This is a genomic window from Vibrio sp. D401a, from assembly GCF_030248515.1.
Lineage (GTDB): Bacteria > Pseudomonadota > Gammaproteobacteria > Enterobacterales > Vibrionaceae > Vibrio > Vibrio rotiferianus.
Map to the genome: position 1 here is coordinate 173,015 of NZ_JAHGAI010000012.1, position 57,671 is coordinate 230,685.

Below are 57,671 nucleotides of genomic sequence, written 5' to 3' on the forward strand. Positions count from 1 at the left end.
GACTTGAATAGGAAGAGACATGATTCTAGTTGTAGGTCATAAGAACCCAGACAGTGACAGTATTTGTAGTGCACTAGTTGCAACTGAACTTCTAAAGGCGCGTGGCGTAGAAGCAATGCCAATTCGCCAGGGCGAAATTAACCGTGAAACTCAGCACATCCTAGAAGTAGCTGGCGCAGAAGTTCCTGAGCTACGTACTTCAGTAGCTGGCGAAACAGTTTGGCTAGTAGACTACTCAGATCTAGCGCAAGCACCAGACGACATCGCAGAAGCTGAAATCGCAGGTATCGTTGACCACCACCGTCTAGGTGACGTGATGACAGTGAACCCAATGGAAGCATGGATCTGGCCTGTTGGCTGTACTAACACAGTACTATTCAACATGTTCAAGATTGAAGGTCACGAGATCAAGCCTCAAATCGCTAAGCTAATGATGTCAGCTATCCTATCTGACACAGTAGGTTTTGCTTCTCCAACTTGTACTCAAAAAGACAAAGATGCTGTTGCTGAGCTAGCGGCTATCGCAGACGTACAAGACGTAGACGCATTCACTAAAGATCTTCTAATTGCTAAAACAAACATCGAAGGTCTATCTGCGGCTGAACTTGTTGAAAAAGACCTTAAAGGTTACCCATTCAACGGCCGTGATGTAGTAGTAGGTCAGGTTGAACTTGCGACTCTAGAGCAAGTTGACGGCATGATCGAAGCTCTAGAAGCGGATCTAGAGGCGCGTTGTGCAAACGACAGCCTAGCATTCGCTGCTGTTATGCTAACAGACATCACTACTGCTCAAACTCGTCTTCTTTACAAAGGTGAGTGGGCTGAGAAACTTGTTAAGCACGAGAAAGACGGCATGCTAATGATGGAAAACACACTAAGCCGTAAGAAGCAAGGCTGGCCTTGGCTTCAAACTGAGCTTGTGTAATTTCATTATTACCAACGTATACTGTAAATGCCCGCCATTAGGTGGGCATTTTTCTATGGGAATAGGAGACGAACATGTCTGAAGCATTAACCCAAGAGCAAATGGACACCATCAATCGCTACAACGAAGAGCAGCGATTGAAATACTGTGTGAAGGAAATCGTAGCAAACCGCAAAGTGTGGATTCTGAAGGATGAACACGGCTGCGTGATGCTAAACACAGAAGACGACGATTGTGTACCAGTGTGGCCAAACGAAGAGTTTGCACAGCAATGGGCGACAGGCGACTGGGAAGAGTGTGAGCCAGAAGCTATCTCTTTGAATAAATGGCACAGCCGTTGGACTTCAGGTCTAGAAGATGATGAGTTGTCTGTTGTGGTGTTCCCAAACCAGAATGAAGAAGGTGTGGTGCTGTTTCCAGACGAGTTTGATTTCGAACTACGTAAACAAGCGAGCCGTCGTTAAGCACTACCAATTGCGTTCTGAAATTCAGAGACTAAAAAGCCTGCGTTGATGCAGGCTTTGTTGTTTTTAGAGGAAGTGAATACTAGAAACTTACTACTCACTCAATTTTTAGTGGCTTGGCGCTTTGTAAAAATGACTCTCAACCAGTCGTTGGGTAATCGCATGCTCTGGATTGGTTAGGATTTGGTTTGTATCACCAAATTCCACTACTTCGCCTTCATGCATCACCATCACTTTGTCGGTAATGTGTTTCACGATGCCGATATGTTGAGATACATACACGAACGACAAGCCCATTTCTTCTTGAAGCTCCAAGAAGAGGTTGATGATCTGAGAGCGCATTGCCATATCGAGACCGTTTAACGCTTCATCGGCAACGATGATCGACGGCTGAAGTATCAAAGCACGAGCAAGGCATACACGTTGTTTCTGACCCGCTGCGAGCATTTGAGGGTAGAAGTAAGCATGCTCTGGTAACAAGCCTACACGCAACAAGGTGTCTTTCACACGTTTCATACGTGCATCTGGCGGCATGTTAGTATTACGCTTTAGTGGCCCCTCCAAAATACGGCCTATTTGAATACGTGGATTCAAAGACGTATTTGGATCCTGGAAAATCATGCGAATCAGCTTACAACGCGTTGAGTAATCCTTATGTTCAAGGCGTTCTCCGTTTACACGAATCTCACCAGAGGTCGGTTCAATCACGCCTGCAAGCATGCGCGCTAGGGTAGATTTTCCTGAGCCGTTTTGTCCGATAAAACCGATGGTTTGCCCCGGTTCTAAACTGAAGCTTACCGGTTTCACTGCCTCTTTGACTGTACGTTTAAACAGACCTGAGCGCGTGACGAACTGTTTCGATAGGTTATCGACTTCAAGCAACGCACTCATGAATTTTTCTCCGTATTCAGTGGGAAATGACAGCTAAATTTATGGTTCTTTATACGTTTAGTATGTGGTATTTCCACACACTGTCTCTGGGCGTAGGGACAACGAGGACCTAAGCGACAGCCAATCGGCAAATGTTGCAAAGGAGGGATAGAACCTGGCAGAGATTGCAGTTTCTGTTTATGCGGTATCCAGTCATTAAAGTCTGGCATCGCTTTCAGCAATGCTGCCGTATAGGGATGCTTAGGTGCTTCGATGAGTTTATCTGTATCCGCTGATTCCACCGACTGACCACAGTACATTACGGTAATGCGGTTTGCCCATTGTGTAATGGTCGTCAAATCGTGTCCGATCAATACAATCGTGGTGTTATTGAGCTGATTCATACGGCTCAACAAACGCAAGATTTGTGATTGCGTAATTGGGTCAAGGTCGTTAGTTGGCTCATCAGCAATTAAGATCTTCGGCTTAGTCGCGATTGCCATTGCGATCATGACTTTTTGACATTCACCATCGGTTAGTTCGTATGGATAGCTGCCCATTAAACGTTTGTGGTCTTTAATACCTACTTTGTGCAGTAGGGCAATGGCTTGCTTTTTACGCCATTTAAAGCGTTCCCACCATTTACCTTCAAAAGAGCGAGATGGGATCGATTCGATCAGCTGACGTCCCACTTCTTCTGAAGGGTCTAAACAAGTTGAAGGCTCTTGGAATATCATCGCGATATCACGCGCAATCACACGTCGACGCTCTTTCGGTGTCAATTGAAGCAAGTCAATATTACCAAGGCGCATTCGGTCCGCAGTGACTTTCCAGTTGTCCTTACAAACGCCTACAATCGCTTTTGCAACCAGACTCTTACCCGAGCCTGATTCACCTACCAAACCACGAATTTCGCCTTCATTCAAGGTGATACTCATGCGGTCGACGGCTTTCACCAAACCCGATGGTGTTTCAATTTCAATGGTTAAATGTCGAATATCTAATAACGGCATTATTCGATCCCTGCATTGAGCGCTTGGCGTACACCTTCACCCACTAAGTTTAGAACAACCACGGTAAACATAATGGTGAGACCTGGTAGCGTCACGGTCCATGGTGCGATGTAAATCAGCTCAACGGAGTCGCCCAGAATCGCACCCCATTCAGTACTTGGTGCTTGAGCACCTAAGCCTAGGAAACCTAGTGCTGTGATGTCTAGAATCGCTACAGACAGCGCCAGTGTGATTTCTGCAGCAATCACCGTTAGAACGTTTGGCAAAATTGAGTTCCACAGAAGGTAGAAATCATTAGCGCCATCTAGACGTGCGGCCATGATGTAATCTTTTTCAACTTCGGTATGCACTGCAATGTACACCGAGCGAATAAAACGCGGAATCAAAGCTAAGCAGATTGCGAGAAGAATATTGAACTCACCAAAGCCCAAGAAAGCTACAAAGATAATCGCAAGCAGTAGCGATGGAATTGACATCACCGTGTCGAGTAGGTGATTCAACGTGCTTGAAAGAAGGCCTTTGGTCATGCCTGCCAAAACACCGATAAAGCAGCCGATAAGAGCTGCGATAGCAGTGACAGCGACAGCAGCACCAAACGTTAACTGCGAGCCGATAATCAGGCGCGAAAGAATGTCGCGGCCCAAGTCATCCGTACCTAAGAAGTAATCTACCGTTCCCGCTGGTGCCCAAGATGGTGGAACGAGTAATTCACCCGATTGTGCTTGTGGATCATATGGAGCTAGTAAGGGCGCAAAAATGGTTACCAATACGATGAATACTAAGCACCATAGGCCGAACATTGCGAGACTATTTGCACGATAACTGCGCCAGAAGCGCTCAAACTGAGTCGGAATACGCTCTTCCTGATAAACGTTATTTGTTAGCATACCATTCCTTTCTCACTAGAGGGTTGATCATCGCTCCGATCAAGTCTGATAGTATATTCGCGGTCAAAACCAGAGTTGCGAGAACCATAACGCCCGCTTGAATTGATGCATAATCTTGATTTGCAAGTGCATCCAATAACCAGCGACCTATCCCCGGCCAGTTGAAGATAGACTCTGTAATGATCGCCAAAGTGATCATACTGGATAGCTGAACGCCAACTTTTGGGATGATTGGTGGAATTGCGTTGCGAAGTACATGCTGAGTGACAATTTCACGGTTGGATAAACCTTTGATTCGCGCAGCACGGATATAGTTTTGGCTCATTACTTCCGCGACTGAAGAACGCATTAAGCCGATGACTTGAGTGGTAGGTGCAAGTGCTAATACCAAACATGGCAAGATCATGTGTTCGATTACACTTTGCAGTGCGTGCGCTCGGTACTCACCTTTTGCCATAAAGGCATCAATAATGGCGAAGCCCGTAACATGATCAATTTCGTAGAGTAAATCGTAACGCCCTGCTACAGGAAAGACGTGATACTGCAACGAAAACATCATGATCAACATCAGTGCGACCCAGAAAATCGGTGCTGAGTAACCTGACATCGCAACAAACGAGATGCTGGTATCGAGCCATTTGCCTTGTTTCATACCTGCAATGGTACCGAGTGGGATACCAATCAGTAGCGACACCACGAAAGCGAAAAAGCACAGCTCTAGCGTTGCAGGGAATACCACCGCCAGTTCATCGTAGATGGGGTTACCATTTTTGCTAATACCGAAATTGAGCTGAGACAGCTCGACTAAGTAGCTTTGCCAGCCTGACCAAAACTCAACGTTTGCCCAGTGTGAGATGGGATCTAGGCGTAGCAGAGAAAAGCCCACTAAAGTGAGAATCATCAAAGTGATGACAAAGAGATTAAGGCGTCTTACGGCATACCAAAACATTAATGAATTCTCTCAACTTTATTAAAAGGTTGTGAATTGAAAGGGCTCGATCTAAAGCCTTTCAGCGATTTATCGTGGACACGGAATTGAACGCCATGAGCCAGCGGAATAACCGGAAACTCCTCGTTCAAAATGTTCTGCGCTTGACGGTACAAGTTCAGGCGGTAACGTGGTTGTTGTGTTTCTAGTGCTAAGTCCAGCAAGAAGTCAAAATCATCGTTACACCACATTGATACGTTCAAACCGACACGTTCTGAATCACAAGAAAGTAGAGGCCTGAAGAAGTTATCCGGATCACCAGTGTCACCAATCCAGCCAGTGAGCAACAAGTCGACATTATCGATGGTTTCAAGTTGCGTTCGTTCAAAACGATCATCGGTCAATAACTTCAATTCAACACCAATATCGGCAAAGTTTGCTTGAATTAATTCTGCAGTCTTTCTTGGGCTTGGATTAAATGCACGAGGCTCTAATGGAACCCACATAGTCAGCTTAAGCCCTTTCTTAAACCCAGCATCGCGTAGCAATGCCAAAGCATAATTTCGGTCATAACGTATTTTTACGCTGTCTTTTTGATAAGCCCACGAGTTCGGAGGAAGTAGGGTATAAGCTTGAGTACCCGTACCGTAGTAAACAGAATCCAGAATATTTTGTCGATTGATCGCTAGGTTTAATGCTTGGCGAACTCGAGGGTCACTAAGTGCAGAATGACTGGTGTTGATAGCGATAAAAGAAACGTTGTTCGCTGGCGTTGCGGTTAACTCAAGGTGCTCTGTTTCTTGAATGATCGGAATCTGGCTAGAAATTGGCGATGCCAAAACATCACATTCATTTCTTAATAGCTTGGCGAGAGTACCTGTCCCACGATGCGAGATATCGAATACGACTTGTTCCATCTTCGCTGGTGACTTCCAGTATCTAGGGTGACGCTCTAGCCGAATAAGATCGTTAACTTGGTACTCTTTAAGTTGGTAAGGACCACTGCCGATAGGCAAAAAGTCTATTTGTGCTTTTTCATCTTTTACAGCAAGCTGCTGACCATACTCGGCAGATAAAAGTACTGCATGGCTAGTAGCGATATTCGCTAGGAATGCAAAGTTAGGTTGAGTAAGAACAAATTTAACTGTGTAGTCATCGAGAGCTATCACATCTTTGACAAGGTTTTGGAAATCTAAGCCCGCAAACCATGGATAAAAACCACCACCAACGTCGTGAAACGGATGGTTTACATCAATGATTCGCTTAAAGCTAAATACGACATCTTGCGCATTTAATGCCCGAGTCGGTGTGAACCAAGCAGTACTCTGGAATTGAACACCGCGCTTAAGATTAAACGTGTATTCAGTTCCCGCTTCGTTTACAGACCAACTTTCTGCAATGTTTGCAACGGGTTGATGAGATTTTGGATCGAGCGTAAGCAGTGTATCGTAAAGCTGAGGACTTAAAGCTTCAGCAGTGATACCACTGTCAATGAGCTGAGGGTTAAATGTTGTTGGCTTACCTTGCCCACAAAACACAAATCCATTCTCACGAATCTCATTGTGATCGATTTCGTCACCACATGCGGTGAGTAAGCTAATACCAAGAAGGCTCAGCGATAGTCTTATAAAAGCTTTCATAATATGAAATGGTCATTGGACTTTGCTTGTTCCTTCTGCTTTTTGCATTAGGTATAACAAGCGAAAATGATCCCGCTAATTTATCATCTTTACCAACTCGCTCCAAACATAAAATCTTTGAGTCACGGGGTGTTAGATCAAATTACCGTATCATTGTCTGGTTGTTGACCTTCTTTGCCTCTCAAATTGCCCACTATTGATGTAAAACAGCTTGTTTTCCTTCAGTATAGTGAGCCATTTCTAGAGTGAGAGGGCTGGTGAAATTTATCCTTGGCCGACTAAACTGTATTTTCTGACCATACCTCTAAGTTGGTGGTAGCTTAATCCCAATAACTCTGCTGCTTGGCGTTGGTTAAATTTCGCTTCTTCCAGTGCACGGTTGAGCAGTTCAATATCTTGCTCTTCTTGCCATTGTTTATAGTCCAGAGGGAACCGAATCACAGAGGTTTGATTGGTTTCAGTTGTTTCAGTTTCTTCTTGAACAGCGGTATGACCAAGCGAGTTATCCCAACCAGTTTCAAATGGGTTAAAGGTAAGATGCTCGATAGGGTCAGCATTCAAACCGTGGCGATAGATCGCTCTTTCAATAACGTTCTTTAGCTCACGGACGTTACCCGGCCATTCGTAATCGAGCAGCGACTGTTGCGCTTCTTCAGTGAAGCCCACAAAGTATTCCAACTGTAATTCACGACACATCTTAATGGCGTAATGCTCTGCAAGAGAAAGAATGTCTTCTTTTCGTTCTCTCAGCGGCGGAAGCATAATGACATCAAACGCCAACCTGTCGAGCAGATCCGCTCGAAAATCGCCTTGTTCGGCTAGTTTCGGTAAATCGGCATTGGTCGCACATACTAGGCGCACATCGGCAGTGAGTGCAGTATGCCCACCTACACGCTCATATTCGCCGTATTCGATCACACGTAACAGTTTCTCTTGCACCAACAAAGGGGCAGTTGCTAATTCGTCTAGAAACAGAGTGCCGCCTTCAGCACGTTCAAAACGTCCTTTGTGTTTGCCTTTAGAGCCAGTAAATGAACCGGATTCATGGCCAAATAGCTCGGAATCAATTAAACCTTCGCTTAGGGTCGCACAGTTTAAAGAAAGCAGTGGCTTGTCCCAACGCTTTGATAAATAGTGTAAACGTTGCGCGATGAGTTCTTTACCCGTGCCTCGCTCGCCAATAATGAGTACAGGGCGTTCGATTGGCGCAAGTTGTGATACTTTATCTAGTACGGCGAGAAAAGCGGGCGATTCACCAATGAGGTTTTGCTTCATAAAGTCCTTCTTATTTTCTATCTGGCCATAAGTTACCGTATTGAAGTTGGTGAAATTTACCAACTATTGGTAAAAAACATCATAGCATATCGGTGCGCCACAACAACAATGTGCTTAACTTATTGTTTATTAAGCTTAATTAAAGTTGGCACGCAACTTGTTATATGTAAAGGGAGACGCAAGGTAAATTAACGCCTTGTCGAGTTTAAATAGGAAAAAAAGAGGAGTTCCGTTATGGGTATTTTTTCTCGTTTTGCAGATATCGTTAACTCAAACATCAGTGCATTGCTAGACAAGGCGGAAGATCCTGAAAAAATGATCCGTCTTATCATTCAAGAAATGGAAGACACACTCGTAGAAGTACGTACTAACTCGGCTAAAGCAATTGCAGACAAAAAAGAGTTGGCTCGTAAAGTGGAAGCACTAGAAGACCAAATTAATGAATGGAGCCAAAAGGCAAGCCTTGCTTTAGTGAAAGAGCGTGAAGATTTAGCACGTGCTGCACTAATTGAGAAGCAAAAACTTGAGCAAGTGATTAAAGGTCTTCACACTGAACAGACGTTGGTAGAAGAGACCATCGAAAAATTGACGGGTGAAATTGGTAAGTTAGAAGCCAAGATCACTGAGACACGAGCAAAGCAACAAGCGCTAGCGATTCGTAATCAAACCGCATCTAACCGTCGCGATGTGCAAAAACAGCTTCACGCAGGTCGTACAAACGAGGCGATGGCAAAGTTCGAGCAGTACTCTCGTAAGATTGACGAAATGGAAGCAGAAGCGGATCTGTACGCGAAAACTGGCAACGCAAAATCTTTAGACCAAGAGTTTGCAGAGCTACAAGCACAAGATGAAATTGAAAAAGAGTTGGCAAAACTGAAAGAACAGATGTCATCGAACGATAAATAAGAAAGGAGCCATTTATGTCGACATTTTTTATTACTGGACCATTGATTGTCTTTTTAATCTTTGTCGCTCCACTATGGCTCTTCTTACACTATCGCAGCAAACGCAAAGCAGATAGTGCACTGTCGAGCCAAGATCTAGAGCGTCTTCAGGTACTGTCTGAAAAAGCGGAGGCGATGCAGTCTCGAGTTGAAACATTGGAGCGTATCTTGGACGCAGAATCCCCAACGTGGAGACGTAAATATGAATAAACGAGAACTGTATCGTGACCCTGTAAATGGAAAAATCTCCGGCGTGTGTGCCGGAGTGGCAAACTACTTTGGTGCGGAAGTTTGGTTAATTCGTATCGTTGTGATTTCAGCGGCATTACTAGGTGGTACCTTTCTAGTATTGCTAGCATATGTCGCGATGACCTTTATGTTGGAAAAGCAGCCAGTGACTTACACAGAAAACATTAAGTCACGCCAAGAACACACGCTGAAGAGTAAACCGTGGCAGAAAGGTCAAAGCCCAGACCAGTTGTTGAGTGTGCTAGAGAGCGACTTCAGTCGCCTTGATAGCAAAATTCGCGGTATGGAGGCGTATGTCACATCTGATACTTACCGCGTAAACAGAGAGTTTAATAAGCTCTAGTAATCAGTTCCCAATCTATTGATAAAGCAGACTCAGGTCTGCTTTATTTTTATCTCAAATTACTATTTTTTAAGAAATTTTTTCCTTCCTTCTCTAGAAGAACACCATAAATTCATCTACCTTAAATAGAATGGATGTTAAATGGATGTTAAATGGATGAATTCACATGAGAAAAGCGCTCATTCCCTTAGCGGTCATGACGGTTCTATCTGGATGTGGGAAAGAACTGCCTCCTGTCCCTGAACCCGAATCACGGCCCGCAAAGCTCTTCACGGTCTCTGTAGGCAATGCCCAGTTTGAAAGACATTTTCCTGCCACCACAGAAGCCGGCGACCGAGCAGTACTCGCATTCCGAGTGCCTGGCTTACTTCAATCGATAGAAGTGAAAGCAGGGCAAATGGTTAAAAAAGGCGACGTGCTCGCGGTACTCAACCCTGACGAGTATTCACTCCTCGAAAAACAAGCCCGTGCTAATTACACCTTAGCCGACGTTCAATACGAACGTTCGAAAAAGCTTCGCAAAGAGCAGGTGGTATCTGAACAAGACTTCGATGCGGCAAAAGCCAATCATAATTCCGCAAAAGCACAGTGGGACCAAGCCAAAGCAAACCTAAGATACACAAAACTTGTTGCGCCTTACGATGGCACTATTTCCTATCTGCCAGCCGAAAACCATGAGTTCGTGGCCGCTAAAGAAGGTGTCATGAACATTCAAACTAACCAAGTGATGAAAGTGCTGTTCCAGCTGCCTGATCACCTGTTGAGTAAGTTCACTCAAGGTGCCAATGCCTTCGCGACGATGACTTTTGACGCGTTTCCTGAGCGTTCTTTTGAACTCACTTTCCAAGAAATTGATACCGAAGCCGATCCTAAAACCGGCAGCTATAAGGTGACGATGGTCATGGATCGCCCAGAAGGTGTGGGTATCTTACCGGGTATGTCCGGTAACGTTCACTTAGTCTCTGAAAATGCTGGTGTGACCAAGATTCCTGATTCAGCTTTGTTTACTGAAGATGGCAAAACTTGCGTTTGGCGCGTGAATGAACAAGGTATTGTTGAGAAAGTCTCAGTCACGTTGAACGAAAAGCAGCAAATTGAAGAAGGCTTGGATGATGGAGATCAAATCATCATCTCTGGTGTGAACGTGATTGAGTCAGGGATCAAGGTTCGCGAGTGGGTTAAGGAGCGAGGATTGTAATATGAAAGTAATCTTAGCTTTAACGGCTCTCTGTTCTGCCGTGTTGTTAGCGGGATGTGGTGACAAGGGCACAGAGAGAGAGGTTGAAACACCGCGCGTCCGTGTTGCTTCATTAGAAGGAATGAAAGTGGATGATAACCTGTACTTCCCTGCTATCGCTAACGCTGCCGATCGTTCTCACTTGAGTTTTCGTGTAGCAGGAGAGGTGAGCCGTGTCTTAGTCAAAGAAGGTGACAGGGTCGTAAAAGGAGATGTAATCGCGAAGTTGGATCCAACTGACTACCAATTGGATGTTGATAACGCCTCGGCTCGCTTTTCCGTGGTTGATAGCCAATATCGTCGTTCCGCGCCTTTGGTAAAGAAGGGATTATTGGCGAAATCTCAATTTGATGAAATTGCAGCGCAACGACAAATTGCACTTGCAGAGTTAGAACTGGCAAAACTGCGTTTGTCTTTTACCACACTAAAAGCCCCAGTTGATGGCATCATCTCGCGAGTTAATGTCGATCAATTTGAAAACATCAAGGTAGGTCAGTACATCGTAAACATTCACTCAGTGGAACGAGTTGAAGTTTTAATTCAGCTTCCGGATCGATTGTATGTGAGTCAGCCACCAACAGAAGAGCGGTTGACTACGATTAATGCGGTTGTTCGTGTACCGAGTGGTAATGAATATGAAGCAAGAATCAAAGAATTTACCACTGAACCTGATCCTAATACGGGTACGTTCACCGTTACGCTTTCTTTGCCGATGCCTGAAGATGAGTACATTCTTGATGGTATGGCTGTGGATGTGACATCTAAAGACAAAAATGTTGGTTTGGAACTCAATGTTGGTATCAACGTGCCGATTGAAGCAATTTTCAATGCTGATGGTGATGAGTTAAGCCGAGAAAACAAATTTGTATGGGTATTGAACGACGATAATACCGTCAGTCGCCAAAAGGTACGAGCGGGTAAAGCCTCACAAACGTCGGTCCAAATCCTCGACGGCTTAGAGCTTGATGACAAAGTGGTTGTGGCCGGTTTATCTCGATTGAGAGATGGCATTAAAGTGGAAGTAATCAAGCAGGAGGCAACGCAATGAGTGAGCAAAATAATAGTGCGCCTCAAGACGATGATAATGTAACGGGTATTGCAGCGTATTTTATCCGTAACCGTGTAATCAGTTGGATGGTTTCATTGATCTTTTTGATTGGTGGTACTGCAGCATTCTTTGGTTTAGGCCGTCTTGAAGACCCTGCTTTTACCATCAAAGATGCAATGGTTGTTACGTCGTACCCAGGAGCGACGCCTCAACAAGTGGAAGAGGAAGTAACGTACCCGCTCGAAAAGGCCATTCAGCAGTTAACTTATGTGGATGAGGTTAACTCGATTTCCAGCCGTGGTCTGTCGCAGATCACTGTGACAATGAAGAATAACTACGGTCCAGATGACTTACCGCAGATTTGGGATGAATTACGTCGTAAAGTGAATGATTTGAAGGGATCTTTGCCTCCGGGCGTAAACGATCCTTCGGTCATTGATGACTTTGGTGATGTATACGGGATCTTGCTTGCGGTGACTGGTGATGGTTACAGCTACAAAGAGCTACTCGATTACGTTGACTATTTAAGGCGTGAACTCGAATTAGTTGATGGTGTTAGTAAAGTCTCAGTGTCAGGGCAGCAGCAAGAGCAAGTCTTCATTGAGATTTCGATGAAGAAATTAAGCAGTCTCGGCTTGTCACCAAATACAGTCTTCAATCTATTGTCTACGCAGAACGTGGTTTCGGATGCGGGTGCAATCCGAATTGGTAACGAATATATTCGTATCCAACCAACAGGTGAGTTTCAAAGTGTTGATGAGTTAGGGGATTTGTTGCTAACCGAGTCCGGTGCGCAAGGCTTGATCTTTTTGAAAGACGTAGCAGATATCAAGCGTGGGTATGTTGATGTACCAACGAATATCATCAACTTTAACGGTAACTTAGCTCTGAACGTTGGTGTGTCGTTCGCGCAAGGCGTTAACGTGGTTGAAGTCGGAAAATCATTTGACCGTCGCCTTGCTGAGTTGAAATATCAACAACCTGTTGGTGTTGAAATCTCTGAGATATACAGTCAGCCGAAAGAAGTAGACAAATCAGTGAGCGGGTTCGTTGTCAGCTTAGCGCAAGCGGTTGGTATCGTAATCATCGTATTACTGTTCTTTATGGGGCTTAGATCTGGTCTGCTAATTGGTTTGATCTTGTTATTGACGGTTCTGGGTACCTTTATTTTCATGAAGTACCTAGCCATCGACTTGCAGCGTATTTCTCTCGGTGCTTTGGTTATCGCACTGGGTATGCTGGTGGATAACGCCATCGTGGTGGTGGAAGGGATACTGATTGGTACCCAGAAAGGGCGAACGAGGCTACAGGCTGCCACTGATATCGTAACCCAGACCAAATGGCCTTTGTTGGGTGCTACGGTTATCGCAGTAACCGCCTTTGCTCCGATTGGTTTGTCTGAAGACTCAACGGGTGAGTACTGTGGGACCTTGTTTACGGTGCTGCTCGTTTCTTTAATGTTGAGTTGGTTTACGGCGATATCATTAACCCCATTTTTTGCTGATATCTTTTTTAAAGGTCAGAAAATAAAGAGTGGGGAGGGCGAAGATAATGACCCTTACAACGGCATTATCTTTGTTATGTACAAGAACTTCCTTGAGTTTTGTATGCGCCGAGCTTGGCTAACAGTCATTGTTTTGGTTGCGGGTCTTGCTGCAAGTATTTATGGCTTTACCTTTGTGAAACAAGCATTCTTCCCATCATCAACCACACCTATCTTCCAGGTAGATGTTTGGTTACCAGAAGGGACGGATATTCGTGCTACTAATGCAAAACTAAAAGAGTTAGAGGGCTGGTTAGCAAAGCAGGACCATGTCGATCATATTACGACGACAGCCGGTAAGGGCCTGCAACGTTTTATGCTGACGTATGCTCCAGAAAAGAGCTATGCCGCGTACGGTGAAATTACCACACGAATGGATAACTACGAAGCGTTAGCACCATTGATGGAGCGATTCAGAGCGCATATAAAAGCGAACTATCCAGAGATCAACTATAAGCTGAAGCAAATTGAATTGGGTCCTGGTGGCGGCGCGAAAATTGAAGCTCGTATCATCGGTTCAGATCCTACCGTACTTCGCACTCTTGCCGCTCAAGTTATGGACATAATGTACGCGGATCCGGGTGCAACGAACATTCGTCATGACTGGCGTGAACGTACGCAAGTACTAGAGCCTAAATTCAATGAGAGCCAAGCTCGTCGTTACGGCATCACCAAATCAGATGTAGACGATTTCTTGTCGATGTCATTCTCTGGTATGAACGTTGGTCTATATCGTGATGGTACAACGCTGATGCCAATCGTCGCTCGTCTTCCTGAAGATGAACGCATTGACATCCGTAACATCGAGGGGATGAAAATTTGGAGCCCAGCTCAGAGTGAGTTTATTCCACTACAACAAGTAACCATGGGCTACGACATGCGTTGGGAGGATCCAATCATTGTGCGTAAGAACCGCAAACGTATGCTGACGGTTATGGCAGATCCAGATATTTTGGGTCAAGAGACTGCGGCGACCTTGCAAAAACGTTTACAGACTCAGATTGAAGCAATCGAAATGCCACCAGGTTACTCATTAGAGTGGGGTGGTGAGTACGAGTCATCAGGCGATGCGAAGGCGTCATTGTTCACAACGATGCCAATGGGCTACTTGTTCATGTTCTTGATCACTATCTTCTTGTTTAACTCAATCAAAGAGCCGCTGATTGTTTGGCTGACGGTGCCTCTGGCATTAATCGGTGTTACAACTGGTCTACTTGCCTTGAATACACCGTTTGGTTTTATGGCGCTCCTTGGATTTTTGAGCTTGTCAGGGATGGTACTGAAAAACGGTATCGTACTGCTTGATCAAATTGAGATTGAGATGAAATCGGGTAAAGAAGCGTACGACGCGGTTGTTGATGCGGCAGTAAGCCGTGTCCGTCCAGTATGTATGGCAGCGATTACTACTATTTTGGGGTTGATTCCGCTGCTACCGGATATCTTCTTCAAACCTATGGCGGTAACGATCATGTTTGGTTTAGGTTTTGCGACCATACTGACATTAGTTGTTGTGCCAGTGTTGTATCGTCTATTCCACAAGGTGGCAGTGCCTAAGTAACGGCTTAGTTTAAGTAACGTTCTAAAACGCCTCTGGCTAACGTCAGAGGCGTTTTTATAAGGATTAAATATGGAACAGAATACGTGTGCATGGGCGATGAACCATCCACTTGAACGCGAATATCACGATGCTGAATGGGGTGTGCCTGTACACGACGATACGGTATTGTTTGAATTCATCACGTTAGAAGGTGCTCAAGCCGGCTTAAGTTGGATTACGATTTTGAAAAAACGCGAAGGTTATCGAGAGGCGTTTGAAAACTATGACTTGGACAAGCTGATCCAACGCGATGAAGTACGTACAGAGTTCATTGTTGAAAACTTCGACGTGGTTAAACATCGAGGCAAAATCAACTCAGTATTTAGCAACGCTAAAGCGGCAAAGCAATTGATAGAAGAATACGGAAGCCTTTCTGCAGCCTTATGGCAATTTGTTGATGGCAAGCCAATTGTGAATCACTGGACAGACATGAGCCAAGTGCCAGCCTCTACAGAGCAGTCCAAAGCGATGAGCAAATTCCTCAAAAAGAAAGGTTTTAAGTTTGTGGGCGAGACGATCTGCTACGCCTTTATGCAAGCAGTCGGCATGGTCGATGACCATATTGTCGGTTGCCCATGTAAAGTAGGCAAGTAGTAAAACGCCCTAAAATTAGGGCGTTTATATCTAATCTGAAGGAACTTAGTAAGACGCTTCTCTTTCTAGTACGAGAGCGTTGTATCGCTCGAAGCCAGCTTCAAGATCGGCAATGAGATCTTCAACATCTTCAAGACCGATGTGTAGACGGACAAGTGTGCCTTCGAAGTTTGGATTCGCTACTGTGCGCAAGCTGTTAAAGCTTTTTGGCTCGTTGGCTAAAATCAAGCTCTCAAAGCCACCCCATGAATAACCCATGCTGAAGTGCTTCATACCATCTAACAGCGCAGTGGTTGCTTTCGGGTATGAGCTTTTCAATACGAATGAGAACAGGCCGTTACCACCGCTAAAGTCGCGTTTAAAGAATTCATGACCTGGGCAGCTTGCTAGGGCAGGGTGACGAACGTGATCGACTTCAGGGCGGCTTGCCAACCATTGTGCAACTTTTAGGCTGTTTTCTGCATGCTGGCGCAAACGGACATCTAAAGTTCGAATACCACGCAGACCAAGGTATGCATCATCAGGAGAAACGCACTGACCCATTAGGTAGCTTTGCTCACGTAATTGATCCCAGTACTTCTCTGACGCGACCGCAGTACCCAACATCACATCTGAGTGACCAACAATGTATTTGGTCGCGGCTTGGATCGAGATATCAACGCCGTGCTTAAATGGAGAGAAGTTCACGCCCGCGCCCCAGGTGTTATCCAACATTACGATGATGTCTTGTTCGTGTGCGATGTTTGCCAGAGTAGGAACGTCCATCACTTCCATGGTGATCGAGCCAGGAGATTCAAGGAAAAGGATTTTGGTATTCGGTTGAATAAGTTCACGAATACCATCACCAATCATAGGATCAAAGTAAGTCGTCTCGACGCCCATCTTCTTCATGATGGTGTCACAGAAGTCGCGGGTTGGTTCATAACAGGTATCAACCATTAAAATGTGGTCGCCCGTTTCGACAAAAGACAGGATGGCATTAGAAATCGCTGCTGTACCGCATGGGTAAAGAGCACAACCTGCGCCGCCTTCCACTTCAACCATGGCATCTTGAAAGGCAAAGTGCGTGTTTGTACCACGGCGTCCATAGAACAGGGTCTTGTTTGCACGGTTGATCATCGCTTGATTCTTTTCCGCAACGGTATCAAATACGATGGTAGAAGCTCGCTGTACCGGAGGGTTTACCACGCCATTTGTCCACTTCTTATCGCGGCCAGCGGTGACGAGTTTGGTCTTTTTGCCTTCTGACATAAAAATTCCCTGTCTAAATTACAATTTTCAATATTTAAAACATGGACCAAGGGTGGTTTGCAAGGGAAAAATAGAAATGAAACGACTTGTCCGAGCATCACTCGAAAAACAGTGGTATAGGGCGTAAAAAAGAAAACCGACAGCATGAATCTGTCGGTTTTGTTGAGATTTAGCGGCTTTATCTTATTTATTAAAGTAGCGGGTTAAATAAATAGAAAACACGCTCTAAGAAACGAGAAAAGATACTGCGCTTTTTCCACTCGTCTTTGCAGACAGTGTGTGACTGTTTGATGTAAGTATCTTGCAGCCATGACATCTGTTTTGTGAACTCTTCATCGTCTACCGCAAGCGTAACTTCGAAGTTCAGCCATAAGCTGCGCATGTCCATATTGACTGTGCCAACCAAACAGAACTGGTCGTCAATTACCACCGATTTGGTGTGCAGCAGGCCGCCATAGAATTCGTAGATCTTTACTCCTGCCGCCATTAACTCACTGTAGAAAGCTCTTGATGCCCATTGAACCATCATGGAATCATTTTTATGTGGGATGATGAGTTCAACTTCTACACCACGTTGTGCGGTCATTTTAAGCGTTTCAAGAAGATCGGCACTTGGGACAAAATAAGGTGTTGTGATTCTCAGTGAACGGTTCGCTTGGTTGATTGCTAAGGTCAATACCTGGTAAATCAGATACTCCGGCATCCCTGGCCCTGATGGAACCACTTGAATCGGATGTTGAAATTCATCGCTATTGTCAATGCGACATTCAGGGTGTTTAGGTAGCTGACGCTCACCTGTTTCTACTTCCCAATCCCAACAATGAATAGCACTTAACACGTTAACAGTAGGGCCGGTAATACGGACCATGATATCGATCCACTGACCAACGCCGCTACTTTGCTTGAAGAAAGCTGGGTCTACTAGGTTCATCGAACCAGTGTAGGCGATCTCATCATCAATCACGATGATCTTACGATGCTGACGCAAATCCAAACGGCGTAAGAAAATACGCCACATTTTTACTTCTAATGCTTGCACCACATCAATGCCCGCATCTTTCATCATCTTGTACCAATGACTCCGAAAGAAGCGCGGGCTGCCGGCAGAGTCGAGCAACAGCTTTACGTCTACGCCACGTTTTGCGGCCTGGATTAGGGCTGAAGCCACCGAGTCGGCCAATCCGCCAGGGTGCCAAATGTAGAAAACCATTCGAATGCTATGCTGTGCGTTTTTAATATCTTCGATGATGGAGTGAAGAATCTCATCTGGAGACTGTTGAAGTGAGAGAGTGTTGCCACTCAGTGCAGGAAGGCCTAAACGGTTGTTACACAGTTCGTCAATGCGGTAGATATGACGCCCCATTGCTTCAGGAACATGTGCGTTACAATCATTTAACTGAGTAAACCATTGTTGGAACGGTGTGAACATCACTTTGGCACGTTCAGCACGTTTTCGACCAAGATTGAGCTCACCGAATAGGAAATAACAGGCAACGCCAAGCACAGGCACGATGTAGATGACCATCAGCCATGCAAGAGAAACGCTAACAGCGCGACGTTTTAATACGACACGGATAGTAACACCAGCGACTAGGAACCAATAAAGCCCGATGCTGGCAAGGGTGAGAAAATGATAGAACTTGTCCATAAATGCCAAAAGTAATAAGCCCAATATGGATACTAAGCGCAAAACCAAATTCGGGGAACAATTTTTAATTGGGAAAGTGCAGAGGATTTTGTATCAAGGAGTGAAATTTATAACAGGGCTATCTGTTATTTTTGTGTAAAAAATAAGGTTTTTTCTTAACTTTTGACTAAAAAAGCAGCATTTAACGTGCGTGAAGTTACAATTGTTCGATAAATGTAACTTTTGGGGTTCCAATTCTAATTTGAAACTGCTTTACTTGCCATACATAGAGCGTCACACAAACATCTTATAAAGTGTATACTTTTTTTTACACAACATTTTCGACGCCTATCTCTATGCATACACAACATAACTATTTTGGAGAAGAAGCGTGGCTACAACTAATACAGCAGCACCACGTGATACGTGGGGGTCTAAACTAGGCTTCGTAATGGCAGCAGCGGGTTCCGCTGTCGGTTTAGGCAATATATGGAAATTCCCTTACACAGCAGGTGAGAGTGGCGGCGGTGCGTTCGTTGCAATCTACCTTCTATTTGTTATTTTTATCGGCTTTAGCGTAATGCTTACTGAGTTCGCTATCGGTCGTAAGACAGGTCTTTCAGCAGTAGGTGCTTTCAAATCTACTGACCGTCGTTGGACATTTACTGGTGTTATCGGCGTACTAAGTGGTCTACTGATCATGGGTTTCTACCCTGTAGTAGGTGGCTGGGCGTTAGCGTACATCTTTAAAGTAGGTGGTGGTCTACTAAGCACCCCTGAAGCAATTGGTGATAGCTTCGGCGGTTTTATTTCTGATCCAGTTCAACCGCTAATGTGGATGGGTATTTACCTATTCCTTAACATTGCTATCGTAATGAAAGGTATATCTGGCGGTATTGAAAAAGCAGGCAAAATTCTAATGCCTCTTCTATTCCTTATCCTGATCGTTGTATCAGTGAAAGGTTTGATGCTACCAGGTGCAATGGCAGGTCTTGAGTTCCTGTTCATGCCAGACTTCTCTAAAGTAGACAGCAATGTGGTTCTAGCGGCGCTAGGTCAGGCATTCTTCTCACTATCTCTCGGTATGGGTTGTATGATGACGTACGGTTCTTACCTGAAGAAGAAAGAGAACCTAGTTCAAACTACCGGTATGGTTACGGCAATGGACACAGGTGTGGCAATCCTTGCTGGTGTTGCAATGTTCCCAGCAATGTTCGCATTCGGTATGGAGCCAGCAGCAGGTCCAGGTCTAGTATTCGTTGTTGTACCTCAGCTGTTTGCTGAAATGGGCGGCGTAATCGGTCTTCTATTCGCTCTGATGTTCTTCATCGGACTAACAGTTGCAGCACTGACGTCTTCAGTATCTCTACTAGAGGTTGTGGTTTCTTACCTAATCGATGAGAAAGGCCTGAAGCGTTCAACAGCAGTACTTTCAGCAAGTGTGGTAATGGCGTCACTATGTGTGTTTGCATCACTATCACTTGGCGGTGTTGGTCCTACACTATTTGGTACTGGCGCATTCGATATTTTCGACCTGCTAACGGATAAGATCTTCTTAGCGGTTGGCGGTATGTTGGTATGTATCTTTGCTGGCTGGCGCCTGAACCGTGCTGAGCTAGAGAAAGAAATTACGAACGACGGTCAAGTATCTTTCCCACTATTTGGTCTATGGTACAACCTAGTTAAATACGTAATCCCAGTTGCTATCGCTATCGTAGCCTTCATGGGTATCAAGTCTGGTTTCGACAGCGGTAAAGGCGAAATCATGCTACTAGGTATCGGTATTATTGCACTAGCGGGTATCTTCTCTAAGAAGTTATAACTTACCCAGATCTTTTAAAATTAACAGCGGAAGTCCCTTAGGGGCTTCCGCTTTTTTATTTTCTAAATTTATATATTTGATGTTTTTAATACTAAATTCATAGGTTTATTGTGAACTTGCTCGCATAGTGATTTGAATCACAAAAAACGCGATTAAAGTTATCGAGTGGCATTCCGATAAGCCTTACAGAATTTGCGTGATTTCTTATGTTTATTGAATAAGCGTAAGAATGTTTATAGGAAAGTAATTAGATGAAAATGTCTGTTCGTAAAAAGCTGTATGCGAGCTTTGGTTCAATATTAGCCATTATGCTGGTCATGATTGGAATTATCACATTAGAAGTATTGAGCTCGCACGAAGTGGCTGACGAGGTAAGGACGGACGATGTTCCTGAAACTGTTCAGTACTTAATTTTAATTGATGAAGCCGGAGATGTGTATCGAGATGCATTAGGCGCAATTGTTGACGTGCCGGGAGCCAAAGCGGATTACCAACAAAACAAAGGAGAATTCGCCGCAGCCATAGAAGACGTTAAGCTTTTAGAAACAGTAGGCGGAGAGGACTACCGCAATGTTGAAAAGGCTGAGCGCTATATGAAAACCTTCACACAAGATTTTGAAACTCAGATTCTCACTAATTTGGGCCGTGAAAATGTTGAGCAAAATGTCGCGAAACTCCGTTCACTCTATGATGCAAACTTAGCACCGATTGAGGCAATCTTGGATGCGGCATCAATGGACGGGAGAGAAAGTACCAGTGAAGCGTTGTTAAATCTTTCTGATTCGTTTACCAGTATTGAAAACACAATCTATGTTCTAGGTTCTATCGCGTTAGTTGCCACTGCGGTAATCGCTTACTTGTTGTCGAATTCAATTACCAACCGTCTGAGCAAACTCGATGAATTGGCGCAGCGTGTTGCAGAAGGTGATCTAACGGTAGAACCGATTGAAGATAAGTCGGGTGATGAACTAGCTAACCTAGCGACGTCACTAAATAAGATGCAAGCGTCTTTGACCAGTCTTATTGGTTCGATTTCGCTCGTGTCAGAAGAAGTGAAATCTGTTACCGGTGAACTGTCAATTGTGAGCCAAGATATTGTGTCTGGTGCGAGTAGCCAATCTGATAAAGCAAACTTGATTGCGACTGCGGCCGAAGAGTTGAGCTTGACGATTTCTCAAGTTGCAGAGCAGGGTGCAGCAACGTTTGAAGAAGCACGTAAGTCCGAATCAACCGCAGAGCAAGGTCGCACCGTGATCGTGGATATGGTTGAAAGCATTCAGCAAGTATCACAACAAATGTCCGATATGTCGGTTCAGATGAACAGCCTTGGCTCTCATGGTGAAAAGATCGGCGCGGTTATCAAAGTCATTGAAGATATTGCGGAGCAGACGAACCTGCTGGCATTGAACGCAGCGATTGAAGCGGCACGTGCAGGTGAGTTTGGTCGTGGCTTTGCTGTGGTTGCAGATGAAGTTCGTGCTCTGGCTGAACGCACAACAAAGGCAACACAAGAAGTTGGTGAGATCATTCAAGCGATTCAAGTCGGGACTCAAGAGGCAGTGACTTACACCGAAGATGGCTGTCGTCTGGTTGAAATTGGTGTGAGTCAAAGCTCGGGGGCAGTGAACTCACTGGAAGAAATCGTTTCTGGTGCGGCGCACGTTCAAAGCATGGTCAATTCAATCGCGACGGCGGCGGAAGAGCAAACCGCAGTGACGAAAGAAATTGCGGCTGACATTACCTCGATCAGCGATATCTCGAATCGCTCATTACAATTGGCGAATGATAGCTCGCAAAGCGTAGAAGGTCTGAACCGCAAAGTTCAAGAGTTGGAAGCGCTGGTGGGTAAGTTTAAGCTCGCCTAATTGCTTAGAATCGGTATACTTCTGGCTCCAAACGTGGAGCCAGTTTTTTATGTTCGACATTCTACACACCCATCCAGATTTTCTGATCATCAATAAACATCCCAACGTCTCAGTACACAAGGACGATGGTGATACTATGTTGCTGCAAGAAGTAGCAAAACAAAGTGGTGATGAGCAGTTGTATCTTATCCACCGCCTCGACAAAATGACGTCTGGAATTTTGCTTTTGGGTCGCAACGCAAAAGCAGCAAGTGCGTTGTCGCAAGCATTTGCAGATCGTGAAGTCGAGAAGTTCTATCTTGCTATAGGCTCGAAAAAGCCTAAGAAGAAGCAAGGGCTGGTAGTGGGTGACATGGAACGCTCTCGTCGTTCTTCATGGAAACTGGTCAACAGCAAAACGAATCCAGCGATTACCCAATTCTTCTCACTCGCAGCAGAGCCAGGAGAGCGCCTGTTTTTATGTAAGCCACACACTGGCAAAACACACCAAATTCGCGTGGCATTAAAATCAGTTGGCTCGGGTATTGTTGGCGATCCTATTTATAACGCAGGCAATGAAGCCGACCGCGGCTACTTGCATGCATTTTCGCTGTGTTTCCCATATCAAGATGAAACGCATTGCTTTGTTTGCGACCCACGTGAACACAAAGCACTTGGCAGTAAATGGCACAATGAAACGGTATCTCAAGGTATCGACACTTGGCTCTCTCCTTGGGAGCTAAACTGGCCTACGATCAAATAACCATCACAAAGAAAACGAATAAGAGAATTCGATGCAAGCATCACAACTTCCGCTGTTTTTTCAGCATTTAGAAGCCGAGCTAACACAAGCTCCCAATGAAATCCGCCGACTGTTTCACGGTCGTGGTCGCCGCTTCGAAGGTTTAGAGCAAATCACGTGTGATTGGTTACAAGGTCAGTTGATCATCAACCTATTTAAAGCAGTCGATGAGACGTTTCTTATCGAACTAAAAGCAGGATTGAACGCGTTAGCTGAATCTGCTCTGTGGGCAGAGAAACAGGGACGTACTATCGTCATTCAACATCGCTACGCTGAAGGTGCACCTTCAGAAGTTCTGTTGGGTGAGCTAGATGCTCGACCTGTGGTTGAAGAAAGTGGCTTAAAGTACCAGTTAGACATCGGTCGCAACCAAAACTTCGGTCTCTTCCTTGATATGCGTTACGGTCGTGATTGGGTTCGTGAAAATGCGAAGCAAAAATACGTACTTAACTTGTTTGCTTACACGTGTGGCTTCTCGGTTGCTGCAATTGCTGGTGGCGCAGATAAAGTGGTTAACGTGGATATGGCGAGAGCATCGCTATCTAAAGGTCGTGAGAACCATAAGCTGAATGGTCATAACATCAACCAAGTGAGCTTTATGGGGCACGACATCTTTAAGTCGTGGGGCAAGATCAAGAAGTCAGGTCAGTACGATATGATCATCATTGATCCGCCGTCATTCCAAAAAGGCAGTTTCGCGTTAACCAAAGACTACAAAAAGATTCTACGCCGTTTGCCAGATTTATTGGCAGAAGGTGGTCAGGTGTTAGCGTGTGTTAACTCACCATCAGTGACCAGTGATTTCTTGATTGAAAGCATGAAGGAAGAAGCGCCAGAGCTAACATTCCGCGAGCGTCTGGATAACCCGCCAGAGTTTATGGATGTGGATCGCGAAGCTGCACTGAAGGTTTTGCTGTTCAGCTGAGTTTAGGTAAAGAAACTTCCGAGTTTAATAACACTTTTCCATAAACAAAAAGCGCCTAGTACGGCGCTTTTTTAATGTTCATATCAACGGTTTTAACCAATCTGAACTTCAAGATCGGATTCAATCGTCGAAGAGCAGGCGAGTACGTAACCTTGTTCAATTTCTTCTGGGGTCAATGTCTCGAGGCTGGTTGAAGAAACGCTGCCTTTGCGAACCTTACACTTACAAGAGCCACAAATGCCGCTTCGACAAGCGACGATCAAAGGTAATCCAGCACCTTCCAATACGTCTGCGAGGACTTGGCCTTTTTGCGCATCGATCGTTTGAGCAAAGTCAGGTACTGACACACTGGCCTTTTCATCTGACACTTCAGCTTCTTCACTGGCAGCAGGAGTAAAGCTTTCTTGGAAGAAGTTCGCCATATCAAAGCCAAGTTCACTCAGGTAGCTTTGGACATCAAGCATAAACTGATTTGGACCGCATAGATAAACCGTGCGCTGTTTAAAGTCGGGCACCAGTTCTTTTAACCACTCGGTATTCAAACGACCTTCTGGATAAAGCGTTTCACCGCGGTTTTTCAATAGTAATTTCAAATTGAAATCTGGATAAACCGAATGGTAGGTCTCCAGCAAATCAAAGTAGATGGTTTCCGGCTTAGAACGAGCAATGTGCAGGAACTCAATATCAACACTAGTGTCGTTGCCTAGCCATTCTTTTGCCATCGCGAATACAGGCGTGATGCCACAGCCCGCACTGATCAGCAGGGCTTTCTTTTTACCTTCTAGCGTGATTGGTGGATGGTCAATGCAGTTGAAATCACCCGTAGGAGGAAGCGCTTGAACTGTATCGCCAATGAGAAGCTTATCGATGACGTAGTTGGATACCTTACCGCCTTCGACACGCTTTATCGTTAGTTGCAGACAGTCGTCACCGGAAAGAGAGCTGAGAGAGTAAGCACGAAACTCCATCTTGCCATCGATTTCAACGCCAAGGTTGATGAACTGACCGGCTTTAAATTCAAACAAGAGCGACTCTGACAGGTCTGCCAACTTGAGGCTCACTGCATCAGCAGTTTCATGGTATTTGTCTACACAGCGTAACGTGACAGGTTGACTGCCTTGCCATTCAAAAAACATAACAATCTCTTTGGTTGTCGAGTACTCAATAGATAAAAGCGCCCCCAATTAAGGAGGCGCGTGATAAGCAAGGTGATTACGCTGCTAGGATGGTTTTAAGATCATCCTGAACATTACCAATGCTACGCATATCGAATTTCTCTTGGATAATCGCAATCAAGTTTGGTGTTAGGAATGCAGGCGCTGTTGGACCCGTGTAAATGCCTTTAACACCAAGAGCGAATAGCGTAAGCAGAATTACAATTGCTTTTTGCTCGAACCAAGACAGAACAAGCGTTAGCGGCAGCTCATTGATGTCGCAGTCGAACTCTTTCGCAAGGGCAAGTGCAAGCTGGATTGCTGAGTACGCATCGTTACATTGACCCACATCCAATAGGCGAGGGATGCCGTTGATATCACCAAACGTGTTTTTGTTAAAGCGGTATTTACCACAAGCCAGCGTTAGGATTAGCGTGTCTTCTGGCGCTTCTGCAGTGAAGTCGGTGTAGTAGCTACGTTCAGCTTTGTCGCCGTCACAGCCACCTACAAGGAAGAAGTGTTTGATGTTGCCTTGCTTCACTTGGTCGATAACCGCTGGTGCAGCGTTCATTAATGCGTTGCGACCGAAGCCAACCGTGATGTTGTGTTCGATTTCGTCATGTTGGAAGCCTTCGTGCGCTAATGCACATTCAACGACTTGGCTAAAATCATCACCTTCAAGGTGAGCCACACCAGGCCAACCTACAATGCTGCGTGTGAACAAACGGTCTGCGTATTGGCCAACGTCCGGGTTCAATAGACAGTTTGATGTCATCACAATCGCGCCAGGGAAGTTAGCGAACTCTTTCTGTTGGTTCTGCCACGCACTGCCGTAGTTACCCACTAGGTGAGGGTATTTTTTCAGTTCTGGGTAGCCGTGTGCAGGCAGCATTTCGCCATTGGTGTAAACGTTGATGCCTTTGCCTTCGGTCTGTTGCAGGATTTTCTCTAGGTCGTGAAGGTCATGACCAGAAACAAGAATACATTTGCCTTTCACTGGCTTAACGTTAACAGTGGTTGGCTCTGGGTGACCGAATGTAGCTGTTTCACCATGATCCAGCATTTCCATCACTTTGTAGTTCATAAGACCGATGCGCATTGAGCAGTCTAGTAGTTCGCCTAGATCTTCTGGGTCAGTACCCAACCAAGCCATGATTTCGTGGTATTCTGCGAAGATGTCATTGTTGGTTTGTTCTAGTACTCGCGCGTGCTCCATGTATGCAGCGGCACCTTTTAGGCCATATAGACAAAGTAGGCGTAGGCCGATAACGTCTTCGTGTACTTGGTCTTTACCACGGTTTACCGCCACTTGTGGAGCAAATGCTAGGATTTCTTCTGCGCTATTTGGCAGTTCAAAGTCCGCGACATTAGGAATGTTCTCTACCACTTTGTCTGCCAGTGTGGCTGCAGACATCACTTGGTCTTTTAGCAGTGCTTTGTAAGTAGCTGCTTGAGAGGTTAGCTCAAGGATACGTTCTGGATCGAAGTTTACGTTAGTCAACGTAGAGAAGAATGCTCTTGGAGCCCATTGGTTGATTTCATCATTAATGATGTTGAATTCAAGCGCGCGTGCTGCCCAAAAAGAAACCCCTTGCAAAGTGTAAACCAACACGTCTTGTAGATCGGATACCTCTGAAGTTTTGCCACACATACCTTGTGCGAAAGAACAGCCTTTTACAGCTGGGGTTTGGATTGTCTGTTCACATTGAATACAGAACATATTGGGTTCTCCAGTGATTGTAGTAATAGTCGTTTTGTTTTCTCCAATAGAGCAGAATGCGTGCCAATTGTTATGTTGTTGATTTTAAATGATTTTATTTGTTTTTAGGTACGTGTTTGATGTAATTGTGACAACGCGAATGATGTGCAAATGACAACGGAGTGTTAGATGTGATGAGAAAAGCAACGCGCGAGAAACGTTTTAACGGGCGATAGTGGAAGTGCTTGTTAAACAGGAGAAAAGTTAATGCGGTTTTGTGGAGGCAAGAGATTCCCGATTGCGCTCTTTCGTCGGCTCGCTCTGCTTCGGGCTAGGAGTCATCCGGACGAGCCTAAGCGAGCCATCCGGAATCTATCTTTTTAAGACGTAAGTTTCTTCTCTCTCAAGAGAAGGGAGCGAAGTAGAGGCTTCTATTTGCTAATGCCGAGCTTTTTACCCATACGATACAAGTTGCCTCGATCCATCTGTAAAAACTCTGCCGCTTTTGCCCAAACACCGCCAGTTTGGCTTAAAGCGTGTTCAATCAAGTCACGCTGATAACTCTCTACTAACTCGCGCATTGGCTGACTCTCTTTCGGCAAGTAATGTGATGTGTTTTTTACATCACCCAATGCCAACGAAGTATCAAAGTGATTGAGCATGATGGTGCTCGCGCCTTGTTGAATCGCATGTAACGCAGCTCGCGTTAAGGTGTGTTCAAGTTCTCGAACGTTACCGTACCAAGGCAGGGATTCTAATTGAGTCAGCACCTTAGGGTGAACGTGAAGGTTTGGTGCGTTAAATTGCTGACGTACTTTTTCCAATAAATATCCTGCAAGAACTGGAATGTCGCCATCACGTGCACGCAATGGTGGCACTTTGATTGGGAATACGTTTAAGCGATGGAACAAATCCGCACGGAATGTGCCATCTTCCACTTCTTTTTCTAACTGTCGGTTAGTGGCTGCGATGATGCGCACGTTGACCATCAAATGCTGATCGCTGCCCACACGTTGCAACTCACCTTGTTGGATAACTCGCAGCAGTTTTGCCTGCAAAATCAATGGCAATTCACCCACTTCATCTAGGAAGATTGTACCGCCATCAGCCAGTTCAAACTTACCTGCACGATGACTATTGGCTCCGGTAAACGCGCCTTTAACGTGACCAAACAGTTCGCTCTCCGCTAGACCTTCGGGTAGGGCAGCGCAGTTTACGTAAATCATCGGTTTATCGCTGCGATGAGATTGAGCATGGACGGAGTGGGCAACAAGCTCTTTACCCGTACCTGTTTCTCCCGTTACCAATACTGCATAATCTGACTGAGCAACGGTCGCAATATTGTTTCGTAATTGATTGATTTGGGGGCTTAAGCCAACCATGTCACCGTGTTGTGAGCGCGCCTGTTGGATCAGGGTTTGCGTGACGCTCTTTTGCTTTTGGTTCTGCGCTTTAAGGGCTTTTAATTGTGCAATGTTACGCAGTGTTGCCGCTGTTAGTGCTGCGAACGTTTCGATTGCGACTGGGTCGATATGGTCAAATGCGCCAACCGCTAGCGCATCCATGGTTAACGCGCCGACAAGTTGCCCCTCAACGTACAAGCTAAAGCCCATGCAGTCATGGACATCAATGCATTGATCTTCGGTTAACAGTGTTCCATCAAATGGATCGGGCAGGGCGCAGTCGGCATCAAAGCGAACAGGCTCGCGACTATGAATGATGGCATCCAAACGCGGGTGAGCTTTAGGAAAGTAACGGCGACCGAGTACTGAGTTCGACAAACCTTTCACTGCGACTGGCGTGAGAAAACCGTCTTCATCAAAGATAAACAAACAACTTGCGTCACAAGGGAATACTTGTGCGACCCCATCAATAAGGCTTTGGTATTGCTGTTCATGAGAGCGATTTGAACTTAGATTGAGTGCGATATTGAGGAGTACATGGTCGACGGTAGGAGTCATAGCAAGTCCAGAGTTATCTTGAATGAGCTCATGCTAGCAATTTGATGTCATTTGAACATCGAAAGGTGCGAGAAATTGATGTTCCATTGACTACGATCAAACTTGATTCAAAATATGAGTAAGCCTATGAGCAAGTAATGAGTGCTCGCGTGGATTAGCAATCTTGAATTAATAAATGCAAACCAATGGAACGGACGAATAGTGTTCAAATCAGCGAGGAACAACCCTTGCGTCATTACCAGACATGTTGATTTGGACGGCTTGTCCTGGCTGGAAAATCATGTTTGGATTTGCTTCTTGAACGACAGATATGATCTTTCCATCCTCTAGGCGAATGGTCAGGTTCACCCCATTTCTTTTCGCGGTTGCTTCGGCGGCTTTACTACCGGCATAACCACCTAACAAACCACCACCAATGGCTGCGATATCTGATCCAGAGCCTCCCCCAACTTTCGACCCCAGAATACCACCCACGGCAGCACCTGCAATTGTGCCGATGGCGTTGGCTTGGGTAGAGGCATCAATGGTTACTGGCTCAACTTTTTCTACTGTTCCGTAGTAAACCTGCTGAACTTTACGAGTATCGGACGAGCCGTATGCATCTCCGTACGGGTTAGGTGAGGTACAGCCGCCAAGCAAGACCGCACAAGAAATAGTGAGTAACATGCCTAGCTTGAAGTATTTTTTCATATAGCCTCCGAATAGTTTCTCCACCCAAAGAGTATATACCTCTATTTTGCATGTGCTTTGATGCTTTAGGAAACAATGGCTTAGTGATGTTCTTCCTCAAAAAAATGAATATTTTGTGCGGTGTTAGCTATCTTTGAGTGTATGAAACCCAGAGTAAATGCGCGTAAAGGTAGTAAACCAACACGCCGCACCAAAGATGTACGCAATCACGGCAAAGTGCTGAGGGAACAAACAGAACAGTACGAAGCAACCTATGGTCTCTGTGCCTTCTGTCAGACCGCTCATGTAGTACAGAGATTTGTGCTTGTAGACAGGGTTATCGATACCACGTTTACCTGCCATAATCGCGAAAGCTAAGAAGCTGCTTCCTGTTCCAATAAACGAGAAGATCAAGAATGCGCCCGCAACGGCGTTCTGTTCTGGGTTTGCTAGTACAAAGCCAAATGGAATCAGAGAATAGAACAAGAAGTCTAAGCTAATATCAAGGAAGCCACCCGCATCGGTGATGCCTTGAATTCTTGCCAACGCACCATCTAATCCATCACAAATTCGGTTTAGCAGAATAAACGCTAATGCAAGCGTGTATTGCTCTGCTACCAAGGCAGGAAGCGCAAAGCAGCCAAGGGCGAAGCCAAACAAGGTGGTTTGGTTAGCTGTCACGCCACATTTATCAATCAATTTCGCGCTCTGTGCCAATGGCCACTTAATGATTTTGATACTCAGGCTATCAAGCATGACTTGTCTCCCAAGGCCAGCTCAGGCAGCGACTGCCTTCTGGAATATCGTCTTCATCGTGAGTCACCATTAAAGCAGGAATATTGGCTTGTTGAAGCTGCTCCACAACCCAGTTACGAAACTGTACGCGAAGATCTTTATCCAGCTTGCTGTATGGCTCATCGAGCAATGCAACTTTCGGTTTCGCTAACAACATGCGAGTGAGAGCGATACGCGCGCGCTGGCCGCCTGAGATTTGGTCAGGGAAAGACTCTGCAAGTTTAGTTAGCGAGATGTGCTTCAAAGCCTGCATCGCGCGCTCTTTACGCTCAGCCCCTTTGATTGAATTGGGTAGTGCGAACGCAAGGTTTTCCCACACGGTAAGGTGCGGGAAGAGCAAGTCATCTTGGAATAGGATACCCACCTGACGTTTGTGCGCAGGTAAAGCATCCAGCTTTTCATTATCGAGCGTGATTGAGCCTGAATAGTCGAACTCGGAAGACAGGTGACCAGCAATGGCATCCAACAAGGTGGATTTGCCACAGCCACTTGGGCCCATCAGGGTAACAATTTCACCTTTCTCTACCGTCATGTTGAAGGCAGAGAAAAGTGTGTCGCCATTGGTTTTACGGATGGCGAGGTTTTCGAGACAAAGACTCATTCGGTAGTAAACCTTTAATAGACAACCGACGATACTTAACGTGTAAACGACTAAGTAGAATCGCAAAAGAGAAGAACATTAACGGCAAGAGCGCTTGCCAAATTGCGTAAATCGCGGTGACACGACGGTCGAAGCCACTTGATAGGGCTACTGCTTCTGTTGTTATGGTGCTGATGCGACCGGCCCCCAGCACGAGTGTTGGTAGGTATTGCGCCAAGCTAACACTGATGCCCACCGCCCAAGCAAAAGCGATTGCTGGCAGAAGAATCGGCAGTTTGACTTTTAGCCAAGCCTGCATCGGTGATTTACCAAGGCTTAGGGCAACACGAGTTAAACCGTTGTCGAAGCTGCGCCAAGGACCATCCAAGGACAGATAAACAAACGGGAACGCAAAGAACACGTGAGCCCAGCATACCCAGAAGAAGTACGCGTTGCTGTCGAGATACAGAGTAGCGACCTGCATACCAAACAACACAGAAAGCTGTGGGATCAACATAGGCACAGCGATGATGTAACCCGGCACCTGCCAACGGTAGCGTAGGCGGTACTCATGAGCGATCAGCGCCAATACGAGGGCAACAGATGCACTGATAACTGCAATCAACATGCTTTGCTCTAGCGTGCCAAGAATGCTTTGCCACTCGTATTCCCAAAAACGTAAGCTATAGCGGCTTGGTAATAAGTCAGGAAAACGCCAACGCTGTGCAAAGCTCCACACCACCATCAAAGGCACCATTAACAGTGCGAGTAGAGCAATCATGGAGAACAAGGTCTTACCCGGTAAGCGGAAACCGCTGCGGCCAGAGTATTGCCAGCGTTTGAAGCCTTTGGTGATGCTCCATTCAACAAGTCGTGCAAAACCAATCAAGAGGCTCGCAATGGCAAACAGTACCACCGCACCCGCCGCTGCTCTTGGTAGGAGTGACAAATCAGGATCGTTAAACCATTGCCATACCAAGACTGCAAACGTAGGAGGGTTGGTTGGGCCAATAATTAGCGCCACATCAACAACGGATAAGCTGTAAGCCAGAACAGCCAACATTGGGAAACGCAGCTTCGCTAACCATTGTGGGAAGACACATTTCCACCACGCTTGGGCGGAACTGTAACCCATCGAATGACTGACTTTTTCAATCTTCCCAACTTTTAATTGCTGAAGAATAGGAATGCTCATCAACAATAAAAACGGCACTTCTTTAATAGCGAGCATCACGATCAAACCCAGTGCGTGTGGGTCTTTAATCAACAACGCTAAGTCATTCACCGTTTGTGCATTTGGATCGTAACCAAACATTTGATTGAGCACGCGAACGCCCATGCCTGTTGGTGCGAATAGAAAAGCGAAACCAATAGCAAACGCGACATGCGGCATAGCAAGAAGAGGGGAAAGACTCATTTCAATCTTGCGCCAGAACTTGCTACCCCATGAGGCTTGAAGAATCGCGAAAGTGATCAAACAAGCAAGGTAGCTGCTGAAAATGGCGGAATAGAAAGTCAGTCCAATCGACGTCCACACACCTTCCCAGTCAAACACAGCATGAAAGCCATCCAGTGAAAAGTGGTGCAAACCAATGGGGGGTACATAGCCGAGCGCAGACACCACCACCCCGAGTAGCCCCGGGATGGTTGGTAATATACAAACTGCGATAATAACTAGATACAGCGCTCTTAACATGGGTGTGTATTAATTTCCGTAGCGTTTCAGCCATTCTTTTTCTAACGCTGCTTGCCAGCTTGGGTGTGGCTCAGCGATAGATTTGAACTGTTGAGTATTCTTAGCCGTGCCGGTTAGGTACTGGCTGCTTAGCACTGAAGGATCACCCCAGATGTTGATGTCACCTTTGCGAGATTGTGCCTCAGGGCTTAATAAAAAGTTTATAGCAACTTGCGCGCCTGCACTGGCGTTTGCGTTCCAAGGAATCGCTAAGAAATGGATGTTCGAAAGCGCACCTGCGTCCATCGCGTATGCTTTGGTGCTTTCTGCTAGGTTGCCGCTTGACTGTGCTGAGAAAACCGCGTTCGGGTTGAACGTGACAGCTAGGTCAATCTGACCATCATCTAACAGTTGTACGGTTTCTGCTGTTCCGCCAGGGAACTGTTTACCGCCGCGCCATGCAACAGTGTGGAATTCATCTAAGTAAGCCCATAGAGGCTGCGTAACGGTTTTGAATGCTTCGTCGGTCACTGGTTTTTGCAGTGCAGGATCGTTGTTACTTAACTCAATGAGTAGAGATTTAATGAAGCTAGTGCCATGGAACTCTGGTGGGCGAGGGTAAGTAAGGCGGTTAGGAAACGCTTTTGCGTAACTTAGCATTTCTGCGTAAGAACTTGGCGGGTTGTTTAGCGTCTCTTCATCGTAGATAAAAACAAGTTGGCCGACACCCCATGGCGCTTCTAGGCCATCAGTCGGTTCTGAAAAATCGACATCTACCGGTAGTGTTTTATCGACATATTGCCAACTTGGTAGACCGTCAACAAAAGGACCAAACAGCAGTTGGTTGTCTTTCATTGATTTAAAGTTTTCACCATTAATCCAAACCATATCTACGCTGCCACCGCTGTTCTTCCCTGCGGCTTTTTCTGCGATAAGACGAGTGGTGGTTTCAGAAATGTCGGTGACTTTTACGTGGTTAAGCGTCACGTTGTAGCGAGATTTAAGCTCTTTGCCTGCCCATTGGATATAGCGGTTGATCTCTTGGCTACCACCCCAAGCATGGAAATAAACAGTCTGACCGTCGGCTTGTTGCTCGATTTTTTGCCATTCTTCGGAGTGAGAAGTGGCATAAGAGGAGGTGGCAAAAGTGGTGGCTAAAATGCCAATGGTGCTAAGTAGCTTTTTCATACGTAATCCGTGTTTCTTTATCTTTGTTTTCATTTTGGAGCTTTGTTCGCCTATGTGATGAAAAACGTCTATTTTCAATACTCAACATAGGGGTATAAACAGGCTGAACGCTCCGTTCCCTCTACATGGATAGTAATCTATCTCGCTTTATTATCAACGCGAATTTGATAATAGTTTCATAGAATTATTCGCCTTGTGAGGTCATACCAATTCACGTCAGTTTTTGGTTTTAAAAGTCGCCAAAAGAGGCACAAACTGTGAGCAAATTAGTAAGAATGAAAAGAGTGCAACTCCCGATAAGTCGCACTCTTTTGGCGTCAATAATGGATAGACCGGATTACTTCGCTAATTCTTCCATGTTGATGCCTTTTTTCTTCGCGATGTATTTTGGAATCAGAGACATGCCAAACAGGATAAGACCCGCAACCGCAAACTTCACTAGCAGCATCGCAGACACGCCGTTTGTTGCTATATCACCCGCCATGTAAGCGAAGATAAACGCGCCTGGTGCCATTGTTAGTAGAGAAACCAGAGCGTAAGTGCCAAGGTTTAGGCTGGTTAGACCGTAAGCGTAGTTCTGTAGGCTGAATGGGAATACAGGCACGAGACGCGTCAGGATCAAGAAGCTTGTACCGTTTGCTGCTACGCCATCGTCGATTTTCTTGAAGATTGGGTTATCGCCAAACTTCTTCATGATGGTGTTACGAAGCAGGAAGCGCGCCACGATGAATGCCGCCACCGCGCCAAGCGTTGCAGAAAACAGCGCTAAGATACCGCCTTTGATTGGGCCAAATACGATACCCGCTACGATGGTGAACGCACTGCCTGGTAGTAGGAAAACACATGCAAACACGAATGCTGCTACGAATACTGCGTAACCCCAAACGCCAAAGCTTGCGATCCAATCTTGTAGGCTCTTGATGTCTGTGATGATTTCAAGGATGCCAGTTTGTTTTGCTGCAAATAGAGCGAGAGCGATAACAGCAACAATAAGAGCGATTTTTACGAATTTCATAAGTTCAACTTCACTTAAACCTAATAATTAAAAAGATGTAGCTACAAAAACGTAGCTACAGAGACACATCTACACAGACATACACTTGATTAGGCCCGCTTTAGATTTGTAGCGGTTGAACCAAGCTTTCACAGGGCTAGCGAGCACGTTTACTGGCGGCTCATCACCTTGCATGATTACAGGGCCGAACATCAGATCCAGAATGTGCCAAGATTTCGTACCAACACCCATCATGGATGCGCGACAAGCCGAGCAGTAAACCACAACGTAGTCTGTCTCAAACTCTTCCACGCGGCGTTTGATTACGCGTGTTGCGACGTCTGGGTTTGCTGGCACTACCATGCCACCGAAACCACAACAGCGTGTGTTTTCACGTGTGTGTTCTGGTTCTGAGGTTTTGTAGCCAAGCTCGTTCAAGATCCAGCGGATACCGTCTTGCAGTTCTTTTTCGTAGCGAGTAGAGCAAGAGTCGTGAATGGTGAATACCACGTCACTGTTTTTCGCTTTACCGCGTAGCGCTTCTGGCAGACCGATTTCTGGAAGCAGTTTCCACAATGAAACCGGCTTTTGTGTGCCGCCAGATTTCTTGATCATGCCGTAGCAGCTTTGACACGCTACAATGACTTCTTGTGCGTCTAGCTTATCGAAGTCTGCTTGAAGCTGGCCGTAACGCTCTTTGAACTTCTCAGTTTGGCCAATAGCAGCGGTTGGTTTACCACAACACTTCTGTACTGCGCCCATGTCTGGGTACACTTCTTTTAAGTAGCTCGCAATTGCTGCTACGCCTTCTGGTGAGTAGGATGGCAAGCTGCATCCTGGCATAAATACTTTATTACTCATTTTGTCGATACCGCTCGTTTTGCCATAGTGAAGATTTTTGAGAAGCCCAGCTTCTGGTGCATGTTGATTGCTTTGTGACCCGGCATTGGTGATTCACCATTATTTGCCTTAACAAAGTCAGCACGTGCGCCTAGGAACATTTCCTTCATTGGGAAGTCTTTCGGACATACGATGGTGCACTGGTCACAGGCGTTACATGAGTAAGCCATCAATGGGTCCATTGACTTGTTGTTCACAAAGTCAGAGAAGATGGTCTTCGGACAGTCACTGAAGTCATTCATCATGATGCACTCGGTCATACATAGCTTGCAGCTACATTGCAGACAGCGAGAGGCTTCTTGTTTGATTTGAGCTTCAGTAAAGCCTAAATCCACTTGTGCAAAATCTTGTTTACGCTCTTCAGCGTTACGCAATTCACCGTGTAGGCGAGGGGTATCTACCGTACCTTTTGGTAGTGGCACGTCTAGACGAGATGAGTAGCTGTATTCTTGCTCGAAGTCGCGACCTTCAGTCAGTGGGCGAGTTGTTAGGAAACGTTCAACACTCATTGCGGCTTTGCGACCTAATGCCATCGCTTCAATCACGATGTTACCGCCACACGCGTCACCGGCTACGAAGACGTCTTCTAGGCTAGAAGCTAGCGTTTGTTTATCGACAACGTAACGGCCGCCGCGAGTTTGTTCCAGTGCGCCGCCAGTGATGTCAGCCACAACTTGACCCGTAGCGAAAACAACCGTATCCACAGAGATAGTTTTGCTTTCTTCGCTGTACTGAGGTGCAAAGTTGCCTTGCTCATCAAAGATAGACACTACTTTCTTGATAGTGATGCCGGTTACTTTGCCGTTTTCATGTTCGATAGCAACTGGGCCCCAACCTGCGTTGAACTCGACGCCTTCTTCTAGCGACTCGTCGATTTCGATTTGGCTTGCAGGTAGATTCTCTAGGCTCTCAAGCGAACATTGGTAAACGTCGCTTGCACCGATACGCCATGAAGAGCGCGCGCAGTCCATTGCCACGTCACCGCCGCCGATAACCATCACGCGTTTGCCTGCACGTGGGAATTGGCGAGTTTCAGAAATCTCTTTCAAGTATTCAACTGCAGAGAACACGCCGTCGTTGTCGTGACCTGGTAGCGGAATGATAGAGCCTACGTGTGCACCGTGAGCCAGAATCACAGCATCGTGTTCGCTACGTAGAGTGTCGAAGCTGATGTCTTTGCCGATTTCAACGCCGAAACGAGTCGTCACACCTAGCATTGCTAAGTAGCTGTATTCGAAGTCGATAACGTCACGTGGTAGACGGTATTCAGGGATACCCACACGCATCATGCCGCCGTATACGTCTAGCCTTTCGTAAATCGTTACTTCGTGGCCTTGACGACGAAGCTCAATAGCTGCTTGCGCACCAGCAGGGCCAGCACCCACGATCGCGATGTGCTTGTTGGTTAGGGGCGCGATGTTAAGATCCCAGTGATCTTGGTTATCCAGTTTTTCTGCAACGAAGCGTTTGATGCCTGCAACGCTGATTGGCTGACCGAATTCAGTGTTGCGACGACAAGAAGCCTCACAAGGGTGTGCACAGATGCGGCCAAGCGTTTGAGGTAGGAATAGTTTGCTGCGGATCAGATCCAAAGCACCTTGGAAATCACCTTCGCCTGCCATGCGAACGTATTGTTTTACGTCTGTGTGCATTGGACATGCGGTTTGACATGCTGGATCGGCATCACCCATACAGCCATCGACAATCATTTGCGCGGTGTCGTATAGCTTTTGGCTAAAAATTACATTGTTCATTAACTGCGGTTTCCGTGTTGATTAGCTCTTGCCGTTGATAACGTTCACTTCAGGATTCTTCTGCTCGTAGTGAGCATGGCTGTACTCGATCCATGAGCCGTCGTAGTTGTAGACGCCTTTTGCACCTAATACTTCAGTAAGAATCATGGTGGTGTGGGCAGAGCGAACACCAGACTGGCAGTAAGCGATAACTTTCTTGCCTTTGATGATGTCGCCGTAAAGGGCTTGCAATTCTTCTGCTGATTTCAGCGTTGTGTCTTCGTTTAACGCTTTGGTCCAGTTAATGTGAACACTGCTTGGGATAGTGCCCGGACCGTACGCGCCAGACACCGCTACTTCACCGCTAAACTCGTCGTTGCCGCGCGTATCTAGGATCACCCAGTCTGGGTTGTTTTGCGCTGCGATAACCATGTCTAGCGTTGCTAGTGTGTTGTTGTCTTGTTTCGTGTTCGGAGCTTTGTATTCAACCGCTGCAACGCTTTGGTTTGCAGAGCCAGTTGGGAAACCTGCGCCCATCCAAGCATTCAAGCCACCGTCTAGGTAACGAACGTCTTGGTGACCAAGGTTATGGATTTGCCAGTAAAGACGCGCAGCATCGTGGTGAGAGCCTGCCGCGTAAACGACGATTGTGCTGTCAGTGGTTGCGCCAAAGCTACCTAAGATGGTCTCCATCTCTTCTGTGCTGTTGCTCATACCGCCGAAATCGTAAACGCCTTCTGCCGCAGAGTAATCGTTACGCCACATAGTGTAAGAACCAGAGATAGGGCTGTCTGGCTTGATAGGGTTTAGCGCGCCGATCACAACCACGTCTTTATCACTGTCCATCAGCGATTTCAGTTGTTGTGCAGAGATGAAGTGCTCTGGGTGAGCGTATTCAGTGAACTTTTGCTCTTGTGCTGCGGCATCCACTGTCACTGCTTCAGCTGAGAACATCGTATTGTAAGCTGAGTAGCCAACAGCTGCGACAGCCGCCAACACACCCAACGCAATCGTCGATTTTTTCATGAGTTGCTTCCATATTTTAATTTAAAGTTTTCCTGACGAGTCATTTCGCTCGGCAGTTAGAATTTTTTGCAGCTAGGAAGAAGAAGCATGAACTTTGTAATTTTTCATAAGTGTTCATGGTGTATTAACACTCTTAAAGAGTGCATTTGCATCTAGCCCTTTGTTGGTAGGCATTTTGAGGAAATCGATACTTAGGGGGTATTGTGGTTTCCCACAATAATGAATTCGAATTGATCTAAAGCAACAAACTGATAGGGGGATGTGATGGTAAAATGTGCTACAAACAAATTTTCATATTATTTATTAAGTGATTAATAACCATTCTCATAAATTCGTCCGGTTGATACTCCTTGTTTCCCTTTTCTTCTCTTCTTTTAGTTTTTCGGACGAGCAAAAAACACAAAGAATGATTTATGACGTCGGTGTATTAGCACTGCGCGGGCACGCACATGCGCGAGAAGCATGGCAACCGACTTTAGATTGGTTAGAGGCTCAAAATCCCGGTTATAAATTCAACTTACATACTTACGACTTTGACCAACTTGAAGACGCGTTTTTGCACGGTTGGCTCGATTTCATCCTGACCAGTCCGGGGCAGGCGACCAAGCTTGCTCGTGAATACCCAATCAACTGGTTGGCAACGCAGAAAACGGCTTACAGTGATTTACCAAATAAGTCGATTGCCTCGGTGGTGGTTGTACGTGAAGAATCGCCTTTTAAAACACTGAAAGACATCAATAAAGCCAATGTTGCGGCGGTATCGGAAAAAGCGTTTGGTGGTTTTCTCGCGCTGCGTTATGAGCTCGATAAACTGGGCTACTTCAAATCATCATTCTTTGAAAAGATCCACTTTACTGGCCCACCTACGGATCAACTGATTTTGGACGTGATCGAGAACGATCTCGATGTGGCGATCGTTCCTGCTTGTACTTTGGAGAACATGGCGAAAGAGGGGCGTATTCAACTGCATAACCTACGTGTATTGAATGAGAAGCGTCCCGCAGACTCAGTTTGTGCGGTGAGTACGCCACTGTACCCAAACTGGACGATGGCGATGACGGAACGTGCACCAGTCGATGTTGGTCAGATGGTGGCACAAACCCTATTCGCAATGCCAGAAGACCACCCTGCAGCGATTGCTGCAAACAATGTCGGTTGGATGCTGCCTGCACCGAGCATCAATGTAGATAAAGTTTACAAGCACTTAGACATGCATCCACTGCAAAAATCTTGGGGACAAAAAGCGCAAGAGTGGCTGCATAAGAACCAAGCCATTGCGATGGCGTCTTTACTGACTTTACTGTTGTTGACGGGCTATCACTTTTGGCTGGAGTGGAAGTTTCAGCGCAGTCGCGAAACACTAAAAACCACCATGAACGATTTGCGCCGCAAGAGTTCCATGCTTGAGCACGCGCAGCGAATCACCATAGTCGGTGAGCTTGGTAGTAGCCTCGCGCATGAAATCAATCAACCTCTGGCGGCGATAAAGAACTACAGCCAAGGGGCTAAGGTACGTATGGAGCGAGGTGCTACTGCCGAAGAGATGGCACCAATCCTCGATAAAATTCAACAGCAGGTAACTTCTGCAAGTGACATTATTCAGCGCCTTCGTAGCTTGATAAACAAAACGCCAATTGAAAAGAGCTGGGTGGATTTAGCTTCGTTAATTGAAGAAGCAATGAAGCTGGTGGATTACGAGTTTCAACGACACCGAATTCAATTGGGAGTGCTTTACTCTGGCGAGCCACAAAAAGTCTTTGCTGATGCCACTGGTCTACAGCAAGTCATTCTCAATGTTCTGAACAATGCAAAAGACGCCTGTTTGAGCCATGTGCCGAAGCGCGAAGACTTGTATGTAGATCTCCACGTTAGCTTTTGCGATGAGATGGTGATTATCGATGTGATGGACAATGGCATTGGTATCGAAGAGCAAGAGACACCATTAGATCAAGCCTTCTACACCACTAAAGAAAATGGACTGGGCTTAGGTTTGGCCATTTGCCGTGATGTGCTTGATGCCCATCAAGGCAGCATTCAATTTAGGTCAATTGATCCAACAGGGTGTCAGGTGACCATCGTTTTATCGTATCAGGAGGCTTGTCATGAGTCGTAACCTTTGTTCGCTTTATATCGTTGATGATGAAGAGCCAGTATTAGAGTCCATGGCATTTCTGTTAGAAAGCTATGGCTATGAGGTTGAGACCTTCTCTAGCGGGATAGATTTTCTCAATGAGGTCAATTTGTCTGCGCCTGGCTGTGTTTTGCTCGATAGCCGCATGCCAGACATGCGTGGGCAAGATGTTCACCAAATGATGAACGAGAAACTCAGCCCAATTAGCGTGATTTACCTGACTGGACATGGTGACATTCCAATGGCAGTGGATGCGCTAAAAGATGGCGCACTCGATTTCTTTCAAAAACCAGTCGATGGTAACGCCCTTGTGACGGCGGTGGATGATGCGATGGCGCAGTCACTCAAAAATGGTGAGAAGTTGGGAGCTAAGCAGGTTTTACAGAGTCTCACTAAGCGTGAAAGAGAAGTTCTCGGTTTGGTCGTCAAAGGGATGAAAAACCAAGAGATGGCGGACTTATTGTGCGTATCTTTGAGAACGATTGAGGTGCACCGCTCTAACGTGATGAAGAAGCTCGAAGCAGAGAGCTTAGCGGTGTTGATCCATAAAGTGGGGCATTTAATTTAGCTTCAGTGTATTTTGGTATCGATAAATGAAAGTATTTAGGTCGAAATATTTATTGTAACCTAATGATATTTAGGGAAAGGTTTGCTCAATTGATATCAGGAAGATAACATCAGCAACCAGAATAAACCTTAATCTTGGCTAGAACTTAACTATGTTTGTCGATACCGTTAAAAGCGCTTTTTCTTCTCTGAGTACTCATAAACAAGCGATCGCAAAAGCAACTGCGTTACCCATCCTCCTCTCAATTATTCTGGATCTTCTCTTAAGCAAATCAGAAGGTGACGGTGCTACTGTCTTAGTGCAAATTTTGATGGCATTACTGTCTGCCATTGTGGCAATAAACGTACACAGCATCATTTTGAAAGGCCCTCAATCGGTACCTCAGTGGGGACGTTTCACTTTTGGAAAGATCGAAATGTGGTTTATTGGCCACTACTTGGCAATGACAATCGCAGTTGTCGCGGTTGCGGCGCTTTTCGCCATGATTAATGTAGCACTTGCCGCTATCGCGTTGCTGGTGTTAGGTGTTATTTGCTGCCGACTGGTACTTGTGTTTCCAGCGATTGCCATCGGTAAAGGTGTCTCTTTCCCTTATGCATGGAATCTGACCAAAGGCCATACTTGGTACATGATGAGCGTGGTTATTTTGGTGCCGCTTCTGTTCGGATTGGCGATGTCGCCATTGGCGTTTTTGCAACTACCTTTCTTAATGAGTCTACTGAGCTTTGTAGTCACCATCATCGGGATTGCAATTCTGTCTAAAGCGTATGAGCAATTGAGTGGTTTTGACGGGGAGTCTTATTCTCAGCAGTCATTCTGATGATAAAAACCGAAAGCAAAAAAAGCAGCCATTGGCTGCTTTTTTAGAGACTTATTCTGTCAGAGACTGATTGCCTCGAAACGAATATAGGATTAGTTTACCCAATCACGCAATTCGAACGTTAGTTCGTGGTCTGCGTTTTTCAGTACTAGACCTTCGTTAGTCAGAGTAATGTTGCTCCAATCAGAAAGCGTTTCAGACATTACTTTTTCAATCTTCATTTGGTCATCCATACACATCATCATGGTCATACCCATTTTTTCGATGCGTAGTTGGTTGTCTTTCAGTTCAGCTTGACCGAAGAAGTTGTTACAACCAGCGTTGCCGTTTGCCGTCAGGTTTTCACCAATCTCTAGGCGAGGTGCTTTTTGACGCTCTTTCAGTTCGATGTTATTGCCATCGATTTGAACCAACTGCCAGTTATGGTGCTGTAGATCTTGAGCCGTAATTTCTTTCACATTGTCACCATTGCTAGCGCATGCAGTCATTAGAACTGGAAGTGAGATTGCTGCTACTAACGTTTTTAGGCTAAGCTTCATTTTATTGACTCCGTTTTTAGAAAACGTGGTAAGTATAGGTAATAAAACACTGTTTTTGTCAGCATACGGTTATGGTTTCGTATGTTTTTAAACACGGCGTATTTTATAACAGAGATCCCATTCTCGGTATTGAAATTCACCGAAAACTTCGAAATTTCTTATGGTTATTTGATTATAAACGTATCGGACTTAAATAAGTGAACGGAAGAACGGGTTGAGCATGGAGCAATTGGAGTTTTTTACCGTCCAAAGTCCTTGTGTCGGAGTTTGTACTTCTGACGAAAAAGGTTACTGCAAGGGATGCATGCGTAAAAGAGAAGAGCGGTTTAATTGGCTGAGCTTTACTCCTGCGCAGCAGTTGCACGTCATTAAGCTGTGTCGACAACGATACAGAAGAAAGGTGTTAGCAGGGAAGAGTAAAAAAGAAGTGCCTCGCGATGATGCATCACCACAACAAGATCTGTTCTAGCTTTTTTATTTCTATTTTGATTGTTCTCGCTCCATAACGATTCCCGGCCCAGTCTGAAATTCTTATCCATAAGAGCCGGGAACTTCCTATCCATTTTCTCGCCCAAAGATATGAGCGTTTGGCGTTACTTTAAAGACCATTGGTCGCTTACCCAGCCTCCTGCTTGTTCGTCGAAGTGACTACCTGCAAAGCGATGATTTTGTTCCACGTCTAATTTACTGGTTGGCAATTCATCCATTAGTTGATGTATGTATCTCGCCATAGGATCAGTACACGCTTCGCGCTCTCTACGAGTGACCACTTCTTTAATTAATTGCAGTCTATAGCTGTTGCTGGCTCGTTTCATTTTGACCTCCAGAACTCGATGGCAGCAGTTTGAACACATTGGCGTTCGGGTGGCTGCTCATTTGCGGGAGCGTAGAAGCCCATCGCTTTAGTTTGAAGTCTGAGAGACAAATTGTTTGAGAGCAGTGTTTGTAACGCCATTCGCACCTTTCTTAGAATCATTAGCTATGTTAATCAAAAAGAGTCATAAATCACAGTTAATGAATCTGCATATATGAAAGACCTTATCAAACATAGAAGTCCTACACAGAGGCGTCAATAACACAAATGAACATTTTTTGAACGATTTGTGAAGGTGGTGTTTTATCAGAGATTTAGCGCTAATAAAAAACCGGAGCTTTACGGCTCCGGTTGGTCTTCGGGTCAGTCTGACGACCTTTGTTTCAGTTGTTAACTAACTGAGTGGACGTCGACAACAAGTTAAAGCAATTATGCTTGTTTAGTTACTTGCAGATGGACAGCCTTTAACAGCTTGACCGTTACTGAAGTACTGAATGTTGTCTAAGTTTTTATTGAAGTCTTCAGCTGAGATCTGAGGGTTGTTCACAAAGAACTCACGCAGAACAGAAGCGTCAGTCATCTGCGTAGACTCAACGTCGATGATTGGGTAGTTATCACCACCTGCTGCGCTGAAGCTGATTACAGAGAATGTGTACGTTGCTGCAAGATCGAAGCCTTTGCCGTTGATGTCAGTGATTGTTACGTCGCTAGCATCACAATCAACAGATAGCGTGATGTTATCTAGTTGAGCGTATGCACCAGAACCTGCAGACTTAGTTGCTACTACGTCTAGGTACTCTTTCACTTCTGCACCAGTCATGGTTGCTTTCGTTACAAAGTTACCGAAAGGCTGTACTGTCAGTACATCGCGGTAAGTGATGTCACCCGTTTGGATTGAATCACGAACGCCACCTGAGTTCATCACGCCGAAGTCTGCATTTACTAGGTTGTAAGTACGGTACGCTTCGCCCAATAGGTGACCAAGGTTAGTTTGCTGTGAGCGAACTGTAGTACGGTCGCCTTCTAGCTTGCCGTCAGTTTCAGAAACTTTAACGTCTAGAAGATCTTGGCCTTGCTGTTGGTAAGGAAGAAGAATTGACTTAACTGTTGCGTCAGGCTTGATTTCTTCAGTGATGAACTGGTAATCACCATTTTCATCTTTGGCTTTTAGGTTTACTGGAATTAGCGCGTAATCTGCTAGGTGTAGTTTACCGTCGTAGTATTCAAAATCTGCACGGCCAACGTATTTACCCCACTCATGCGCTTGCATGATGTAAGTGCCGTTTTGTTGGTCTGGTGCACAATCGTCGCCTGGTTTAAAGTCAGCGTATTCGTTAGTGCCTGGTTCCATACACACAGGGTTTTGTGAGTGACCACCGATGATTGCATCAAGCTCACCTTCTTTAAGAGAGCGTGCCAGCATTACATCACCCGCCGCTTCACTACCGTGGTTACCGTCTTGGTAGTGACCCATGTGCGTAGTTGCAAATACTAGGTCAACTTTTTCGTTAGCTTCGATTTCAGCAAGTGTTTTTTGGATTTCAACTTGTGGGTCTTCGAAGTAAATGCTTGCTACATTGTCAGGGTTAACTAACTTCGCAGTATCTTTTGTAGTAAGACCAATTACTGCAACTTTAAGACCGTTGATAGTAAACACTTTGTAAGGAGCAAAGTAACGTTCATCAGTTACTTTACCGTCAGCATCTTTCTTATAGATGTTTGCTGCTAGCATTGGGAAGTCAGCAAGTTCTGCTTGCATGTCTAGGACATCTAGAGAGTTATCAAACTCGTGGTTACCTACTGCCATTGCGTCGTAGCCAAGAAGGTTCATACCTACGAAGTCTGGCACTGCGTCTTGCATATCTGACTCAGGAACACCAGTGTTGATGTCACCACCTGAAAGTAGGATTGACTCACCGCCATTAGCTGCAACTTCGGCACGAATTGACTCGATAAGAGTTTTACGTGCTGCCATGCCGTACTCACCTTTACTGTTTTCCCAGAAACGACCGTGGTTGTCGTTAGTGTGTAGAACAGTGAATTTAGTACATGAATCTGCTGTTTCACAAGTAACTGGAGAGTTATCGCTGTCTGAGCCACATCCTGCTAGTGCTGCGCCGACTGAAAGCACCAAAAGAGATTTGGAAAACTTCATAGGGGATCCTTTCTGTGTGATTTTGATTTAGTTACGGCGTGAAATATACGGAAAAAATATTAAACTTTAGTGATCAGAGTCTTATTTATACTTCTGTCGACGAAAGGAATTAACGAGGCTGCTACCTAAGTCTACAAATAAACAGAAATGGTATTTTGTGGTTGGGAGTTAAATTTAAGTTTTTATTTTGTGAGTGACTTAATTGAATTCATTTTTCTAATGTGAATCAATACGCATTTTGGTGAGATATGAAGCAAACTTTGGTGATTATTTTATCAGATTAATGTCTTCTTACCCTCAATGAAACAAATAGTTAAGATTTTTCTGTACGCTGTGTTGAGAGGAAGGGATGCTCAAAAAAACAACCACACTTACCGCGGAAATCGATTGCTCATGGCAAAGACTGTTCAATGCGAGCGGCAATTTGTACAACGGCTATTCTTATGACCCGCACTATTGGCAAAAGTTCTCTGAACTTTGCGCTGTATTTCTATACCAATCGGGTAGCGTCACATATATTTCTTGCCCAGAAAGTTTATGGGAAACAATTAAACATGTTCACCCAAATGAGCTGGAGAGAAAGCTCAATGATCAGCAATTGTTCTGTGAATTTGATGATGTCGACTACTATTTATTTAATGATAATAGTAATAATAAAGATGATGGGATAATTCCTCTCTCGATCGAATCTGATCTCGAATTACTTGAATCTTTTGTTAGCCGAATGAGCGAAGAAGATATCCTTAAAGCGGACTTTGACCTCGATAGCCATTTCTTTTACGGCATATTTGACAAAAATGAGCTGGTCGCGGTGTTGGCTTCTTATTGCTATAAAGGGAAAGAACCGTTTGAATCTTTATCCATATTGGTTTCTCCTGAAGCAAGAGGAAAAGGGTATGGAAAACGCCTGCTCAGTCATTTAATCAATGAAGTGAAGTTGAGGCAGCGTAAAATCAGGTATCGAGTAAATATCGAAAATACGCCTTCGATAAAGCTTTGCCAGTCTTTTGGGTTTGAAGCGTACAGTCGTCAAAGGGTGTTTACTCCGGAGTAATGGAAAGTCAAGCAATGGAATATACAGTTAGAAATGCAATTAGAGATGAAGCGGGTCAGATCGCCAAAATACACGTCGATTCATGGCAAGTCGCTTACAAAGGGTTAATGCCTCAAAGCTACATCGACCAATTTACTCGAGAGCGTAGAGAGCGAATGTGGACTCGGGTTATGACGGAGCAACTGGCGCATCTCATTGTTGTAGAGAAGCAGAAGGAGATTGTCGGCTTTTTGAGTTATGAGCTGCCTAATCACTCCAGTGAAGATAAAACGGCTATTGTGACTTGCTGCTATGTATCTCCCTTATACTTCGGGCAAGGTGCTGGTAGTGCTCTGATCGATGAATTAGAAACTCGCTTGCTCTCAACGCCAGTGATGCAAATCAGTCTTAAGGCGTTGGACAGCAATAAGCAAGGGCTTAATTTCTACAAGAAGTGCGGTTTTGTACGTTCTGGAGAGGAGGAAGCGGAAGTCATTGATGAGATGACACTCAACGATGTTACGTTAGTGAAGTATATAGCACGAACGTGATAACTTACTGGTGAAGGATGTGCTGCGCAGCGTTTGGTAGAGTAAGCTGCTGGCAATGAAGATAAAATTGAGAAAAGAGGAAGAGAATTTACTTTTCCCTAAATAGTAAAACCCCGGAGGTGGTAAGTCTCCGGGGTTTTGAAATTTTTTAGATGTCTCGGTTGGTAAGTCCGATAATCTTTTATGCAAAAGGTTTGGATTTTATCCGTTAATTCCTTGGTAGGGAATTAGATACGGATGAAGTCCATGTGCTCAACTTTTGGCTTGTAAGCGTGACGTTGAACGTCTTGTGGCTTAACTTTAACTTCAGCGCCGTCGATAACTAGAACGATGCCTTCGTAGAACGCTGGCTTGTCCATTTGGTTAACGATGTCGTCGTGGTTAAGAACGATAGCAACTGCTGCTTCTTCACCGCCGTATACAACTGCAGGGAATTTGCCAGCGTGACGTAGGCGGCGGCTCGCACCTTTACCTAGTTCAGTACGTACTACTGCTTCGAATTTCATAGTATTTACTCTCAAATTAGTAAAAAATAAAACTTCACGACACAATGCGACCTTGTGTTCGTGGTAAAGCTTGAAACAGGAACTGTTCAAGCGAGCGCGGATACTATCATCCTGCTCTGAATTCAGCAACCGAAATTGTACCTAAATCACCAAAAAGCCAGTAATTCTTCTTGCAGAAGAGTGTCGTTTTTGCGGCTCGGGCAAAAGTTTGCTCACATTGCGCTGATTTTAACCGATTTTGCTTTTTTTGTTCGCACGTTTTATTCCTCTTGCAGTCAATTCTCTTGCTGAACGAAATCATTCATTAACAAAATGAACGCAAAATGAATGTTGGCCTCAGTAACCGTTAAGTCACTCGGTTCTATTCTCCATCGTAAATAAACGGATAACCTCAATGGAGCACATTATGGATTCAGTTAGTATCGTTGTAATTACCTTGAATGAAGAAAAACGTATTGGTCGACTACTTGAAGATTTAACCAAGCAAACTCACCAAAAATTTGAAGTGATCGTGGTGGATTCGAACAGCGAAGACTCGACGAGAGAGGTCGCGCAAGCTTACGATGGCTCACTACCAGAACTGACTGTTCATCATATGGAAACGCGTGGTGTCAGCTTAGGACGCAACACGGGAGCAGAACTTGCAAAATATGAACGTATTCTTTTCTTAGATGCGGACGTGCGCTTACCGAGCGATTTTCTGAGCCGAGCAATGGGTAAATTGGAAGGTGCGAAGTTGGAAGTAGCAGGTGTTTATATGGGATCAAACGATCTGCCAATGGCACATAAGTTAGGCTACGGTCTGTTTAACGCAGGTTTGTTTATTACTCAATACACATTTCCAACCGCAGTAGGGGCATGTATTTTCTCTACAAAACGTGCGCATAAAGAGATCAATGGCTTTGATGAGTCCATCACGCTTTGTGAAGATTGCGATTATGTAAAGCGAGCTTCAAAAACATGGCGTTTCCGCTTCTTACCTATGACTTTTGAATTCGATCCGCGCCGCCTTGATCAAGACGGTTTCTTTAAAATGGGCATGACCTATTTCAAAGCTAATATGCGTCGATTCTTCTTTGGCGAGATGCGTAATAACGAAATGGAATACAAATTCGGCCACTATAAAGATCAACACTCATAATCGTCGGGGGCTGCATGCTGGGAGCGATCAGTCTGTTCTTCGGGGCTCTGTTAGATGCGACGATTGGACCTAACCTCTTTATCCCGGGCGAGCCGTTTTTGCTCGCTGCGGGCTATCAATTACACCAAGGCGTCATTTGGGGCGTCGTCGCCGTTTTATTGGGCGGTTGGATTGGCGACCAACTCAGTTATTTTATTGGCAAACGTTCTGGCTCTAAAGCGCAGAGGAAGCTTATTCGGTGGCAAACCAAGACGAAGCGCCCAATAGCCCGTTGCCGTTTGCTGATGAAAAAACGCGGCAATGCCATTTTGATCTTTGCACGCTTACTCGGACCTGTTGCTTGGGTCGTGCCATTTATGGCGGGTTCCGTGAATGTGAGTTGGAAGCGTTTTACGGTCTGTTCATCAATTGGATTGATGCTCGGTGTTGGACAGTTTGTCGTTGCAGGGTATTTGCTTGCCGCGGGTCTTAACACATGGATTCCACTTGATTCCATTAAGTTCATCCTGTTTGAACACAAGCTTCTTATCGCCTCAGCGCTCATCGCTTCTGTATTCGCCTTTGTGGCTTGGAAGAAAAACTGGTCCCGTAAATGGAGTAAATCCCTAACAGCTTTAGTGCTCTGTTTAGTTGCTGCGAATTATGGACACTTTTTCTATTTAGCAGACTACAATGTAGAACAAACCGATGTTACTAAAAATCAACCGATAGTACTTGATGATATCGGCTTTAAGGTTTATCCGGGGCGCTCGAATGTGTTTGACGCCCAGGCAGTGAACTTGGTGTATGTTGGTGAATCCCCGAGAAGCCTAATGCAAGAGCTAGGCTGGCTAGAGAATAAAACCTTCTCGAGAAACGACATCGAGCTAGCAGATTATGTGAGTTTGTTGAAGCAGAAACTGCCGCCCGTTTCTGATCTGTTTTGGAATGGCAAGCCACAGTCGATGGCATTCCAAGAGCCCGGAAGTTTGCTAAAACGTTCTCATATCCGCTGGTGGCAAGCAGGTTTAGAATCAAAGTCTGGTCAGCCGATTTGGGTTGGAGCGATTAGCTACGATGACGGTCTCAAGTTGGCGCATTACTCAGGCATTGTGACGGTGTTGCATCGAATAGATCCTAATGTGGACAGCGAAAGAGACCGTCTAGCGAATCAAATTGAAGTGAGTGATTTAGCGTTAGTGGGGGAGTTATATTCGCTGGCACAGCCTGTTGCAATGGACAGTAAGCATGACTATTACTCTGATGGAAACGTGTTGTTGATTAGCGAGCCGTCGTTAGCTCTAAATTTAAGTAGCCAGAGCTCAATCTAGATACAAAAATGGCACCTAGCGAATAAATCGATAAGTGCCATTTTAAAGCGTTACTGTGAGTGGCTGATGTAAGCGACTTAAGCGCGGCTCTTTTGCAGAATCAATGTGGCTTTTAAACCGCCCATTTTGCTCTCTGATAGTTCAAGCTGACCGCGGTAACTGTGCGCCATTTCACTGACAATGTTTAAGCCCAAACCGGAACCCGGCGTCGTTTCATCCAGTCGGTAACCACGCTTTATCACTTGGCATAATTGCTCCGCAGGGATCCCCGGGCCGTCGTCTTCAATCATGATATGAATGTTGTCTTTATCTAGCGTTGAGTGAACACGAATGATGCTATTCGCCCATTTGTAGCCATTTTCCAGTAAGTTACCCACCATCTCATCCAGATCGGTTTTCTCTACCGCAACATTCAAATCAGAATCAAGCTCGTTAATCAGTGTGACGTCACGATGTGAGTAGACCTTGTCAAACGCCATTGATATGGCATCAACACGCTCTGAAGGGTTCGATTTCACCGAAAGGATGTTCATTGAACCCGCCATACGAGCACGACCCAAGTGATAATCGATGTGTTGTTGGATCTGTGTGATTGGTGCGTTCAAGCGTTCTTGTTCTTCAGGTGTGAAGTTTTGCACTTCGTTTTTTAAAACCGAAAGTGGTGTTTTTAGCGCGTGAGATAAGTTTCCCGCATGATTTCGTGCACGTTCAAGCAACTCTTGATAGTGAAAGAGCAGAGCATTGAGGTCAGAAATTAAAGGTGAGATTTCTTTCGGGTACTCTTCTTCCAAGCCCTTCTTATTACCTGATTTAAGCTCGGCTAATTCTCTTTGCAGCTTGGTCAGCGGGCTTAAAGACCATGCGATTTGTAGCAAGATAACCGCAAGAACACCGGCAAACAGCAATCCTAAAATGATCCAAAGCTGCCCTGTTAAAGACTGGATTGTGCCTTCAATTGGGTCTTCGTCAATACCGATGATGACATTAATGGGACCATCATAATCTGGCAGATAAAGGGTCTTTTTCAACGTGATCAGTTTTTCATCACGAGCACCAAAGGCGTCTTTATCTAACCCTTTGTACTCGATTTTCTTATCCCATAGGGAGCGCGAACGCTCTAGGCTTGTGTCCGTCGATGCGCTCCAGTAAAGACCACTGTATGGACGATTAAATCTAGGATCGGAAAGCTGAGTAGGCAGGGTTAGTTGGCCTTTGCTGTCGACTTCGAGCTGGGCGGCAATCTCGTCCATGTAGACATTCAATTGTGATCGAGTGTCATCTACCATGTAGACGTAGACTTGGGTTGGGATTGTCACCCCAGCGGCGAGGATCATCGCTGTGAGCCAAACGACCGCCGCGAGTACTAAGCGACTTTTGATACTCAGCCGCTTAAGAATGTGCATGGGAAGTTTGTTTTTATTCCGCATTCAATTGATACCCGAGTCCACGAACTGTCTTAATGATTTTCGGTGCAATTTTCTTACGAATACGACCGATGAACACTTCGATGGTGTTTGAATCACGGTCAAAATCTTGTTTGTAGATATGCTCTACCAACTCGGTACGAGAAATGACTTTCTCTGGGTTGTGCATAAAGTAGGCGACAACTTTATATTCCAATGCGGTTAAGCTGACCGCTTGTCCTTGCCACAGTACTTTTGAGGAGCGAGTATCTAAACTCAAATCACCAATCTGCATGACAGGAGAGGCGTTACCTGAAGCGCGGCGTAATTGAGCGCGAAGGCGTGCAGTTAGTTCAACCATTTCAAATGGCTTGGTTAGGTAGTCGTCTGCACCAGCATTCAAGCCTTCAACACGCTGAGATAATGTGTCACGGGCACTCAAAATAACAACTGGCGTATTAATGTTTTCGTCTCGAATACCTTTAAGGACCGTTAGACCATCTAGTTTTGGCAAACCTAGATCGAGCACAATTGCATCCCATTCTTCAGAGGTCGCACGGTAAAGCGCATCGATGCCATCTTGGGAAAGTTCTGGTACCCAGCCATTGTTTTCCAATGTTTCTAAAATCTGTTCGCCTAGGCGAGGTTCATCTTCGACAACAAGTATTTTCATATTCTTTCTTCTAATTATGTTTGGATATCGATTACTGCGGCTTAAGAGCTTTATTGAAGTTACGTCCTTTTATCTCGAGCATTTCTAGTGTAGCGGCATCGTATTCCACCTTTATCACACTGTCATTGAACAAGATCTTAAGTTCGTAAACCCATTCGTCATCGTCTTCTTCAAGTTCAACTTTAATAATACGCCCATATAAATCATTCTCCACTGCTGCGTACATATCAGAGAACGGGCGGATATAGCCTTTCTGAACGGCGCGGTAGACTTCATCCTGATCTTCATCGAACTCAATTCGTGTCCCCGGTTTTTCGACGTCACGAACGATAGCGTGACCATCTTTGTCATCATGATGGTCTTTGTGATCGTGGTGATCAGCAAAGCTTGGTGCAGACAATAAAAGCGGAAATATAGCTAGCAGCACGGAAAGTTTGCGCGGAGTGAAGGAGATAGACATGGCAAAGCCTTTTTCAATGAGTTACGACGATTATATCGTGCTGTACATGAACAGAAAGTGAATTAGTGAGCATTCGCTTATCTTAATTCGTCGTCAAAGATCTTGTCGCGCAGCTTCCAGAAACGGCCTGACTTACGGGCAATAACAAATTGCGGTAGACGGAAACGATGCTGGTTGGCCACCACTTTAGTTGGCGATGCTTCTTCAAACGGACGATGTTTGTCGGCGAGGTGGGGGCGAACAAACTGGTCTTTGAAATTTTGCTTCTGTTTTTTGGTATTCAGTGTCCAGAACTCATGCACCAGTGCATTGCCTTCGCCTTGATAGGTTTCACCAGAATACGTCACTTTCAATTGTGATTTGCCATCACTGGATTTAAACACCGTCAAATCCATTTCTGTACATTCAAAGATCAGCGCGTCTTTTAGGTTCAATGCTTCTTTGAGCTTTTTGTCTGGGTCAACAAGAGTGGCATCACACTCATGGCAAATACGCGCTGCAATATCGTTATCAGCACCGCACTCACCGCAGTATTTGGCTCTAAAACGGTAACCGCAATGCTCGCGCTCTCCTGTTTCATCGTCTTCAAAATACCCTTGGCAGCGGCGACCAAAGTGTTCCAGCAAAAAGCCGTTGCTGTCTAACTTACCCCAGAAGTTGTTATTAAAGCCGCAAGCAGGGCAAGGGATGGTGATGATCTCGCTGGTGGAGTCAGGCTTCGGATCACCGACTTCAGGTTGGTATAAATCGTAGCTGTTACCAGCGTAATCCAGTACTAAACATTCGGATTTGCCCTCCGACAGGCGCAAACCACGCCCGACAATCTGTTGATATAGACTGACGGATTCGGTAGGGCGAAGAATCGCGATTAAATCCACATGTGGTGCATCGAAGCCCGTGGTCAGAACGGACACGTTGACCAAGTACTTAATTTCACGGTTCTTGAACGATTGAATAATGGTATCGCGTTCGGGTGTTGGCGTATCACCAATCACAATCGCGGTTTCGCCTTCTGGCAACAGACCGTGGATTTCTTGTGCATGGCGAACCGTGGCAGCAAACACCATCACGCCTTTACGTTCTTTGGCGTATTGAATGATTTGTTCAACGATCTGTGGTGTCGCACGTTTAGCTTTGTCGATCACCATGTCCATTTCGGCTTCTTTGTATCGACCTGTGTTAGCCGGTTTGAGCTGCGAGAAGTCATAAGATAAGACGGGGGCGTCCATCATACGAGCAGGTGTTAAGAAGTTTTCATCCAGTAAGTAACGAATAGGGAGCTCGAAGATGCAGTCACGGAAAAAGCGTGACTCTTCAGTTCGAACCTGTCCACGGGTGTGGTACTGGTAAATCCAGCCCATGCCTAAGCGGTATGGGGTAGCGGTTAATCCCAAAACTTTAATGCCAGGGTTAAGCTCTCTTAGATGAGTGATCACTTTTTGATAGCTACTGGTTTTTTCGTCTGGCACGCGATGGCATTCATCAATGACCAGTAAAGAAAACTGGTTCTTGAAAGAATCTAGGTTGCGCACCACGGATTGAACCGAGGCAAACACCACTTGTTGATCGGTTTCTTTTCTCCCAAGCCCTGCTGAGAATATCGATCCTTTTAGACCATACCCTTCGTACTTTGCATGGTTCTGTTCCACCAGCTCTTTTACGTGAGCAAGTACCAACACGCGGCCCTTGGCAAGCCTTGCTAACTCTGCAATGACCAAGCTCTTGCCCGCACCTGTAGGCAGCACAATGACCGCTGGTGTGGAGTGTTTACGAAAATAGTGAATCACCGCTTTTACAGAGTCGGCTTGGTATGGTCGAAGGGTGTACATGAAAATCTGTGAAATTGCTCAACTATTCGAATTAGGATCGCTATAATACCCGACCTTAAACATTAGAGGTATTCATGCGTTTAGATAAATATTTGTGTGATGGACTGGGTGCGACTCGCAAGCAGGCAACGAAGATCATCAAAAGTGGCGAAATAACGGTTGATGGTGAAGTACAAAAGAGTGGTGCGTTCAAAGTACCAGAAGGTGGTGTGGTTGAATGGGAAGGGCGCGAAGTAGGTGCTCCTGGTCCTCGTTACATCATGTTGTACAAGCCTGCGGACTTTGTATGTTCGCATGAAGATGGGCACAACCCAACGGCGTTTGTTCTACTGGATGAGCCAAAGGTAGAAAACTTGCACTTTGCTGGTCGTTTGGATGTCGATACCACCGGTCTTGTGTTGATCACTGACGATGGTCAATGGTCTCACCGTATTACGTCACCAAAACACAAATGTGAGAAGACGTACCGAGTATGGCTAGTGGATGCGATTCAACCTGATTACGTTGAGAAGTTTGCTGAGGGTATTGAGCTACGCAACGAACGTGAGCCAACACTGCCAGCACATCTTGAGATCGTTGACGAAGCCGAAAACGAAGTGTTGCTAACTATTGTGGAAGGCAAATACCACCAAGTGAAACGTATGTTTGCTGCGCTTGGTAACAAAGTTGAACATCTTCACCGTGAGCGTATTGGTTCCATTGTGCTGGATGACGCACTTGAGCCGGGTGATTACCGCTTCTTAACAGAAGAAGAAGTTGAATCAGTTGTGAAATAACTCAATCTGGTTGGAAATAATCACTGTTCTGGGAAATTGTTTAATTCCTGATAGGAACTAGTCTTTTGATGAGAAATTACTCAGAATGGTGTTTCCTACCAAATCAGTCTTAGTGTCTGAGTAAGACGCTTATTCGCCGCTCGTAAACGCAGGCAGAACTGTATTTAGTCTGAGAAATCCTTTTCTCTTGTTGGTTCTTACTGACGATAAGTACAGACGGTGTTCACGTCACCGCCTCTTCGTTTTAGCTCGGTTACTTTGTCGTTCTGCATACTGATCATGCAGGTTTTAGCGTCGAGTTAGTCAAGACCATCTTGGTATACTTTCGTCTTTTATGATCTTCTCAATAGTAAGGAGACTATGCGCTGTAATTCGTGACTGTTACGGATTCAGGGTGAGAGAAGCGTCAATCATCTATCTCAATCAATGTGGAATGTTGATGGGAGGACACAACAAGAGGTAAGGCAATGACAGAAAAAGCCCAAAGTGCTCCCCAGTCACAAATCAGTTTTTTATTATTCCTTGTACTCGGTGCAATTGGTGCGTTGACGCCACTTGCTATCGATATGTACCTGCCAGCTATGCCAACCATCGCGAAAGATCTTGGTGTAACCCCAGGTGCGGTACAAATTACGTTAACGGCTTATACGGCAGGCTTTGCGATAGGTCAGTTGATTCATGGTCCGTTAGCGGATAGCTATGGTCGCCGACCTGTACTCATTTTAGGTGTGCTCTTTTTTGGTTTGGCCGCAGTAGTCAGTGCAACCACTAACGGTATCGATGCGCTTACCTATGTGCGTACAGCGCAAGGTTTCGCCGGCGCTGCCGCGGCTGTGATTATCCAAGCGGTTGTGCGCGATATGTTTGACCGTGAAGATTTCGCGCGTGCAATGTCATTCGTCACCTTGGTGATCACGATTGCGCCTTTGGTAGCGCCGATGATTGGTGGTCACCTCGCGATCTGGTTCGGTTGGCGTTCAATCTTTTGGGTGCTCGCTATCTTCGCGGTTGTGGTGATCTTGCTTGTTCTATGGATGATTCCAGAGACATTGAAACCAGAAAACCGTCAGCCATTAAGATTCAGAACCACGATTCGTAACTATGCACGTCTGTGTTCTAACCCTGAAGCGTTAGGGTTAATGCTCTCAGGTGCGTTCTCGTTCTCAGGCATGTTTGCATTCCTGACTGCGGGTTCATTTATATATATCGATTTATACGGTGTTCGGCCAGACCAATTTGGTTACCTATTTGGCTTGAACATTGTGGCAATGATCATCATGACCAGTCTCAATGGTCGCATGGTGAAAAAGGTCGGTTCCCATTTTATGCTGCGCTTCGGTCTAACCATCCAGTTGATTGCTGGTATTGGACTGTTTGCTGGTTGGATGCTTGATCTTGGTTTGTGGGGCATCGTGCCATTTGTAGTGCTGTTTATTGGAACCTTGTCTACGATTGGTAGTAACTCGATGGCGCTGCTGCTAAGTGGCTACCCAACGATGGCAGGCACTGCATCTTCACTTGCTGGTACTCTGCGCTTTGGCACAGGTTCATTGATTGGTGCGCTTGTTGCAGCAATGCCCGGTGGCGTTGCGTGGCCGATGATCGTTGTTATGTTTGCTTGTTCAGTGCTGTCTGCACTGTTTTATTGGACTTTAGGAAGAAAGGCGTAATGTCTAATTACACCAAAGAAATTCAAAACTTAGTTAACGCTGCTTTGGCAGATTTAGACCAAGAGCACCGCTCAGGTAAATTGGCCAATGCGCCAGTAGCGAACAACCATTACTTAGTTCGTTGGGTAACCAAGGCGCTGAAATCACAACGTTTTGGTCGCACTGTGGGTGATGACCTTACTCGTTGGCAAAAAGCAGGTCGTTCGAAGGGCAATGATGCTGGATTAATGTTTATATTCAAACGCATCTCTGCTTTTTACGGGCAGTTTTTTCCAGAAGGTGAAGAACCTAAAGTGATCAAAGATTCTGACATTGAAGCGTTCTTGGATCTTATGGAACAGGCTGGTTGGGAAGTGTCTACGTCTGAACAACTAGTTGGTTGCGGTAAAGTACAAATCTTTACTGAAGGGCAAAACTCATTAGCATTGTGCGCAGACCAATGTGAAAGCTGTTTTGATGGTGAACTATTGGTAAAACCGATGAGTTGGTTTGTTCGTGGTAACCATGCGGAGTTTGTTGAGAAAGCATCGCAAGCAGGCTACATGGTTCATAAGGTGACCGATTACAAATCGATGGTGAAATACCACGGCGAATACCTAATCTTCCCTGCGAATGAAGGTAATCAATTGGCAGAGATTCCTCTGTCATTTAAAGCTGACTAATTCGTCTATCGCATCATAAAAAATCGGAGCCAGTGCTCCGATTTTTTATGTGTGCGATCTATGTCGACTTAAGGCATGTACATATCATTAAGCTTTGATACTTCTTTGTGCTTTCTGCGTTTGATGAAGTAGTTAGAAACCACACCGAACATCAACACCAGACCACAGAAACCGTACACTTGCATGATAGTCGGATCGCTTGAGACAAAGCCAAAGTCTGAGAACATCACGTAAGCGCCCAATACCATGTAGATGATTACCGCTGATGCTTCAAAGCGGAATGACCATGGCGTCACATCGATATTCTCATTTACTGGCATTACGTAGTCTGTATCACGCGGCATGAAGTGACCAATCGCAAACATCAGAGCAGTACACACGACGAATAGAATCGCCAATTGGTGTAGGAAGTGGATTGGTGTACCAAA

53 protein-coding genes (1 of these 53 cut by a window edge) are annotated in these 57,671 nt (G+C 45.4%); 24 read left to right on the forward strand and 29 right to left on the reverse strand.

Translation table 11 applies throughout. The annotated features are described in order from the left end of the window. Positions 1 to 19: 19 nt before the first annotated feature. Entirely contained in the window at positions 20 to 925 is a 906-nt protein-coding gene (locus tag KIV41_RS07600; RefSeq protein ID WP_010449115.1) for a manganese-dependent inorganic pyrophosphatase, read from the forward strand. Positions 926 to 999: 74 nt separating this feature from the next. After that, positions 1,000 to 1,389, forward strand: coding sequence for a DUF2750 domain-containing protein (locus tag KIV41_RS07605; RefSeq protein WP_005425781.1), 390 nt, complete (start codon positions 1,000 to 1,002; stop codon positions 1,387 to 1,389). Between the two features lie 108 nt (positions 1,390 to 1,497). Here the strand turns inward: KIV41_RS07605 and KIV41_RS07610 are convergent, their stop codons facing one another. The 6 genes from KIV41_RS07610 to pspF form a co-directional block, all read right to left on the reverse strand. Then, positions 1,498 to 2,280, reverse strand: coding sequence for an ATP-binding cassette domain-containing protein (locus tag KIV41_RS07610; RefSeq protein WP_010449113.1), 783 nt, complete (start codon positions 2,278 to 2,280; stop codon positions 1,498 to 1,500). Continuing rightward, positions 2,277 to 3,272 carry an oligopeptide/dipeptide ABC transporter ATP-binding protein gene (locus tag KIV41_RS07615; RefSeq protein WP_010449111.1) on the reverse strand — a complete coding sequence of 332 codons (996 nt, stop codon included), beginning with the start codon at positions 3,270 to 3,272 and terminating at the stop codon, positions 2,277 to 2,279. The genes KIV41_RS07610 and KIV41_RS07615 overlap by 4 nt, the downstream gene beginning before the upstream one ends. Beyond that, a complete protein-coding gene (gene sapC, locus KIV41_RS07620) occupies positions 3,272 to 4,159 on the reverse strand; it encodes a putrescine export ABC transporter permease SapC (RefSeq protein WP_010449109.1) in 888 nt (295 codons plus the stop codon). The genes KIV41_RS07615 and sapC overlap by 1 nt, the downstream gene beginning before the upstream one ends. After that, complete coding sequence (locus KIV41_RS07625; RefSeq protein ID WP_010449107.1) at positions 4,146 to 5,108, reverse strand: ABC transporter permease subunit; 963 nt, start codon at positions 5,106 to 5,108, stop codon at positions 4,146 to 4,148. Before KIV41_RS07625 ends, sapC begins: the two co-directional genes overlap by 14 nt. Further along, positions 5,108 to 6,727 carry an ABC transporter substrate-binding protein SapA gene (sapA, locus tag KIV41_RS07630; protein ID WP_285335999.1) on the reverse strand — a complete coding sequence of 540 codons (1,620 nt, stop codon included), beginning with the start codon at positions 6,725 to 6,727 and terminating at the stop codon, positions 5,108 to 5,110. Before sapA ends, KIV41_RS07625 begins: the two co-directional genes overlap by 1 nt. 264 nt (positions 6,728 to 6,991) lie before the next feature. After that, on the reverse strand, positions 6,992 to 8,002 hold the full coding sequence (gene pspF, locus KIV41_RS07635) for a phage shock protein operon transcriptional activator (RefSeq protein ID WP_171358459.1): 1,011 nt from the start codon (positions 8,000 to 8,002) through the stop codon (positions 6,992 to 6,994). 234 nt (positions 8,003 to 8,236) lie between these two features. Between pspF and pspA the strand changes: the two genes are divergently transcribed. The 7 genes from pspA (at position 8,237) to KIV41_RS07670 (ending at position 15,557) form a co-directional block, all read left to right on the forward strand. Then, positions 8,237 to 8,908 carry a phage shock protein PspA gene (gene pspA, locus KIV41_RS07640; RefSeq protein ID WP_010449102.1) on the forward strand — a complete coding sequence of 224 codons (672 nt, stop codon included), beginning with the start codon at positions 8,237 to 8,239 and terminating at the stop codon, positions 8,906 to 8,908. Positions 8,909 to 8,922: 14 nt separating this feature from the next. Then, entirely contained in the window at positions 8,923 to 9,156 is a 234-nt protein-coding gene (gene pspB, locus KIV41_RS07645; RefSeq protein ID WP_045388354.1) for an envelope stress response membrane protein PspB, read from the forward strand. Continuing rightward, the gene (gene pspC, locus KIV41_RS07650) at positions 9,149 to 9,538 is read left to right on the forward strand and encodes an envelope stress response membrane protein PspC (RefSeq protein WP_010449099.1); all 390 of its coding nucleotides are present in this window, start codon (positions 9,149 to 9,151) and stop codon (positions 9,536 to 9,538) included. The genes pspB and pspC overlap by 8 nt, the downstream gene beginning before the upstream one ends. A 166-nt stretch (positions 9,539 to 9,704) precedes the next feature. Then, the gene (locus KIV41_RS07655; RefSeq protein WP_045388357.1) at positions 9,705 to 10,736 is read left to right on the forward strand and encodes an efflux RND transporter periplasmic adaptor subunit; all 1,032 of its coding nucleotides are present in this window, start codon (positions 9,705 to 9,707) and stop codon (positions 10,734 to 10,736) included. A gap of 1 nt (position 10,737) precedes the next feature. Beyond that, complete coding sequence (locus KIV41_RS07660; protein ID WP_045388360.1) at positions 10,738 to 11,823, forward strand: efflux RND transporter periplasmic adaptor subunit; 1,086 nt, start codon at positions 10,738 to 10,740, stop codon at positions 11,821 to 11,823. Next, a complete protein-coding gene (vmeI, locus tag KIV41_RS07665; RefSeq protein WP_045388363.1) occupies positions 11,820 to 14,924 on the forward strand; it encodes an efflux RND transporter permease subunit VmeI in 3,105 nt (1,034 codons plus the stop codon). The genes KIV41_RS07660 and vmeI overlap by 4 nt, the downstream gene beginning before the upstream one ends. A 69-nt stretch (positions 14,925 to 14,993) precedes the next feature. Continuing rightward, entirely contained in the window at positions 14,994 to 15,557 is a 564-nt protein-coding gene (locus KIV41_RS07670) for a DNA-3-methyladenine glycosylase I (protein ID WP_182026240.1), read from the forward strand. A 45-nt stretch (positions 15,558 to 15,602) separates the two neighbouring features. Here KIV41_RS07670 and KIV41_RS07675 read toward each other — a convergent pair whose 3' ends face one another. Further along, complete coding sequence (locus KIV41_RS07675; protein WP_285336000.1) at positions 15,603 to 16,808, reverse strand: cystathionine beta-lyase; 1,206 nt, start codon at positions 16,806 to 16,808, stop codon at positions 15,603 to 15,605. A gap of 190 nt (positions 16,809 to 16,998) precedes the next feature. Then, complete coding sequence (cls, locus tag KIV41_RS07680) at positions 16,999 to 18,456, reverse strand: cardiolipin synthase (RefSeq protein ID WP_285336001.1); 1,458 nt, start codon at positions 18,454 to 18,456, stop codon at positions 16,999 to 17,001. A gap of 430 nt (positions 18,457 to 18,886) precedes the next feature. On the opposite strand from cls, the gene KIV41_RS07685 reads away from it, so the two are divergent. The 4 genes from KIV41_RS07685 to KIV41_RS07700 all read left to right on the forward strand — a co-directional run bounded on the left by KIV41_RS07685 (position 18,887) and on the right by KIV41_RS07700 (position 23,828). Continuing rightward, positions 18,887 to 20,257 carry a sodium-dependent transporter gene (locus KIV41_RS07685; protein ID WP_045388513.1) on the forward strand — a complete coding sequence of 457 codons (1,371 nt, stop codon included), beginning with the start codon at positions 18,887 to 18,889 and terminating at the stop codon, positions 20,255 to 20,257. A 251-nt stretch (positions 20,258 to 20,508) separates the two neighbouring features. Next, a complete protein-coding gene (locus KIV41_RS07690; RefSeq protein ID WP_045388381.1) occupies positions 20,509 to 22,122 on the forward strand; it encodes a methyl-accepting chemotaxis protein in 1,614 nt (537 codons plus the stop codon). A gap of 49 nt (positions 22,123 to 22,171) precedes the next feature. Then, entirely contained in the window at positions 22,172 to 22,864 is a 693-nt protein-coding gene (locus KIV41_RS07695) for a TIGR01621 family pseudouridine synthase (RefSeq protein WP_032802679.1), read from the forward strand. A gap of 31 nt (positions 22,865 to 22,895) precedes the next feature. Further along, a complete protein-coding gene (locus KIV41_RS07700; protein ID WP_285336003.1) occupies positions 22,896 to 23,828 on the forward strand; it encodes a class I SAM-dependent methyltransferase in 933 nt (310 codons plus the stop codon). 92 nt (positions 23,829 to 23,920) lie between these two features. On the opposite strand, the gene KIV41_RS07705 is transcribed toward KIV41_RS07700, so the two are convergent. The 12 genes from KIV41_RS07705 to KIV41_RS07760 all read right to left on the reverse strand — a co-directional run bounded on the left by KIV41_RS07705 (position 23,921) and on the right by KIV41_RS07760 (position 38,202). Continuing rightward, positions 23,921 to 24,964: a hybrid-cluster NAD(P)-dependent oxidoreductase gene (locus tag KIV41_RS07705; protein ID WP_285336004.1), complete on the reverse strand. Its 1,044-nt coding sequence runs from the start codon at positions 24,962 to 24,964 to the stop codon at positions 23,921 to 23,923. A 76-nt stretch (positions 24,965 to 25,040) separates the two neighbouring features. Next, a complete protein-coding gene (hcp, locus tag KIV41_RS07710) occupies positions 25,041 to 26,702 on the reverse strand; it encodes a hydroxylamine reductase (RefSeq protein WP_285336005.1) in 1,662 nt (553 codons plus the stop codon). Between the two features lie 410 nt (positions 26,703 to 27,112). Then, positions 27,113 to 28,642 carry a nitric oxide reductase transcriptional regulator NorR gene (norR, locus tag KIV41_RS07715; RefSeq protein ID WP_285336006.1) on the reverse strand — a complete coding sequence of 510 codons (1,530 nt, stop codon included), beginning with the start codon at positions 28,640 to 28,642 and terminating at the stop codon, positions 27,113 to 27,115. Positions 28,643 to 28,852: 210 nt separating this feature from the next. After that, entirely contained in the window at positions 28,853 to 29,332 is a 480-nt protein-coding gene (locus KIV41_RS07720; RefSeq protein ID WP_010449072.1) for a glycine zipper 2TM domain-containing protein, read from the reverse strand. Between the two features lie 123 nt (positions 29,333 to 29,455). Further along, positions 29,456 to 30,067: a CDP-alcohol phosphatidyltransferase family protein gene (locus tag KIV41_RS07725; RefSeq protein ID WP_285336007.1), complete on the reverse strand. Its 612-nt coding sequence runs from the start codon at positions 30,065 to 30,067 to the stop codon at positions 29,456 to 29,458. Next, the gene (locus KIV41_RS07730; RefSeq protein ID WP_045452971.1) at positions 30,060 to 30,707 is read right to left on the reverse strand and encodes an ATP-binding cassette domain-containing protein; all 648 of its coding nucleotides are present in this window, start codon (positions 30,705 to 30,707) and stop codon (positions 30,060 to 30,062) included. Before KIV41_RS07730 ends, KIV41_RS07725 begins: the two co-directional genes overlap by 8 nt. Beyond that, positions 30,673 to 32,382, reverse strand: a complete 1,710-nt coding sequence (locus KIV41_RS07735; RefSeq protein ID WP_285336008.1) for an ABC transporter permease — start codon at positions 32,380 to 32,382, stop codon at positions 30,673 to 30,675. The genes KIV41_RS07730 and KIV41_RS07735 overlap by 35 nt, the downstream gene beginning before the upstream one ends. A 9-nt stretch (positions 32,383 to 32,391) precedes the next feature. After that, positions 32,392 to 33,549, reverse strand: a complete 1,158-nt coding sequence (locus KIV41_RS07740; protein WP_038894783.1) for an ABC transporter substrate-binding protein — start codon at positions 33,547 to 33,549, stop codon at positions 32,392 to 32,394. A gap of 337 nt (positions 33,550 to 33,886) precedes the next feature. After that, positions 33,887 to 34,564, reverse strand: a complete 678-nt coding sequence (locus tag KIV41_RS07745; protein WP_005442307.1) for a TVP38/TMEM64 family protein — start codon at positions 34,562 to 34,564, stop codon at positions 33,887 to 33,889. 69 nt (positions 34,565 to 34,633) lie between these two features. After that, positions 34,634 to 35,404 (reverse strand): (Fe-S)-binding protein, encoded by a 771-nt coding sequence (locus KIV41_RS07750; protein ID WP_005442306.1) that lies wholly within the window; start codon positions 35,402 to 35,404, stop codon positions 34,634 to 34,636. Then, complete coding sequence (locus tag KIV41_RS07755) at positions 35,401 to 37,197, reverse strand: FAD-dependent oxidoreductase (RefSeq protein WP_285336009.1); 1,797 nt, start codon at positions 37,195 to 37,197, stop codon at positions 35,401 to 35,403. Before KIV41_RS07755 ends, KIV41_RS07750 begins: the two co-directional genes overlap by 4 nt. 21 nt (positions 37,198 to 37,218) lie before the next feature. After that, complete coding sequence (locus tag KIV41_RS07760; RefSeq protein WP_285336010.1) at positions 37,219 to 38,202, reverse strand: sulfurtransferase; 984 nt, start codon at positions 38,200 to 38,202, stop codon at positions 37,219 to 37,221. A gap of 307 nt (positions 38,203 to 38,509) precedes the next feature. On the opposite strand from KIV41_RS07760, the gene KIV41_RS07765 reads away from it, so the two are divergent. The 3 genes from KIV41_RS07765 to KIV41_RS07775 all read left to right on the forward strand — a co-directional run bounded on the left by KIV41_RS07765 (position 38,510) and on the right by KIV41_RS07775 (position 41,721). After that, positions 38,510 to 40,315 (forward strand): sensor histidine kinase, encoded by a 1,806-nt coding sequence (locus KIV41_RS07765; protein ID WP_285336012.1) that lies wholly within the window; start codon positions 38,510 to 38,512, stop codon positions 40,313 to 40,315. Beyond that, entirely contained in the window at positions 40,305 to 40,901 is a 597-nt protein-coding gene (locus KIV41_RS07770; RefSeq protein WP_285336013.1) for a response regulator transcription factor, read from the forward strand. Before KIV41_RS07765 ends, KIV41_RS07770 begins: the two co-directional genes overlap by 11 nt. A gap of 151 nt (positions 40,902 to 41,052) precedes the next feature. Next, positions 41,053 to 41,721, forward strand: coding sequence for a hypothetical protein (locus tag KIV41_RS07775; protein WP_045368626.1), 669 nt, complete (start codon positions 41,053 to 41,055; stop codon positions 41,719 to 41,721). A gap of 92 nt (positions 41,722 to 41,813) precedes the next feature. Here the strand turns inward: KIV41_RS07775 and KIV41_RS07780 are convergent, their stop codons facing one another. Beyond that, positions 41,814 to 42,260, reverse strand: coding sequence for an META domain-containing protein (locus tag KIV41_RS07780; protein ID WP_038887289.1), 447 nt, complete (start codon positions 42,258 to 42,260; stop codon positions 41,814 to 41,816). Positions 42,261 to 42,480: 220 nt separating this feature from the next. Here KIV41_RS07780 and KIV41_RS07785 point away from each other — a divergent pair, with 220 nt between their 5' ends. Next, positions 42,481 to 42,729, forward strand: coding sequence for a DUF1289 domain-containing protein (locus KIV41_RS07785; protein WP_285336056.1), 249 nt, complete (start codon positions 42,481 to 42,483; stop codon positions 42,727 to 42,729). 124 nt (positions 42,730 to 42,853) lie between these two features. Here the strand turns inward: KIV41_RS07785 and KIV41_RS07790 are convergent, their stop codons facing one another. Further along, a complete protein-coding gene (locus tag KIV41_RS07790) occupies positions 42,854 to 43,075 on the reverse strand; it encodes a hypothetical protein (RefSeq protein WP_010449052.1) in 222 nt (73 codons plus the stop codon). Positions 43,076 to 43,513: 438 nt separating this feature from the next. Further along, positions 43,514 to 45,229 carry a bifunctional UDP-sugar hydrolase/5'-nucleotidase UshA gene (gene ushA, locus KIV41_RS07795; protein WP_138942082.1) on the reverse strand — a complete coding sequence of 572 codons (1,716 nt, stop codon included), beginning with the start codon at positions 45,227 to 45,229 and terminating at the stop codon, positions 43,514 to 43,516. Positions 45,230 to 45,578: 349 nt separating this feature from the next. Between ushA and KIV41_RS07800 the strand changes: the two genes are divergently transcribed. Next, positions 45,579 to 46,283 carry a GNAT family N-acetyltransferase gene (locus tag KIV41_RS07800; RefSeq protein ID WP_285336014.1) on the forward strand — a complete coding sequence of 235 codons (705 nt, stop codon included), beginning with the start codon at positions 45,579 to 45,581 and terminating at the stop codon, positions 46,281 to 46,283. Positions 46,284 to 46,297: 14 nt separating this feature from the next. Further along, on the forward strand, positions 46,298 to 46,813 hold the full coding sequence (locus tag KIV41_RS07805; RefSeq protein WP_038887291.1) for a GNAT family N-acetyltransferase: 516 nt from the start codon (positions 46,298 to 46,300) through the stop codon (positions 46,811 to 46,813). A gap of 227 nt (positions 46,814 to 47,040) precedes the next feature. On the opposite strand, the gene rplY is transcribed toward KIV41_RS07805, so the two are convergent. Further along, the gene (gene rplY, locus KIV41_RS07810; RefSeq protein ID WP_010449038.1) at positions 47,041 to 47,319 is read right to left on the reverse strand and encodes a 50S ribosomal protein L25; all 279 of its coding nucleotides are present in this window, start codon (positions 47,317 to 47,319) and stop codon (positions 47,041 to 47,043) included. Between the two features lie 406 nt (positions 47,320 to 47,725). Between rplY and KIV41_RS07815 the strand changes: the two genes are divergently transcribed. Then, the gene (locus KIV41_RS07815) at positions 47,726 to 48,460 is read left to right on the forward strand and encodes a glycosyltransferase (protein ID WP_088880609.1); all 735 of its coding nucleotides are present in this window, start codon (positions 47,726 to 47,728) and stop codon (positions 48,458 to 48,460) included. A 14-nt stretch (positions 48,461 to 48,474) separates the two neighbouring features. After that, a complete protein-coding gene (locus KIV41_RS07820; RefSeq protein ID WP_285336016.1) occupies positions 48,475 to 49,770 on the forward strand; it encodes an LssY C-terminal domain-containing protein in 1,296 nt (431 codons plus the stop codon). A 77-nt stretch (positions 49,771 to 49,847) separates the two neighbouring features. Here the strand turns inward: KIV41_RS07820 and KIV41_RS07825 are convergent, their stop codons facing one another. The 4 genes from KIV41_RS07825 to KIV41_RS07840 all read right to left on the reverse strand — a co-directional run bounded on the left by KIV41_RS07825 (position 49,848) and on the right by KIV41_RS07840 (position 54,135). Then, the gene (locus KIV41_RS07825) at positions 49,848 to 51,197 is read right to left on the reverse strand and encodes an ATP-binding protein (protein ID WP_285336017.1); all 1,350 of its coding nucleotides are present in this window, start codon (positions 51,195 to 51,197) and stop codon (positions 49,848 to 49,850) included. Then, the gene (locus KIV41_RS07830; protein ID WP_005442273.1) at positions 51,187 to 51,846 is read right to left on the reverse strand and encodes a response regulator transcription factor; all 660 of its coding nucleotides are present in this window, start codon (positions 51,844 to 51,846) and stop codon (positions 51,187 to 51,189) included. Before KIV41_RS07830 ends, KIV41_RS07825 begins: the two co-directional genes overlap by 11 nt. Positions 51,847 to 51,877: 31 nt before the next feature. Further along, entirely contained in the window at positions 51,878 to 52,306 is a 429-nt protein-coding gene (locus KIV41_RS07835; RefSeq protein WP_038886169.1) for a PepSY domain-containing protein, read from the reverse strand. A 77-nt stretch (positions 52,307 to 52,383) separates the two neighbouring features. Next, positions 52,384 to 54,135, reverse strand: coding sequence for a DEAD/DEAH box helicase (locus tag KIV41_RS07840; protein ID WP_285336018.1), 1,752 nt, complete (start codon positions 54,133 to 54,135; stop codon positions 52,384 to 52,386). 74 nt (positions 54,136 to 54,209) lie between these two features. Between KIV41_RS07840 and rsuA the strand changes: the two genes are divergently transcribed. The 3 genes from rsuA to KIV41_RS07855 all read left to right on the forward strand — a co-directional run bounded on the left by rsuA (position 54,210) and on the right by KIV41_RS07855 (position 57,243). Beyond that, the gene (gene rsuA, locus KIV41_RS07845) at positions 54,210 to 54,911 is read left to right on the forward strand and encodes a 16S rRNA pseudouridine(516) synthase RsuA (RefSeq protein WP_252040803.1); all 702 of its coding nucleotides are present in this window, start codon (positions 54,210 to 54,212) and stop codon (positions 54,909 to 54,911) included. Between the two features lie 467 nt (positions 54,912 to 55,378). Beyond that, positions 55,379 to 56,581 carry a Bcr/CflA family multidrug efflux MFS transporter gene (locus tag KIV41_RS07850; RefSeq protein WP_285336019.1) on the forward strand — a complete coding sequence of 401 codons (1,203 nt, stop codon included), beginning with the start codon at positions 55,379 to 55,381 and terminating at the stop codon, positions 56,579 to 56,581. Then, on the forward strand, positions 56,581 to 57,243 hold the full coding sequence (locus KIV41_RS07855) for a DUF2913 family protein (protein WP_171053654.1): 663 nt from the start codon (positions 56,581 to 56,583) through the stop codon (positions 57,241 to 57,243). The genes KIV41_RS07850 and KIV41_RS07855 overlap by 1 nt, the downstream gene beginning before the upstream one ends. Positions 57,244 to 57,311: 68 nt before the next feature. Here KIV41_RS07855 and KIV41_RS07860 read toward each other — a convergent pair whose 3' ends face one another. Next, positions 57,312 to 57,671, reverse strand: the 3' portion of a protein-coding gene (locus KIV41_RS07860) for a solute:sodium symporter family transporter (RefSeq protein WP_005438848.1). 1,362 nt of this gene lie beyond the right edge of the window; the window shows 360 of its 1,722 coding nt (coding positions 1,363-1,722); the start codon falls outside the window, past its right edge — the gene reads right to left on this strand; it ends in the stop codon at positions 57,312 to 57,314.

Coding starts and splice junctions, on each gene's coding strand:
- KIV41_RS07615 (WP_010449111.1), bottom strand. CDS start 3,272: ATGCCGTTATTAGATATTCGACATTTAACCATTGAAATTGAAACACCA.
- KIV41_RS07815 (WP_088880609.1), top strand. CDS start 47,726: ATGGATTCAGTTAGTATCGTTGTAATTACCTTGAATGAAGAAAAACGT.
- KIV41_RS07700 (WP_285336003.1), top strand. CDS start 22,896: ATGCAAGCATCACAACTTCCGCTGTTTTTTCAGCATTTAGAAGCCGAG.
- cls (WP_285336001.1), bottom strand. CDS start 18,456: ATGGACAAGTTCTATCATTTTCTCACCCTTGCCAGCATCGGGCTTTAT.
- KIV41_RS07840 (WP_285336018.1), bottom strand. CDS start 54,135: ATGTACACCCTTCGACCATACCAAGCCGACTCTGTAAAAGCGGTGATT.
- KIV41_RS07705 (WP_285336004.1), bottom strand. CDS start 24,964: ATGTTTTTTGAATGGCAAGGCAGTCAACCTGTCACGTTACGCTGTGTA.
- KIV41_RS07610 (WP_010449113.1), bottom strand. CDS start 2,280: ATGAGTGCGTTGCTTGAAGTCGATAACCTATCGAAACAGTTCGTCACG.
- KIV41_RS07745 (WP_005442307.1), bottom strand. CDS start 34,564: ATGAAATTCGTAAAAATCGCTCTTATTGTTGCTGTTATCGCTCTCGCT.
- rplY (WP_010449038.1), bottom strand. CDS start 47,319: ATGAAATTCGAAGCAGTAGTACGTACTGAACTAGGTAAAGGTGCGAGC.
- pspA (WP_010449102.1), top strand. CDS start 8,237: ATGGGTATTTTTTCTCGTTTTGCAGATATCGTTAACTCAAACATCAGT.
- KIV41_RS07655 (WP_045388357.1), top strand. CDS start 9,705: ATGAGAAAAGCGCTCATTCCCTTAGCGGTCATGACGGTTCTATCTGGA.
- KIV41_RS07790 (WP_010449052.1), bottom strand. CDS start 43,075: ATGAAACGAGCCAGCAACAGCTATAGACTGCAATTAATTAAAGAAGTG.
- norR (WP_285336006.1), bottom strand. CDS start 28,642: ATGACTCCTACCGTCGACCATGTACTCCTCAATATCGCACTCAATCTA.
- KIV41_RS07760 (WP_285336010.1), bottom strand. CDS start 38,202: ATGAAAAAATCGACGATTGCGTTGGGTGTGTTGGCGGCTGTCGCAGCT.
- KIV41_RS07605 (WP_005425781.1), top strand. CDS start 1,000: ATGTCTGAAGCATTAACCCAAGAGCAAATGGACACCATCAATCGCTAC.
- hcp (WP_285336005.1), bottom strand. CDS start 26,702: ATGTTCTGTATTCAATGTGAACAGACAATCCAAACCCCAGCTGTAAAA.
- KIV41_RS07830 (WP_005442273.1), bottom strand. CDS start 51,846: ATGAAAATACTTGTTGTCGAAGATGAACCTCGCCTAGGCGAACAGATT.
- KIV41_RS07695 (WP_032802679.1), top strand. CDS start 22,172: ATGTTCGACATTCTACACACCCATCCAGATTTTCTGATCATCAATAAA.
- KIV41_RS07820 (WP_285336016.1), top strand. CDS start 48,475: ATGCTGGGAGCGATCAGTCTGTTCTTCGGGGCTCTGTTAGATGCGACG.
- ushA (WP_138942082.1), bottom strand. CDS start 45,229: ATGAAGTTTTCCAAATCTCTTTTGGTGCTTTCAGTCGGCGCAGCACTA.
- KIV41_RS07735 (WP_285336008.1), bottom strand. CDS start 32,382: ATGTTAAGAGCGCTGTATCTAGTTATTATCGCAGTTTGTATATTACCA.
- KIV41_RS07690 (WP_045388381.1), top strand. CDS start 20,509: ATGAAAATGTCTGTTCGTAAAAAGCTGTATGCGAGCTTTGGTTCAATA.
- KIV41_RS07670 (WP_182026240.1), top strand. CDS start 14,994: ATGGAACAGAATACGTGTGCATGGGCGATGAACCATCCACTTGAACGC.
- KIV41_RS07675 (WP_285336000.1), bottom strand. CDS start 16,808: ATGTCAGAAGGCAAAAAGACCAAACTCGTCACCGCTGGCCGCGATAAG.
- pspB (WP_045388354.1), top strand. CDS start 8,923: ATGTCGACATTTTTTATTACTGGACCATTGATTGTCTTTTTAATCTTT.
- KIV41_RS07850 (WP_285336019.1), top strand. CDS start 55,379: ATGACAGAAAAAGCCCAAAGTGCTCCCCAGTCACAAATCAGTTTTTTA.
- KIV41_RS07780 (WP_038887289.1), bottom strand. CDS start 42,260: ATGAAGCTTAGCCTAAAAACGTTAGTAGCAGCAATCTCACTTCCAGTT.
- KIV41_RS07800 (WP_285336014.1), top strand. CDS start 45,579: ATGCTCAAAAAAACAACCACACTTACCGCGGAAATCGATTGCTCATGG.
- KIV41_RS07755 (WP_285336009.1), bottom strand. CDS start 37,197: ATGAACAATGTAATTTTTAGCCAAAAGCTATACGACACCGCGCAAATG.
- KIV41_RS07785 (WP_285336056.1), top strand. CDS start 42,481: ATGGAGCAATTGGAGTTTTTTACCGTCCAAAGTCCTTGTGTCGGAGTT.
- KIV41_RS07660 (WP_045388360.1), top strand. CDS start 10,738: ATGAAAGTAATCTTAGCTTTAACGGCTCTCTGTTCTGCCGTGTTGTTA.
- KIV41_RS07770 (WP_285336013.1), top strand. CDS start 40,305: ATGAGTCGTAACCTTTGTTCGCTTTATATCGTTGATGATGAAGAGCCA.
- KIV41_RS07825 (WP_285336017.1), bottom strand. CDS start 51,197: ATGCGGAATAAAAACAAACTTCCCATGCACATTCTTAAGCGGCTGAGT.
- KIV41_RS07750 (WP_005442306.1), bottom strand. CDS start 35,404: ATGAGTAATAAAGTATTTATGCCAGGATGCAGCTTGCCATCCTACTCA.
- KIV41_RS07625 (WP_010449107.1), bottom strand. CDS start 5,108: ATGTTTTGGTATGCCGTAAGACGCCTTAATCTCTTTGTCATCACTTTG.
- KIV41_RS07805 (WP_038887291.1), top strand. CDS start 46,298: ATGGAATATACAGTTAGAAATGCAATTAGAGATGAAGCGGGTCAGATC.
- vmeI (WP_045388363.1), top strand. CDS start 11,820: ATGAGTGAGCAAAATAATAGTGCGCCTCAAGACGATGATAATGTAACG.
- pspF (WP_171358459.1), bottom strand. CDS start 8,002: ATGAAGCAAAACCTCATTGGTGAATCGCCCGCTTTTCTCGCCGTACTA.
- KIV41_RS07855 (WP_171053654.1), top strand. CDS start 56,581: ATGTCTAATTACACCAAAGAAATTCAAAACTTAGTTAACGCTGCTTTG.
- KIV41_RS07600 (WP_010449115.1), top strand. CDS start 20: ATGATTCTAGTTGTAGGTCATAAGAACCCAGACAGTGACAGTATTTGT.
- rsuA (WP_252040803.1), top strand. CDS start 54,210: ATGCGTTTAGATAAATATTTGTGTGATGGACTGGGTGCGACTCGCAAG.
- sapA (WP_285335999.1), bottom strand. CDS start 6,727: ATGAAAGCTTTTATAAGACTATCGCTGAGCCTTCTTGGTATTAGCTTA.
- KIV41_RS07730 (WP_045452971.1), bottom strand. CDS start 30,707: ATGAGTCTTTGTCTCGAAAACCTCGCCATCCGTAAAACCAATGGCGAC.
- KIV41_RS07775 (WP_045368626.1), top strand. CDS start 41,053: ATGTTTGTCGATACCGTTAAAAGCGCTTTTTCTTCTCTGAGTACTCAT.
- KIV41_RS07835 (WP_038886169.1), bottom strand. CDS start 52,306: ATGTCTATCTCCTTCACTCCGCGCAAACTTTCCGTGCTGCTAGCTATA.
- KIV41_RS07725 (WP_285336007.1), bottom strand. CDS start 30,067: ATGCTTGATAGCCTGAGTATCAAAATCATTAAGTGGCCATTGGCACAG.
- KIV41_RS07685 (WP_045388513.1), top strand. CDS start 18,887: ATGGCAGCAGCGGGTTCCGCTGTCGGTTTAGGCAATATATGGAAATTC.
- pspC (WP_010449099.1), top strand. CDS start 9,149: ATGAATAAACGAGAACTGTATCGTGACCCTGTAAATGGAAAAATCTCC.
- KIV41_RS07740 (WP_038894783.1), bottom strand. CDS start 33,549: ATGAAAAAGCTACTTAGCACCATTGGCATTTTAGCCACCACTTTTGCC.
- KIV41_RS07720 (WP_010449072.1), bottom strand. CDS start 29,332: ATGAAAAAATACTTCAAGCTAGGCATGTTACTCACTATTTCTTGTGCG.
- sapC (WP_010449109.1), bottom strand. CDS start 4,159: ATGCTAACAAATAACGTTTATCAGGAAGAGCGTATTCCGACTCAGTTT.